Below are 57,671 nucleotides of genomic sequence, written 5' to 3'. Positions count from 1 at the left end.
ACCGGGCTCCGTCCACTGCGGAACGCCCGCGCCTAGTACGCTCGCACCGCCCCACGCCGTCGGCGCGGGGCGGTGCGACGGGTGGGAGAGCATGGCTGACGAGGCGACCCAGGAACTGTCGATCACGCCGGACGCGGTGGCGGGCGGGACCACGCACGTCTCCGACGAGGTGGTGGAGAAGATCGCGGTGGCCGCCACCCGCGGGGTGCCCGGGGTGGCCGAGCTGGGCGGTGACGTGGCCCGGTTCTTCAACGCGGTGCTCGACCGGGTCGGGCTCGATCAGGTCGGCGACGCCCGCCGGGGCTGCTCGGCCCACGTCACGAACGGCGCGGCGGTGATCAACCTGGTCCTCGTGATCGCGGCCGGTCACCCGGTTCCGCAGGTCACCGACGAGGTGCGGGCCGCTGTCGCGTCCGCCGTCGAGGCGTACGGGCTGCGGGTCGACGAGATCAACATCAAGGTCGACGACGTGGCGATGGGCTCGCCGCCTCCTGCCGCCTGACCCTGCCCCTCCGGCGGGCAGACGACCCGTACCGTTGTTCCCAGCGGCGCGAGGCCGCCGTGCGTCGGGAGGTTCGCCATGCCGAAGGCTGTCTCGTTCGCTCCAGTGCGAACCGTGAGGGCGTACGAGGGGATCGTCCGGCAGGTCGAGGAGCGGATCGCCGCCGGCGATCTGCGGCCGGGGGACCGGCTGCCCAGCGAGCGCGAGCTGACGACCCAGTTCGACGTCAGCCGGTCGACCGTGCGTGAGGCGCTGCGCGTGCTGGAGAGCAGCGGCCTGGTCCGCTCGCGCCCCGGTGACCCGCTCGGGCCCCAGGTGATCGCCTCGACCGCCTCGGCGATGCGCAAGCTGTTCGCCCGGGTCGTGGACAGCCGGCGGCTCGGCGTGGCGGAGCTGCTCCAGTTCCGCATGATCATCGAATCGGCGGCGGGATCGGTCGCGGCCCGGCAGGCGTCACCGTCCGAGTTGGACGAACTGGAGCAGGCGCTGGCGGGCATGCGGGACGCGGTGGCCGACGGCTACGAGGCGTTCAGCGCGGCGGACGTCCGCTTCCACGAGCACGTCGCCCGCCTGTCCGGGAACGAACTTCTGGTGCTCTGCCTCGACGCGGTCCGCAGCATGGTGCTCGATCTGATCTCCACGAAGCTCGCGGAGGCCCCGGATCGTGAGGCGCTGATGGAGCGCACGCTCGCGCACCACCGCCGGGTCATCGACGCGATGCGCGCGGGCGAGGCCGACGAGGTGGCCCGGCTGACCCGCCAGGAACTGCACCACTACTACGCCGAGTACGTGCCGGAGGCGCGGCGCTCGATGGTGGACGTATTGCTCTGAATCCGCCTGATGTGGCCTGACCTCGGATTATCCGAGGCGGCCATCAGCTGAGCAGGCTCTTCCCTTCAACTGGTCTGACCAGTAGCCTCCCCCACATCTCGTCGTGTACCACGGGGGACCACCAGTTGCCCAATGCATCGACCGCCCCGGATCGGGGCGGAGGTCGCACCGCTTCGCATGGGAGAAGCTGCATGAAGTCGTCCAGATTCGCCGCGCTCGCCGCGGCAGCCCTGGTCTGTCCGGGACTCGTGCTCGTCGCGTCGCCCGCGTCGGCCAACCCCGCCGCCGGCGCACCGGGTGCCCACAACGCCATCACCGACGTTCCCGGCATCCAGGTCGGCCAGGTCCAGTCCGACACCGCTCCGTACCTGACCGGCACCTCGGTCGTCTACATGCCGCAGATGTCCGTGGCGAGTGTGGACCAGCGTGGTGGCGCCCCCGCCACCAAGGAGACCGACCTGCTCAGCCCGCTCAACTCCAACCCGGGCGTCAACGCGATCCAGCTCGGCGGCAGCAGCATGTACGGGCTGTCGGCCACCAACGGCATCATCCGCTGGCTGGAGGACCGGGGCGAGGGCGTACGCGTCGGCGCCGGCGGCGTGGCCCCGATCGTGCCGGCCGCGGACATCTTCGACCTCGGCCGCGGCGGCGACCCGAAGGCCCGCACCTCCGCCGAGTGGGGTTACCTCGCGGCACAGGCCACCTCGGACGGTCCCGTTCGCCAGGGCGGCGTCGGCGGCGGCACCGGCGCCCGTGGCGGCGGCATGCGCGGCGGCGTCGGCACCGCGAGCGTCCACCTCGGCGACGGCATCTACGTCGGCGCGATGGTGATCGTGAACCCGGCCGGCTCCCCGGTCGACCCGGCCGACTGCACCCTGTACGGCGTCAAGTACGGCATCGGCAACGAGTTCGCCGGGTACAAGGCTCCCAAGAAGAAGGAGTGCAACCCGCCGACCCCGCCGGCCGCCGCCGCCGAGCAGCCGGCCAACACCACGATCGCCGTGGTGGCCACCAACGCCCCGCTGGAGAAGGCCGCCGCGCAGCGCATGTCCGGCAACGCGCACGACGGCATGGCCCGCGCGATCAGCCCGATCCACACGCTCGGCGACGGCGACACCGTGTTCGCGGTGTCCACCGGCAAGGGCGAGGCGCTCCAGATCAACGACCCGGCCGACAGCCGCCAGCTCAACGCCATCTTCAACGCCGGCGCCAGCACGCTCGCCCGTGCCATCGCCAAGGCGGTCCTCTCGTCCGAGAGCATCGGCAACACCACCAGCTACTGCGACCGCTACCCCTCGGCCTGCAAGGGCATGAAGCAGCTCAAGCAGTGGCGTACGCAGGGCAACGCCCCGGACGTGACGCCGGAGACCTTCGCCCAGGCGACCCAGGCGCTGGCGCAGACCCCGGTCCCCGCGCCGGCCGGTGCCGACAAGGGCAAGGACAAGGGCAAGGGCAAGCCGAACGCCGCTCCGGCGGGCAACACCACGAACGACGCCGGTCAGGAGTCGCAGAACGGCATGGTTCTCGCCTCCGGCAACACCGGTGGCCCCACGCTCTCGACGGGCGTGACCACGGGCCTGCTGGCCGCCGCCGTCCTCGGTGTCGGCCTGCTGGGCATGCACCTGCGGGGACGTCGCCGGGCGCCGTCCGGCGGGCTCAGCTGACACAGCCGCTGTCTCACCTCGCGCCGGCACAGTAGGCGCGTGACGATCGAGGCGGGTTCCGTCCACCCGGACGGGGCCCGCCTCGCGTCGTTCCCAGGTCGCCGGCCGGTGGATCGTCCGCGACCGGTATGACCGTCGATCTTGGAGTTGTGGCACCTCGCACAGCTCGCATACAACGCATCCCAGGCGCCACAACTCCAAGATCGACGGAGTGGGGCGTTCAAGGCCGACCCACTTGGCAGCACGTCAGCCCTTCGGTGTGCCGAGGGAGCGGGAACGAGCTGCCCTCGGCAGCTCGTTGCGTCGCGCTGGCGCAGAGCACAGAGGCCACACCGTAGGGCCGGACGTGGTCGTCGGGCGGGTGGAACGCGTCCACCCGCGGTTCAGCCCTCACTCGGCCGTGCGTTGCGTCGACGCCCCGAGCCCCCGGGCACGCAGTTTTCACGGAGGCAACACACCTCGACTGCGTCAGTCCACTGCGCACCGAATACGGCTCCCGGGCAACCCCGGCCCTCCTGGGCCGTCGATCTTGCACTTGGTGTCCCGACGAACGGGGTCAAATCCCCCGCACCAGGGGCAGCAAGTGCAAGATCGCGGGGAGGGGGAGCGGGGAGGGGGAGCGGGGGAATGACGGAAGGACCTGGTGGGCGGGAGCCCACCAGGTCCTTCTGTGCGTGGTGCTGGGCTACTTCTTGGACACCTTGGTGACGTCGAAGGACTGGGTCACCGCGTCCTTCGGGTAACCCTCGACGCCGTCGCGGATCACCGCGAGGTTCGGCAGCAGGAACAGCCAGTCGCTGGCGGCCTCCTGCGAGATGACCTTCGCGGCCTCGGCGAACTTCTTGTCCCGGGTCGCCGCGTCCAGAGCCGTGTCGGCCTCGTTCATGAGCTGCGTGACGGCCGGGTTCTTGTAGCGGTAGTAGTACTCCGGCTGGCCGTAGCGGACCAGGTCACGCGGCTCGACGTGGGCGATGATCGACAGGTCGTAGTTGGCCTTGCCGAGCACCTTGTCGAGCCACTGCGGCATCTCGACGTTGTTCTGGGTCACCTTGATGCCGACCTCGGCGAGCTGCGAGGCGACGAACTGCGCGGAGGCGCGGGCGTAGCCGGGCGGCGGGACGTCCATGGTCAGGGTGAGTCCGTTGGCGTGGCCGGCCTCGGCGAGCAGCTGCTTGGCCTTGGCGGGGTCGTGCGGGAAGTCTCCGGTGCGGTCCTCGTACCACGGGTCGCTCGGCGGCACCATGCTGCCGATCTTCGTGCCGTACCCGGACCAGACGGTCTTGATGAGCGCGTCGTGGTCGATCGCGTGGCGGATGGCCTGGCGCACGCGGGCGTCGGCCAGCGGGCCCTTGGCGTTGTTCATCGCCAGGACGACCTCACCGGTCGTCTTGCCCTCGACCACCTCGAACTGCTTGTTGCCCTTGAACACCTCGAGCAGCTGCGGCGCCTGGATGTTGGCCACGATGTCGAGCTGACCGGAGAGCATCGCGTTGTTCAGCGCGTTGGCGTCGGTGATGTACCGGAAGACGGCGGTGCCGACCTTGGCCTTCTCACCCCAGTAGCCGTCGTTGCGCACCAGCGTGATGCTGTCGCCGCGGTTCCACTTGTCGAACTTGAACGGGCCGGTGCCGTTCGGCTTCGTCCCCAGGTCGGTGGAGTTCTCCTTGAGCACCACGCCGACGCGGCCGGCGACGTCGAACAGCCAGCTCTGGCTGGGCCGGGACAGCGTCACGTCCACGGTGGAGGCATCGGGCGCCTCGACGGTCTTCACGACTGTCATCTGCGACTTGAACGGGTTCGTCGAGCCCTCGGCGGTGACCCGCTTGAAGCTCCACACCACGTCCTGCGCGGTGAGCTTCTGGCCGTCGTGGAAGGTCACGCCGTCGCGCAGCTTGAACGAGTACTTGGTGCCGTCGTCGGACACCTTCCACTCGCTGGCCAGCAGCGGCTCCACCTCGCCGGTGCCGGCGTTCTGGCGCACCAGGCCCTCGTACACGTTGTAGAGCAGGACCTGCGGGATCGCGGCGCCGGCCTCGGCGGTCAGGTCGAGGCTCACCGGCTCCAGGTAGGCGCCGAGGGTGACCGTACCGTTGCCGGAACCACCGCCGGTGGTGGTCTCCGAGTCACCATCGCTACTGCACGCGGTCAGAGCCAGCGCCGTGGCGAGCAGCACGGCGGGCAGCGTTATCTTCAGCCGATTCATTCGTGTGTCCCATCGCGAAGAACGCCAAGGGCGCTCGTAGCCTGTGAGGCGGGACACTATGAGCGTGCTACCCGATGCAAAAGGGCCAGTTCAGCGGGGTCGGCAGGTACCAATCAGCGCCGGACTACCGCGCCACGCGGAACCCGGTGTTGCCACTTGAGGAGTCAACGGTGGTCCGACTCCGTGCTGCCACGCGGTAACGGTTGCAATAAGAGTCGTGGCACAGGTACGAACCACCCCTGATGACGCTCTCACCTGGTGAGATACGGCCGCGGCGGTCGCGCCAGGGTTCGGCCGTGAGTTCCCAAACGTTGCCCGCGACGTCGTACAGGCCGTAGCCGTTCGGCGGAAACGCGGTCACCGGAGAGGTGCCTGCGAACCCGTCTTCCGCGGTGTTGACAGCAGGGAAGGCACCCTGCCAGATGTTGCACAGGTGCCGCCCGTCCGGGGTCAGCTCGTCGCCCCAGGCGTAGCGCGCCTGGGACAGGCCGCCGCGCGCCGCGTACTCCCACTCGGCCTCGGTGGCCAACCGGGTGCCGGACCACAGGCAGTACGCCTCGGCGTCCCGGTGGGAGACGTGCACGACGGGGTGCCGCTCGCGCCCGCGTACGTCCGAACCGGGCCCGTCCGGGGCGGCCCAGTGCGCTCCCTCGACCGCCAGCCACCACGGCGCCTGCGGCACCGACGCGTCCAGCACGTACCGGTGCGCGGACGGCGCCAGCAACAGGTGGAAGACGAACGACCAGCCGTACCGTTCCGCGTCCGTGCGGTAGCCGGTGGCGTCGACGAAGCGGGCGAACTGCCGGTTCGTCACCGGTGTCGCGGCGATCGCGAACGGGGCCACAGCCACCGGCCGGACCGGTCCCTCCAGGTCCTCCGGGAAGCCCTCCGGGTCGTCGGTGCCCATGAGGAAGGTGCCGCCGGGCAGCGCGATCAGGTCGTCCGTACCCCCGTGTGGTGAGCGGACGGCGCTCGCGCCCGCCGCGGCGCCGGTGCCGGCGGCGGCGGGCGGGCGTCGCGGCGCGCAACACGGCGACGGCGGGGGAGTGCCCCCGCCGTCGCCCGGATCGACCGGTTCGGTGCTCACATCCGTGTCACGCCGGCAGGGCGTCCGCCTGGTACGCGCCCTCGCCGATGACGGCGGCGACCGCGTCGCCGAAGTCCTCGGTCGACATGCCCATCTCCGGCCCGCGCATGGCGCCCAGACGCGGCAGCACCGCCTTCACCCCGTCCTCCAGGCAGCGGGCCGCCTCGGGGTGGCCCAGGTGCTCCAGCATCAGCGCGGCGCTGAGGATCGACCCGGCGGGGTTGGCCCAGCCGCGGCCGGCGATGTCCGGCGCGGAACCGTGCACCGGCTCGAACATGCTCGGCGCCGACCCGGTCGGGTTGAGGTTGCCGCTCGCGGCCAGGCCGAGACCGCCCTGCACGGCCGCGCCCAGGTCGGTGATGATGTCGCCGAACAGGTTGTCGGTGACCACGACGTCGAACCGCTCCGGCTGCGTCACCAGGTAGAGGCACATCGCGTCGACGTGCACGTAGTCCACCTCGATGTCCGGATACTCCGCGGCGACCTCCGCGAAGGTCCGCTGCCACAGGTCGCCGGCGTACGTGAGGATGTTCGCCTTGTGCACCAGGGTGACGTGCTTGCGGCGGCTCAGGGCCAGCCGGAAGCCGTGCCGGATGAGGCGTTCGACGCCCTTGCGGGTGTTCACCGACTCCTGGGTGGCGATCTCGTCCGGCCCGCCCCGGTGGATGAAGCCGCCGGCGCCGACGTAGGCGCCCTCGGTGTTCTCCCGCAGGATCACCAGGTCGCACTGCTCCGGGCGGAGCCCGCCGATGGGCGTGGGCACGCCTGGCAGCAGCTTGACCGGCCGCAGGTTCACGTACTGGTCGAACGCGGTCCGCAGGTGGATGACCAGGCCGCGTTCCAGCACGCCGGGCGGCACCGACGGGTCACCGACGGCCCCGAAGAGAATGGCGTCCGCCTTGGCCAGTTCCTGTTCCACGTCCGGCGGTACGACCTGGCCGGTTATCCGCCAGTAGTCCGCGCCGAGTTCGTAGTCCTCCCAGACCAGGTCGATCCCGAACCGTCGGGCGGCGGCGTCGCACGCCTTGACCGCCTGCGCGGTGACCTCCGGTCCGATGCCGTCGCCGGGCACCAGCGCGATTCGCTGGGCGCTCATGAGTCCACCCCTGTCCGCGTGCAGGAGACCGTCACCTGCCATCGCCCGGCCAAGCGTGGCGGGAACGGGCCCTCCGCAACAGGTCCAGGTCTCCGGCTAGGCTAGTACCAGCGGGACGCACAGGGCGTGTGCAGGGCGTACGACGACGGGACGAGGCGAGACCCCCGCGGGAGTGGGAGGTCGAGGTGGCGGATTTCCTGCTGCCGGTCAACCCGCAGAGCACGGTTCCGCTCTACGAGCAGATCATCACCGGGCTCGAGGACGCCATCCTCGCGGGGCAGTACGACGACGGCCCGCTGCCCAGCACGCGCCGCCTGGCCGAGGCGCTCGGCGTCTCCCGGAACACCGTGCTGACCGCGTACGACCGGCTCATGGAGCAGGGTCTGATCGTGACCGTCCCGCGGCGCGGTCTCTACGTCTCCTCCGACGCGGTGGTGCGGATGCGGGCCGCGCGGCGGACCGCCCGCTCGCCGATGCAGCCGATCGACTGGGAGGCGCGGCTGCCGGAACCGCCGCCCACTCCGGTGCACCGGGATCCGGCCTGGGCGCGGGCGCCGTTCCCGTTCGTGGTCGGCCAGCCCGACCCGTCCATGTTCCCGATCGGCGCGTGGGAGCGGGCGCAGCGTGAGGCGCTGCGGCAGGACGGGCTGTCCCGGGTCATCGGGGACGCCGGCCAGGCCGACGACCCGGAGCTGGTGCGTCAGCTCTGCGAGCACGTGCTGCCCGCGCGCGGCATCTCCGCCCACCCGGACCAGGTGATGATCACGCTGGGTTCGACGCACGCGCTGCACCTGCTGGCGAGCGTCCTCGTCCGGCCGGGCAGCGTGGTGCTCGTCGAGGACCCCGGCTACCCCGACGCCCGGACGATCATGCAGATGGCCGGCGCCGACGTGGTGCCCGGCCGGGTCGACGAGGACGGCCTGGTCGTCGAGGACCTGCCGGCGGACCTGCACGGCGCCCAGCTCGTGTACGTCACGCCGAGCCACCAGTACCCCACCGGCGCGACCATGTCGGCGTCCCGGCGTGAGGAGCTGCTGCGCCGGGCCGGCGCGGCGGACGCGGTGGTGATCGAGGACGACTACGACCCGGAGATGACGTTCCGGGGGATGCCCGCGGTGGCGGTGCGGGCGCTCGACGACGAGGACCGCGTGGTCTACCTCGGCAGCTTCAGCAAGCTGCTGGCACCCGGGCTGCGGCTCGGCTACGTGGTGGCGTCCCCGGCGCTCGTGGACGCCATGCGGGCCCGCTCCCGCTACGTGCTGCGTCACCCGCCCGGCCCGATGCAGCGCGCCCTCGCGCAGATGATCGCCAGCCGGGACCTGGCCCGCCACGTGCGCCGCGTCCGCGCCCACTACCAGGGGCTGTACGAGGAGATGGTGCGGGCGGTCGAGCGGCACGTGCGCTGGGGACCGCAGCCGGTGCCGCGCGGCGGGCTGGCCCGCTGGATCACCGGCCCGCCGGGGCTGGACGCCGGAGAACTGGCCCGCGAGCTGCGCCGCCAGGGCGTCCTGCTGGACCCGGGCGCGCCGTACTGGGCCACCCGGCCGGCGCCGCGTCACCACCTGCGCCTGGGGTACCAGGTGATGCCGCTGGACCGCATCGAGGAGGGGGTACGGCGGGTCGCCGCGGCCGTAGAAGACCAGGTCCGGCCACGGCTGGTACCCCCACCGACCCGGAAACTGGACGTTCCCCTCCGAGGGCGGAGTTCGTAACCTCCGACGCCATGACGTCGGACACCCACGCCTCCCTCCGCGCCGGCCATCTCGTGGACGAACAAGCCGTCGTGTCGCTCACCCAGGACCTGGTCCGCATCCCCTCGACCTGGGACGCGGGCCGAGGGCGTAGCGAGCAGCCAGTGGCGGAACTCGTCGCGCAGGTCATGCGGGGATTCGGCTGGCGGCCGGAGGTCACCGAGGTCGTCCCCGGGCGCCCCAACGTCGTCGCGGTGGTGGACGGCGGCCTGCCCGGCCCGACGCTGATGTTCGAGGGGCACACCGACGTCGTCACCGAGGGCGCTCCCGAGGAGTGGACCGTCGACCCGTTCGGCGGCGACATCGTCGACGGGCGGCTGTACGGTCGCGGCTCCGCCGACATGAAGGCCGGTGTCGCCGCGATGATCCACGCGACCCGGGCCGTCGAGCTGGCCGGGCCGTTCCCGGGCCGGATCGTGGTGGCGGCCCTGGTGGACGAGGAGGGCCAGATGCTCGGGGCGAAGCACTTCACCACCACCGCGCTCGCCCGCGAGGTGGACGCCGCGATCATCTGTGAGCCGGAGGCGGAGGAGATCTGCGCGGTCGCCAAGGGCGCCGTCCGGCTGCTTGTCACCTGCACCGGCAAGATGGCGCACGGCGCGATGCCGCAGCACGGCCGCAACCCCGTGCCGGCGGTGGCCGAGCTGGTCGCCGCGCTCGGCCGGTACCAGAAGGAGCTGCAGGCCGACCCGGGTGAGCACGAGCACCTCGGCCTGACGTACCTGACCCCCACGGTCCTGGACGCCGGCTCCGCCGACCAGCTCAACGTCATCCCCGGGCGCGCCGTCCTCGGCGTGGACTGCCGGACCGTACCCGGTGTCGACCACGCCGCGCTCGCCGCGCGCGTCCGCGCCGACGCCGACGCCATCGGCACCAGGCACGGCGTCACCTTCGCCGTCGAGGTCGTCGACGACCGGCCGTGCGCGGTCACCCCGGAGGACCACCCGGTCTCGCTCGCCGTGGCCGAGGCGCACCGCGCCGTCACCGGCGCCGAGCCCGTCTTCGGCGGCGTGCCCGGCGCGACCGACGGCACCATCCTGTGGCGCGACAGCGGCATCCCGAACGTGGTGTACGGACCCGGCCCGAAGTGGATCGCCCACCAGCCCGACGAGTACGTCGAGGTCGACGACGTCGTCCGCAAGACGAAGGTCTACGCCGAGGCGGCCCTGGCCTTCCTCACCGGGGCCACCGGCGCCCGGACGGGTGCGGCGTCGTGACCGCGCAGGAGCTGCTGACCGCGCTGCCCGCCGGCCTGCCGATCGGCGCGGGCTGGACCAGCACCGCGCAGACGGCGCCGGTGCGCTTCCCGTACGACGGCAGCACCGTCACCCAGGCGCCGTGGGGCGACCCCGGCGACGCGGAAGCGGCTGTCGAAGCCGCGCAGGAGGTCGCCGCGGAGATGGCCGGCCTGCCCGGCCACCGGCGGCGCGCGATCCTGACGGCAGTCGCCGCCGAGGTCCGCGCCCGCACCGGCTCGCTGGCCGAGCTGCTGGTCCTGGAGACCGGCAAGCCGCTCGTGGACTGCCGGGTCGAGGTCGCCCGCACGCTGGTCACGCTGGAGACGGCCGCCGAGGAGGTCGGGCACCTGACCGGCGAGACGGTGGCCCTGGACATGCAGCCGGCCGGCGAGGGCATGCTCGGTTTCTGGGTACGCCGCCCGGTCGGTGTCGTCGTCGGCATCACCGGGTTCAACTACCCGCTGCTCCTGGCCGCCCACAAGGTCGCGCCGTCGGTCGCGGCGGGCTGCCCGGTGATCGTCAAGCCGGCGCCGAACACGCCGCTGGCCACGCTGGTGCTGGTCGACCTGTTCCGCCGGGCCGGCTGCCCGGCCGCCGGGGTCCAGCTCGTCACCGGCGGCGTCGAGGTCGGCAAGCTCCTGACCACGCACCCCGGCGTCGCCGCCGTGTCGTTCACCGGGTCGGCGCACGTCGGCCACCAGATCGCCCGCGCCGCGGCCCCGCGCAAGGTGCTGCTCGAACTCGGGTCCAACGCGGCGCTCGTCGTCGGCCGCGACGCCGACCTCGACCGGGCCGCCGAAGCCGTCGTACGCGGCGGGTTCTACGCCTCCGGCCAGGCGTGCATCAGCGTGCAGCGGGTGATCGTCGAGGAGCCGGTCCGGGAGGCGCTGCTGGACCGCCTCCGGCCGCTGCTGGCCTCGGTCATCACCGGCGACCCCCGGTCCGCCGACACCCGCGTGTCCGCCCTGGTGGACGAGGCGTCCACCGAGCGAGTCCACTCGTGGGTGGACCGCGCGGTCGCCGCCGGGGCGCGCTGCCTGGCCGGCGGTACGGCGCAGGGCCGGGTGCTGCAACCGACCGTGCTCGTCGACGTCCCCGAGGACGCCGAGTGCTGGGCGGAGGAGATCTTCGGTCCGGTGGTCTGCGTCCGGTCGGTGCCCGACATGGACGCCGCGGTCGAGCTGGTCAACCGGTCCCGCTACGGGCTCCAGGCCGCCGTCTTCACCCGCGACCTGGCTGTCGCCCTGGACGTCGTACGCCGTCTCGACGTCGGCGGCGTGCTCGTCAACGAGGTGCCCGGCTTCCGCGCCGACAACATGCCGTACGGCGGCGTCAAGGACTCCGGCATCGGCCGGGAGGGACCGCGCTTCGCCATGGAGGAGCTGACCGTGACCAAGATGGTGATGATCAGGCCATGACTCGGAGTGGGAGCACACACGCATGGTGATCTACTTCGTCCGGCGGCTGGCCATCCTCGCGGTATCGCTGTTCGCCGCGTCGATCCTCGTCTTCACGATGCTGGCGCTGCTGCCGGGCGACCAGGCGCAGGCGATGCTCGGCGTCAACGCCACCCCGGAGGCGCTGGAGGCGCTGCGGGAGCAGTTCGGGACGAACCGGCCGTTCACCGAGCGGTACCTCGAATGGGCGGGCGGCCTGATCCGCGGTGACTTCGGCATCTCGCCGCTCAGCGGGGTGTCGGTCGGCTCGGAGATCGCCGACAAGCTCGGCGTGACGGTGCCGCTGATTCTGGCCGGGATGACGCTGGCGCTGCTCATCGCCGTACCGCTGGGCATCCTCGCCGCGGTGAAGAGCCGTACCGCGATCGGAACGGCGCTGTCGGCGCTGAGCCAGGTCGGCATCGCCGTGCCGTCGTTCTGGCTGGGCATCCTGCTCATCACCGTGTTCGCGGTGAAGTTGCAGTGGCTGCCCGCCGGCGGGTTCACCGGATGGGACGACGTCGGCGGCGCCGTGCAGGCCCTGCTGATGCCGGCGCTGGTCCTCGGCGTGGCCCAGGGCGCGATCCTGATGCGCTACGTCCGGTCCGCTGTGGTCGAGGTCATGCAGGAGGACTTCATCCAGACCGCGCGGGCCAAAGGGCTGAGCCGCTCGCAGGCGCTGTCCCGGCACGCGCTGCGCAACGCGGCCATCCCGGTCATCACGGTCCTCGGTCTGCAACTCGCGACGCTGCTCATCGGCACCGTCGTGATCGAGAACGTCTTCGGCCTGCCCGGTCTCGGCCGGATGCTGCTCCAGGACGTGGGCAACCGCGACCTGCTGAAGGTGCAGGGCACCGTGATGGTGCTGACCGCCGCGGTGCTTCTGATCAACTTCGTCGTCGACGTGGTGTACCACGCGGTCGACCCCAGGCTGAGGAGCAAGGCATGACATCAGTCGCCGACGCCCCACCGGACGCCACCGCCGACGTCGTCGCGGCCGGCCCGGTCAAGCCGCGCCGCCGCTGGAACCTCACGCTGGTGATCGGCGCCGGCCTGGTGGGCCTGGTCGTCCTCACCGCGCTCGTGTCGTTCCTCTGGACGCCGTACGACCCCACCCGGGTCGACCCGTCGCAGACGCTGCTGTCCCCGGGCGGGGACCACTGGCTCGGCACCGACCACTTCGGCCGGGACATCGTCAGCCAGCTCCTCGTCGGCGCGCGGACCACACTGTTCGTCGGTGTGGTCGCCGTCGCGATCGCCGCCGCCGTCGGCGTACCGCTGGGTCTGCTCGCCGCCACCGGGCACCGCTGGCTCAGCGAGCCGGTGATGCGGGCGCTGGACATCGTGTTCGCGTTCCCGGCCATCCTGCTGGCGATCATCCTGGCCGCCGGCTTCGGCGCCTCCACGCTCACCGGCATGATCGCGATCGGCGTCGCGAACGTGCCGGTGTTCGGCCGTCTCACCCGGGCCGGCGCGATGCAGGTGCTGCAGAGCGACTTCGTGCTCGCCGCGCGCAGCTACGGCCGCCGGGGCGTGGTGCTCATGGTCCGGTACGTGCTGCCGAACATCGCGGCCCTGCTCATCGTGCAGGCGTCGGTGTCGTTCGCGCACGCGGTGCTCGCCGAGGCGGCGCTGTCCTACCTCGGGTACGGCACCCCGCCACCGACCCCCACCTGGGGACGGATGCTCCAGGAGGCCCAGAACTACTTCGTCGTGCAGCCGATGCTCGCCGTCTGGCCCGGTCTGGCCATCGCCCTGTCGGTGCTCGGCTTCAACCTCATGGGCGACGGGTTGCGCGACGCCCTCGACCCGCGGCTGAGAGGACGGTGAGCGGCGTGAGCGGGCTCGTGGTGGAGGACCTCGTCGTCGAGGTCCACGACATCCAGGCCGTCAAGGGCGTCTCGTTCGAGATCGGGCCGGGCCGCCGGATGGGACTCATCGGCGAGTCCGGCTGCGGCAAGTCCCTGACCGCGCTCGCGCTGATGGGCCTGCTGCCCCACGGCGTGACAGCGTCCGGCCGGGTGCTGCTGAACGGCCGTAACCTGCTCGACCTGTCCGACAAGCAGATGTGCGCGGTCCGCGGCAACGACATCGCCATGGTGTTCCAGGAGCCGATGACGGCGCTCAACCCGCTGATGCGGGTCGGCAACCAGGTCGCCGAGTCGCTGCGGCTGCACAAGGGGATGAGCCGGGCCGCGGCCTCCGCCCGGGCCGTCGAACTGCTCGAACGGGTCCAGCTGCCCGAGCCCGACCGCACCGCGCGCAAGTACCCGCACCAGCTCTCCGGCGGCCAGCGCCAGCGCGTCGTCCTGGCCATCGCGCTGGCGTGCGACCCCGCCGTGCTGATCGCGGACGAGCCCACCACGGCGCTGGACGTCACGGTGCAGGCGGAGATGCTGCGGCTGATGGACACGCTGGTGCGCGAGGAGGGCGCGTCGCTGCTGCTCATCACCCACGACCTGCCGGTGGTCGCCAGCATCTGCGAGGAACTGCTCGTCATGTACGGCGGCTCGATCGTCGAGCACGGCGACGTGGCGACGGTGTTCGACTCGCCCCGGCACCCGTACACGGCGGGCCTGCGGGCGTCCACGGTGCTGGAGAGCACCGACGGGAGCGGCCGGCTGTCCACCATCCCGGGCCGCGTCCCGTCGCTCGGGTCGTTCCCCACCGGCTGCGTGTACCGCAACCGCTGCCCGCGCGCCGACGACGTCTGCGGCACGGTGCCGCTGCTGACGGCGCCGCCCGGCAGCACCCAGTGGGCGGCCTGCCACCACCCGATCGAGAGCGACCAGCCCCTAGGAAGCGGGAAGGCCAGCGCATGACCACCACCCCGTTGCTGGAAGCCGTCGACGTGGTGCGCGAGTACCGCGCCCCGCGGCGGTCGCTGCGTACGCCGGGCCGGCCGATCCGCGCGCTCGACGGTGTGAGCGTGCAGGTCCACGAGGGCGAGGCGTTCGGCATCGTGGGGGAGAGCGGCTCCGGCAAGTCCACGCTGTCGCGCATCCTCATGGCCCTCGACCAGCCGACCTCCGGCACCGCGTTCTACCAGGGGCAGCGGATCAGCGGCGTACCGGAGCGGCGGCTCGGGTTCCTGCGCCGCGACGTGCAGATGGTGCTCCAGGACCCGATGTCGTCGCTGAACCCGCGCATGCGCGTCGCGGACATCATCGCGGAGCCGATGCGCGCGCTGCGCCTGCCCGGCGACCACCGGGCCCGCGTCGCCGAGCTGATGCACTCCGTGGGTCTGCCCGAGGAGGCGGTGACCCGCTACCCGCACCAGTTCTCCGGCGGCCAGCGGCAGCGCATCGCCATCGCCCGCGCCCTCGCGGCCGGGCCGAAGGTCATCGTGGGGGACGAGCCGGTCAGCGCGCTCGACGTCTCGGTGCGCGCGCAGATCCTCAACCTGCTCACCGACCTGGCCGAACAGTTCAAGCTGACCATGATCCTGGTCTCCCACGACCTGTCCGTCGTCCGGTACCTCTGCGACCGGATCGCGGTGATGAACCAGGGCCGGATCGTCGAGACGGGTGACACCGAATCGATCTACTCCGACCCCCGGCACCCCTACACCCAGAGGCTGCTGTCCGCGGTGCCCACCCTGAGCGGCGACCTCCTGGACCGATTCAACAGGAGCAGCACATGAGGTTGGTTGACCGCGTCGCCGTCGTCACCGGAGGCGCCAGCGGCATCGGACTGGCCACAGTCGGCCGGCTCGTCGAGGAGGGCGCGCGCGTCGTCATCGCCGACCTCGACGGCGACCGCGCCGCCGAGGCGGCCGCCGGGTTCGGGTCCGCCGTCGTGGGCGTGGCCTGCGACGTCACCCGGGCCGATGACTGCCGCGCCGCCGTCGAGACCGCCGTCGAACGGTTCGGCCGGCTCGACCTCATGCACGCGAACGCCGGTACGCCGTTCACCGGCCCGCTGGACGAGGTGGACCAGGCGACGCTGGACCGCGTGGTCGACGTGAACCTCAAGGGTGCGTTCTGGACCGCGCAGGCCGCCGCGCCCGCGCTGATCGAGGCCGGTGGCGGCGCGATCGTGTTCACCGCTTCCCTCCAGGCCGTCATCGCCCGCCCCCGGTACGCGCCGTACACCGCCGCCAAGCACGGCGTCATCGGCCTGATGAAGGCGCTGGCGCTGGAACTCGCGCCGCACGGCGTCCGGGTCAACGCGATCGCCCCGGCGGCGACCGAGACGCCGATGCTCTCGGCGTTCCTCGGCGGGATGGGTGACGTGCCGGACAGCGCGCGGGAGAACTTCCGGGCGTCGATCCCGCTGGGCCGCATGGCGACGCCGCGCGACTCCGCCGACGCGGTGGTGTTCCTCGCCAGCGACGAGGCGCGCATGGTCACGGGCCACACGCTCGTCCTCGACGGCGGCACGACGGCCGGCTGAGGCGTACCGTGACCGGACCTCTGGCGGACCCTCCGTACGAGGGGACCATCGGACGCACCTACGGCGAGTCGACGGAGCACTGGAGCACGCCGCCGTCGGCCGCCGCGGGTACCCCGAACGTGGTGTACGTGCTGCTGGACGACGTCGGGTTCGCCGACTTCGGCTGCTTCGGCGCCGAGATCGACACCCCGACGATCGACCGGCTGGCCGCCTCCGGGCTGCGGTACACCAACTTCCACACCTCGCCGCTGTGCTCGCCGACCCGGGCCAGCGTGCTCACCGGCCGCAACCACCACAGCGTCGGCATGCGCATGCTGTCCAACTTCGACAGCGGCTTCCCCAGCGGCCGGGGGCGGATCACCCACGCCGCCGCCACCGTCGCGGAGATGCTCGCCGACGCCGGGTTCAACACCATGGCGGTCGGCAAGTGGCACGTCGCGCCGCTGGAGCAGACCACGCCGTCCGGGCCGTACGACCAGTGGCCGCTGGGACGCGGTTTCGAGCGGTACTACGGCTTCCTGGAGGCCGAGACCGACAACTTCTATCCGGAGCTGGTGTACGACAACCACCAGGTGGACCCGCCGGCCACCCCGGAGGAGGGCTACCACCTCACCGAGGACCTGACCGACCGGGCCATCGGGTTCGTCCGGGACCAGACGTCGTTCACCCCGGAGAAGCCGTTCTTCCTCTATCTGGCGTACGCCGCGGCGCACGCCCCGCACCAGGCCCCGCCGGAGTACCTGGCGAAGTACCGCGGCCGCTACGACGCCGGCTGGGACGTCATCCGCGCGGACCGGCACCGGCGGCAGATCGGGCTGGGCATCATCCCGCCGGACGCGCCGCTGCCGCCGCACAACCCGGGCGTCGTGCCGTGGGACGACGTGCCGCCGGAGCAGCGGCGCCTGTTCGCCCGCATGCAGGAGGCGTACGCGGCGATGGTCGACCACACCGACGCCCAGCTCGGGCGCCTGGTCGACTTCCTGGAGCGGATCGGCCGGCTGGACGACACGATCTTCGTGGTCATGTCGGACAACGGCGCGAGTCCCGAGGGCACGCCGCTCGGCACGCTCAACCCCACCGCGTTCCAGAACCGGGTGCCGGAGAACCTCCAGGACAGCCTGGACCGGATCGACGAGATCGGCGGCCCGCGGGCGCAGAGCAACTACCCGCTGGGCTGGGCGCAGGTCAGCAACACCCCGTTCCGCCGCTACAAGCAGCACACCCACGAGGGCGGGGTGCGGGTGCCGTTCGTGCTGAGCTGGCCGGCCGGTGACGTACCCGGCGGGCAGGTGCGGACGCAGTTCCAGCACAGCATCGACGTCACCGCGACGGTGCTGGACCTGGTCGGGGTGCAGCCGCCCGCGGTGCGCCGGGGCATCCCGCAGATGCCGCTGCACGGCCGCAGCTTCCGCGACGGGCTGCGCGACCCGGCGGCGCCGCCGTCGCGGGACCGCCAGTACTTCGAGATGTTCGGCCACCGCGGCATCTACCACCAGGGCTGGAAGGCGGTCGCGTTCCACGAGCGGGGCACCTCCTGGGACGAGGACCGCTGGGAGCTGTACCGGATCGACGAGGACCCGACCGAGAGCCGCGACCTGGCCGCCGAGTACCCGGAGGTGCTGCGGCGCCTCATCGAGGAGTTCTGGATCGAGGCGGCCCGCTACGACGTGCTGCCGCTGGACGACAGGGGATTCGCGATCCGGGCCCGGGTGCCGCGCCCCGGATCGGTGCGGGACCGGCTGGACTTCACCTACCTGGCCGGCGTGCCGACGATCTCCGGCGCGGCGGTGCCGCCGACGATGAACCGCTCGCACGCCATCACCGCGCGGGTGCACCGCACCGACGCCACCCAGGGCGGCGTGATCGTGGTGCTCGGCAACGTCAGCGGCGGGTACGTGCTGCACATCAAGGACAACCACCTGGTGTACGAGTACAACCACCTCGGCACCCACTACGTGCTGCGGTCCGAGGGCGAGCTGCCGCTGGGCCCGGTGGAGCTGACCTTCGAGCTGACCAAGACCGCCGACTGCCAGGGCACCGGCCGCCTGTTCGTGGACGGCGAGGCGGCGGGCGAGGCGCTGTTCCCGCGGTTGCTGCCGTTCTTCCACGGGTTCGCCGGCATGGACATCGGGCGCAGCATCCACTCGCCGGTGTCGTCGAGCTACCCGGCCCGGCACGAGTTCTCCGGCGAACTGGAGTACGTGCGGTTCCGGCTCGCCGCGTCCGAGGAGGTGGGGGAGCCCATCGCCCCGGCGGGTGACGTCGCGCCGCGTCCGTCGGCCGGCGTCGGGTTCGAGGTCGTGGACTGACGCGCGCCCGCGCGTACGGCGACGGCGCGTGGACGGACCTCCTCGTCCGTCCACGCGCCGTCCGTCTGTCGGGCCTCAGCGCAGGGCCAGACCCCACAGCGGGTCCTCCAGGAACCGGCCGACGTGGGCGAGCACCCGGCTGCCCAGTTCCCCGTCCACCAGCCGGTGGTCGAACGACAGCGACAACTGCACCGTCCACCGGGGGACGACCTGCTCGTCGACCACCCACGGCATCCGGCGCAGCGCGCCGAGGCAGAGGATCGCCGCCTCGCCGGGGTTGAGGATCGGAGTGCCGGCGTCCACGCCGAACACGCCGATGTTGGTGATGGTGATCGTCCCGCCGGCCAGGTCGGCGGGACGGGTGCGGCCCTCCCGCGCGGTGCTCGCCAGCTCGTTGAGGGCGACCGCGAGGTCCCGTACCGGAAGGTTCTGCGCGGCCTTGATGTTCGGCACGAGCAGGCCGCGCGGCGTCGCGGCGGCGATGCCCAGGTTGACGTCGGCGAACCGGACGATCTCCTGGTTCTCCTCGTCCCAGCTGGCGTTCACGTCCGGATGCCGGCGGACGGCGTCCAGCACCGCCAGCGACGCCACGAGCAGCGGGCTGACCTTCACCCCCTGGAAGGCCGGGTCCTGCTTCAGCCGGTCCACGAACTCGACGGTGCCTGTCATGTCGACGGTGAGGAACTCGGTGACGTGCGGCGCGGTGAACGCGCTGGCGACCATGGCGGCGGCGGTCGCCTTGCGGACCCCGCGCACGGGCAGGCGCTCGTCCCGCCGGGCGTCGGTCGCCGGTGCCGGGCCGGTGGTGTGGTCGAGCAGATCCTGGCGCGTGATCCGGCCGCCGGGGCCGCTGCCGCGTACCTCGGTCAGCTTCACACCGAGGTCCTTCGCGAGCTTGCGCAGCGGCGGCTTGGTGAGCACCGGCGGCCGGGACGTGTGCGCCGGGCGGGAGGTGTCGGCCGGCCGGACGGACGGTGTGGCGCGACGGGGCCGCCGCGTCCGCGCCTGGGCGGACACCCCGTAGCCGACGAGCACCGCGGTGCGTTCCTCGGCGGGCTCCTCGGCCGCCGGCGATGCGGCGGCCGGCGCGGCATCCGGGGCGTCCGCGTCGTCCCCGGTCCGGATCGCGATGATCGGCGAGCCGACCTCGACGGTCTGCCCCTCCGCGGCCAGGAGGCGGTCCACCACTCCGGCGTACGGGCTGGGCAGCTCGACCACGGCCTTGGCGGTCTCGATGTCCACGATGACGTCGTTGAGGCCGACCGGATCGCCCGGAGCGACCCGCCAGGTGACGATCTCGGCCTCGGTGAGGCCCTCGCCGACGTCGGGCAGACGGAACTGCTGAACGGTCACGTGTACCTCTCCCTTCAGGCGGCCAGGACGCGGTCGACGGCGTCGAGGATCCGGTCCAGGTCGGGCAGGTACTCCTCCTCGACCTTCGCCGGCGGGTACGGCAGGTTGAAGCCGCCGACCCGCTCCACCGGCGCCTCCAGCGAGTAGAAGCACCGGCTCGTCACCTGCGCGACGACCTCGGCACCGAACCCGGCGAACGTGGGGGCCTCGTGGACCACCACCGCCCGGCCGGTGCGGCACACCGACTCCTCGACGGTCGCCACGTCCAGCGGGGAGATGGAGCGCAGGTCGATCACCTCGATGTCGCGGCCCTCCTGCGCCGCGGCCTCGGCGGCGGCGACGCAGGTGGCGACAGTGCCGCCGTACGTCAGCAGCGTCACGTCGCTGCCCGGCCGCACGGTCCGGGCGCGGTCCAGCGGCAGCGGCGGCCCGGCGGTTGTCACCTCGCCCTTGACCCAGTAGCGGCGCTTCGGCTCGTAGAAGATGACCGGGTCGTCACCCGCGACGGCCTGCCGGATCATCCAGTGCGCGTCGTCCGGGCTGGCGCAGTAGACGACCCGCAGTCCGGCGGTGTGCGCGAAGTACGCCTCGTTCGACTCGCTGTGGTGCTCCACCGCGCCGATGCCGCCACCGACCGGAATGCGCACCACCACGGGCAGGGCGGTACGACCGCCGGTGCGGGCCCGCATCTTGGCCAGCTGCGAGACGATCTGGTTGAACGCGGGGTAGACGAAGCCGTCGAACTGGATCTCGCAGACCGGGCGGTACCCGCGCAGCGCCAGCCCGATGGCGGTGCCGATGATCCCGGACTCGGCGAGGGTGGTGTCCACCACCCGGGCCTCGCCGAAGTCCTTCTGGAGACCGTCGGTGACCCGGAAGACGCCGCCGAGCCGGCCGACGTCCTCGCCCATCAGGAGGACCTTGTCGTCGTCCTCCATGGCACGGCGCAGGCCGGAGTTCAGTGCCTGACAGAGAGTGAGCATGAACGAGTTCTCCGATCGGGGCGGGCGTCAGTCGAGGAAGGAGGCGCGGTAGGCGACGAACGCGTCGCGCTCCTCCCGCAGAAGCGGGGGCACGTCGGCCAGCACTGTGGCGAAGGCGTCGGCGAGGTCCGGCGCCTCCAGCGCCAGGCACTCCCGGCGGGTACGGTCGGCCAGTTCGTCCGCCTCGGCCTGGATCCCGCCGAGGAACGCCTCGTCGCTCCAGCCCTCGGCGCGCATGAGCGCCTCGACCCGGGCCAGCGGATCCCGCGCCCGCCACGCCGCCAGCTCGTCGTCGGTGCGGTACCGGGTCGGGTCGTCCGACGTGCTGTGCCCGCCCATCCGGTACGTGGTGGCCTCGACGATCGCGGGGCCGGCGCCGGACCGGGCGTGTTCGGTCACCGCGGACGTCACCGCGTACACCGCCAGCACGTCGTTGCCGTCGACCCACTCGCTGCGCAGGCCGAACCCGGCGCCGCGCCGGTGGATCGGGGTACGCGTCTGCGACGCGGTCGGCGTGGAGATGGCCCACTGGTTGTTCTGACAGAAGAACACCATCGGGGCGGCGTTGACGGCGGCGATGTTCATGGCTTCGCTCGCGTCGCCCTCGCTCGCGGCGCCGTCACCGAAGTACGTCACGACCACCGTGTCGCTGCCGTCGCGCTGCACACCGAGGGCGTACCCGGTGGCGTGCAGCAGCTGGGCGGCCAGGACCAGCGTGTAGATGTGGAACGAGTACGGCTCCGGATCCCAGCCGCTGTGCGCGACGCCGCGCCACTGCCGCAGCAGGTCGGCCGGGCCGATGCCGCGCCACAGCGCCGCGGCGTGCTCCCGGTAGCTCGGGAAGACGTAGTCGTCGGCGCGTACCGCCGCGACCGAGCCGACCTGGGCGGCCTCCTGGCCGCGGCACTGCAGCCACAGGCCCAGCTCGCCCTGCCGCTGCAACGCGAACGCCTCGTCGTCGAGGCGGCGCGCGAGCCGCATCCCCCGGTACAGGTCACGGGTGAGGCGGCCGAGGGCGTCGCGGTCGGCGTCGACGTCCGGGTGCAGGCGCCCGTCCGGGGTGACGAGCTGGGTCCAGCCCTCGGACGTACGCGGAAGGTCGGTGGTGCCGGTGAAGGGGTTGGTGACCGGTGGGTCGGCGAGATCTACGGTAGTCATTCGTCACCTTCTGGGTGCGTCGGTCTCCGCGTCACCGGGGTCGCCGGCCGTCTCGCGGATCTCTCGGATACGGGACCGCCCGCCGGGGTGGACCCGGCGGGCGGTGGTGGGCAGTGCCTCAGACCGTGTGGCGGTCGGCGAGTGTCAGCGCCTCGTCGAGGATCGCCAGGCCCGCCTTGGCCTCCGTCTCCGACACGGTGCACGGCGGCACCACGTGGATCCGGTTGAAGTTCGCGAACGCGACCAGACCGCCGCGCTTGCACGCGGCCAGCACCTCGTTCATCTCCGGCGACGACGACCCGTACGGCGCCAGCGGCTCCTTCGTCCCGCGGTCGCGTACCAGTTCCAGCGCCCAGAACACGCCGAGCCCACGGACGTCACCGACGCTCGGGTGCCGGTCGGCGAGTTCGCGCAGCCCCGGGCCCAGCACGTCGGCGCCGATCGTGGCGGCGTTCTCGACGATCCGCTCGTCCCGCATCACGTTGATGGTCGCGACGGCGGCGGCGGTGGCCAGCGGATGACCGGAGTAGGTCAGGCCGCCGGGGTAGGCACGGGTGGCGAACGTCTCCGCGACGTGCTCGGCGATCACCACACCGCCGAGCGGGACGTAACCGGAGTTCACGCCCTTGGCGAAGGTGATCAGGTCGGGCGTCACGCCGTAGTGGTCGAGCGCGAACCAGGCGCCGGTACGCCCGAAGCCCGCCATCACCTCGTCGGCGATGTAGAGGATGCCGTGCCTGTCGCACAGCTCCCGTACGCCCGCGAGGAAGCCCGGCGGCGGCGGCATGATGCCGGCGGTGCCCGGCACCGTCTCCAGCACGATCGCCGCGATGGTGGACGGGCCCTCCATCTCAACGACGCGTTCGAGGTGGCGCAGCGCGAGCGCGCACTCCTCCTCCTCGGTCGTGGCGCCGAACTCCGACCGGTACAGGAACGGGCCGAAGAAGTGCACCACCCCGGCGGTGCCGTTGTCGCTGGGCCAGCGGCGCGGGTCGCCGGTGAGGTTCACCGCGGTCTGGGTGCCGCCGTGGTAGCTGCGGTACTGCGACAGCACCTTCGGCCGGCCGGTGTGCAGCCGGGCCATCCGGACGGCGTGCTCGATCGCGTCCGCGCCGCCGTTGGTGAAGAACACCTTGGAAAGGCCGGCCGGGGTCAGCTCCGTGATCAGCCGGGCCGCCTCGCCGCGGGCGTCGTTGGCGTACGACGGCGCGATCGTGCACAGGCGGGCCGCCTGCTCCTGGATCGCCGCGACCACCACCGGGTGCTGGTGGCCGATGTTGGTGTTGACGAGCTGCGACGAGAAGTCCAGGTAGCGGTTCCCGTCGCCGTCCCAGAAGTACGAGCCCTCGGCGCGCTCGACCACCATCGGGTCGAGCAGCGACTGAGCCGACCAGGAGTGGAAGACGTGCGCGCGGTCGAGTTCGTAGGTGCGTTGTGCGCTGCTGCTCATCGGCGTTCTCTCTCCGCTGCTCAGACGTTCTCGGGGAAGCCGAGGTTGATGCCGCCGTGGCTGGGGTCGAGCCACCGGGAGGTGACGACCTTGCCGCGGGTGAAGAAGTGCACGCCCTCGGCGCCGTGGGCGTGCGAGTCGCCGAAGAGGCTGTCCTTCCAGCCGCCGAAGGAGTAGTAGGCCATCGGCACCGGGATCGGCACGTTGACGCCGACCATGCCGACCTCGACCTCGTTCTGGAAGCGGCGGGCCGCGCCGCCGTCGTTGGTGAAGATGGCCGTCCCGTTGCCGTACCGGTTGGCGTTCACCAGCGCGAGCGCCTCGTCGTAGCTGCCGACGCGCACCACTGAGAGCACCGGCCCGAAGATCTCGTCGGTGTACACGCTCATCTCCGGCGACACCCGGTCGAGCAGGCTCGGCCCGAGCCAGAACCCGGACTCGTCGCCGTCGGCCCGCACGTCGCGGCCGTCCACCACCAGCTCGGCGCCGGCCTCGACACCCGCGTCGAGGTACGACGCGACGCGGTCGCGGTGCTCCTTGGTGACCAGCGGACCCATGTCGCAGGAGCGCCGCCCGTCGCCGACCTTCAGGGTGGCGATGCGCTCCCGGATCCGGGCCACCAGGTCGTCGGCGACGGGCTCGACGACCACCAGGGCCGAGATGGCCATGCACCGCTCGCCGGCCGAGCCGAACCCGGCGTTGACCGCCGCGTCGGCGGCCAGGTCGAGGTCGGCGTCCGGCAGCACCACCATGTGGTTCTTCGCGCCGCCGAGGGCCTGGACGCGCTTGCCGTTGCGGGTGCCGGTCTCGTACACGTACCGGGCGATCGGCGTGGAGCCGACGAACGACACCGCCTTGACCTCGGGGTGCTCCAGCAGCCGGTCGACCGCGACCTTGTCGCCGTGCACGACGTTGAAGACGCCCGCGGGCAGGCCGGCCTGCTCCCACAGCCGGGCCACGAGCAGCGACGCGGACGGGTCCTTCTCGCTGGGCTTGAGCACGACGGTGTTGCCCGCCGCGATGGCGATGGGCACGAACCACATCGGGACCATCACCGGGAAGTTGAACGGCGAGATGACGGCGCAGACGCCGACCGGCTGCCGGATCGAGTAGACGTCCACGTTCGTGGAGACGCCCTCGGAGTAGCCGCCCTTGAGCAGGTGCGGGATGCCGCAGGCGAACTCGACGACCTCCAGGCCGCGGGTGACCTCGCCGAGGGCGTCCGAGACGACCTTGCCGTGCTCGGCCGTGATCAGCTCGGCCAGCTCCTGCTTGTGCCGGTTGACCAGCTCCCGGAACGCGAACAGCACCTGGGTGCGCTTGGTCAGCGACGAGGTCCGCCAGGAGGCGAACGCGGCGGCGGCGGAGGCGACCGCCTGGTCCACCTCGTCGACCGAGGCCAGCGGCACCTCCGTCCGGACCGCGCCCAGCGCCGGATCGTAAACTGGGGCCGTACGCTCGGTGACGCCGGCGAACGGCTTGCCGTCGATCCAGTGGGTCACCCGCTCCAGCGGGACGGGAGCGGGCGCGGTGCCGGGTGCTGTCTGGGTCATGCCCGGGATCATCTGTGCTTCCCCAGGTCCGGGCAATGGGCACTGTGTCGTTCCCGTCCGCGGGAAGCGCACATACTGTGCGCCGGAGGAGAGGGGGAGGCGCTCCGATGCCGATGACCGTCCGTGACGTGCTCGAACTGCCGGCTCTGCAGCAGGCCGGGCCGCGCGTCCTGGCGGGCCGGGACCGGCTGGACGCGCCGGTGCGCTGGGTGCACGTCGCCGAGATCCCCGAGATCGCCGACCTGCTCCGCGGTGGCGAGCTGGTCCTGACCACAGGCATCGGCCTGCCCCCGGACGACGACGGGCTGCGCCGGTGGATCGACGGCCTGGCGGCCGTCGGGGTGGCGGGTGTGGTGGTCGAGCTGGGCCGCCGGTTCGGCGGCACGCTGCCGGCCGGGCTGGTCGAGCACGCCCGCAGCCGGAACCTGCCCCTGATCGCGCTGCGGCGCGAGATGCGGTTCGTCGCGGTGACCGAGGTCGTCCACTCGGTGATCGTCGAGGAGCAGACGGCGGACCTGCTCGCGAAGGACGAGATCCACCGCATCTTCACCGAGCTGTCGGTGGAGGGCGCCGAGCCCCGGCAGGTGCTCCGCGAGGTCACCCGCCTGTCCCGGCGTCCCGCCGTGCTGGAGAACCTCGCCCACCAGGTGCTGGCGTACGAGACCGGCCCGCTGACCGCCGAGGAGCTGCTCGACCGCTGGGAGACCCGCTCGCGCGCGGTCGAGGTCCCGTCCGGCACCGGCTACGAGCCGCGATCGGGCTGGCTGGTGACGAGCGTCGAGGCGCGGGGCAACCGGTGGGGGCGTCTCGTGCTGCTGTGCGACCAGGAGCCACCGGCCCGGACCCGGGTGCTGCTGGAACGCGCCGCGTCCACCATCGCGCTGAACCAGCTCGTCGCCCGGGACTCGTCGTCGGTCGAGCGGCAGGCCCGCAGCAGTCTGCTGCTGAGCATCGTCAACCACTCCGCGCCCACCCGGGACGTGGCGCTGCGGGCGCGCGGGCTCGGTGTCGTCCTGGAGCAGCGACTGCTGCTCGGCGTCGTGGTCCGGCGGCGCCGGCCGGCCCCGGGCACCGGCGCCGACGGGAACGCGAACCGGCGGGCACTGCTCGACGCGGTGGAGACGGCGGTACGCGAGTGCGGGCTCGCCGCGCTCGCCGGCGACGTGGACGAGGCGGCCGGCGGCACCGGCGTCACCCTCCTCGTCGCGCTCGACGAGACCGGCTCTGACGAGGCGGCGCTGGGGAGCCTGTCCGCCGCGCTCACCCGGGCGGGCCACCGGGCCGGCGCGGACGTCGTGGTCGCCGCCGGGTCGGTGGTCCGGACGCTCGACCTGGCCCGGCGCTCGCTGGTCGAGGCGGCGCAGGTGGCCGATGCGACAGTGCACACCGCCGAGCCGCGCCCGTTCTACCGGCTGCACGACGTCCGCCTCCGGGGCCTGCTGTACCTGCTGCGCGACGACGTGCGCCTCCAGACGTTCGTCGAGCGCGAGCTGGGCCCGCTGCTCTCCTACGACCAGCGCCACGGCACGAACCACGTCGCGTTGCTGGAGACGTACCTGGTGGAGGGGCGCAACAAGCGGCGCGCGGCGGATGCGATGTCGCTGTCGCGGTCGGCGCTCTACCAGCGGCTGGAGCTGATCGAGCGGGTGCTCGGCGTCGACCTGGACTCGAGCGAGCGGCGCCTGTCGCTGCACGTGGCGCTCACCGCCCGGGACGTCATGCGCGCCGGTGGCCCGGAGCCCCCCGGCTGACGGTCACCTGTGGGTGCCGCGGCCCGACCGCAGGCGCCGGACGCCGTCGCGGGCCGGCGCGCTGTGCACGCTGACGCTGACGACAGGTACGGCGTTCGCGACGCTCTTGCGGACCGTCTCCAGCGGCGCCGTGCCGGGGGTGCACTCGACGATCATCACAGCGGAGCGGTCGGGGCACTGCACGTACTGGACGTGTGAGACGGCGACCCGGCGGGAGTGCAGCACGGACAGCACCTTGAGCAGGCCGGTCGTGGAGTGGCCCACGCCGAGGTGGATCACCATCGTGCTCGGCGTGCCGTGCTCGGCGGCGGGCTCGTCGTACGGGCGGCCGGGGGCGGGCCGGGGATGGTCGACGGTTGCGGGGGTGGATGCGGACACGCTCACGGGGGCCTCACTAGGACGAGCCGACAGGATCGCTTGGCCGGCGACGCACGCGGAGGCGTACGCCGCCTAGGTAATCAGCCGGGTCGCGATTCGATTGCCCACGGCGGGAGTGTGGCACGGGAACCCGGCTGCCGGGAGGCTGCGCCGGGCAGTCGTCCGCCACGTGAGACAGCGCCCTGACCTGCGGATCGACGGTGATGGGTCGCCCCGGCGGGGCCGGTCGCCGGGTTACCGGCCGGTACGCGAGCCCTTAAGGATCGTTCAGGATCTCGCTCTACACTCGGACTCGGGACGACGACTTGAGAAGGAGCTCCGCGCATGGACGCTGACGAGATCGCCGCCGGTCGGGCCCGCTGGCAGGCCCGCTACGACGCCGCCCGCAAGCGCGACGCGGACTTCACCACGCTGTCCGGAATGCCGGTCGAGCCGGTGTACGGCCCGCCGGAGGACACCGCGTACCCCGGGTTCGAGCGGATCGGCTGGCCGGGCGAGTTCCCGTACACCAGGGGCCTGTATCCGACCGGCTACCGCGGGCGGACCTGGACCATCAGGCAGTTCGCCGGCTTCGGCAACGCCCGGCAGACCAACGAGCGCTACAAGATGATCCTCGGCGCGGGCGGCGGCGGTCTCTCCGTGGCCTTCGACATGCCGACGCTGATGGGCCGCGACTCCGACGACCCGCAGTCCCTCGGCGAGGTCGGCCACTGTGGTGTCGCTGTGGACTCGGCCGCCGACATGGAGGTGCTGTTCGACGGCATCGACCTGGCGGGCGTGACCACCTCGATGACCATCTCCGGCCCGGCCGTGCCGGTCTTCTGCATGTACCTGGTCGCCGCCGAACGGCAGGGCGCCGACCTGTCCACGCTGGACGGAACACTCCAGACGGACATCTTCAAGGAGTACATCGCGCAGAAGGAGTGGCTGTTCGACCCCGAGCCGCACCTGCGCCTCATCGGCGACCTGATGGAGTACTGCGCCCGGGAGATCCCGCGGTACAAGCCGCTGTCCGTCTCCGGCTACCACATCCGCGAGGCCGGCTCGACCGCCGCGCAGGAGCTGGCGTACACGCTGGCCGACGGATTCGGGTACGTCGAGCTGGGCCTGTCGCGCGGCCTGGACGTGAACACCTTCGCCCCCGGCCTGAGCTTCTTCTTCGACTCCCACGTGGACTTCTTCGAGGAGATCGCCAAGTTCCGCGCCGCGCGCCGGATCTGGGCCCGCTGGCTGCGCGACGTGTACGGCGCCACCAGCGAGAAGGCCCAGTGGCTGCGGTTCCACACGCAGACCGCCGGGGTGTCGCTGACCGCTCAGCAGCCGGTGAACAACGTGGTACGCACCGCCGTGGAGGCCCTGGCCGCGGTGCTCGGCGGCACCAACTCGCTGCACACCAACGCCCTCGACGAGACGCTCGCCCTGCCCACCGACGAGTCGGCCGAGATCGCCCTGCGTACCCAGCAGGTGCTGATGGAGGAGACCGGGGTGACGAACGTGGCCGACCCGCTCGGCGGCTCCTGGTACGTCGAGGCGCTCACCGACCGGATCGAGGCCGAGGCGGAGGAGATCTTCGCCCGGATCAAGCAGCTCGGCGGCGAGGGTCCGCACACCATCGGCCCGATGACCTCCGGCATCCTGCGCGGCATCGAGGACGGCTGGTTCACCGGGCACATCGCCGAGTCGGCGTTCGTCTACCAGCAGGCGCTGGAGAAGGGCGACAAGCGGATCGTCGGCGTCAACTGCCACACCGGCACCGTCGCCAAGGACCTGGAGATCCTGCGCATCTCGCACGAGGTGGAGCTGGAGCAGCGCCGGGTGCTGACCGAGCGCAAGTCGGCCCGCGACGACGCCGCGGTCACCGCCGCCGTCGCGCGAATGGTCGAGGTGGCGAGGACCGGCGAGAACATGATCCCCGCCATGCTCGACGCGGTCCGCGCCGAGGCCACCCTCGGCGAGATCTGCGACGCGCTGCGCGCCGAGTGGGGCGTCTACCGAGAGCCCGCCCGCTTCTGACCCGCTGCTCTGCAAGGAAGGGCCCCTTCTTAACAGCTGCTGTTAAGAAGGGGCCCTTCCTCTACCGGAGGCGTTAACAGGGGGCCCTTCCTTGCGGGCGGGCTGAGCTGGGGGAGAGTGGTGACTGTCGCCGTCGCGGCTGGTCGGAGATCCGTCGCGTACGTGCGAGACTAGACAACCATGAGCGACCCACGGATCACCTCGTCGATCTTCACCCGCGGCGCGGTCGACCTCAGCGCGCTGCGCACCCCCGCACCGGCCGACACCTCCTCCGCCACACCGTCCCAGGGCGCTGGGCCGACCGGGCTGCCGGGCAGCCCCGCCGGCTCCGCCGCCGTGATCGACGTGACCGAGGCGAACATCCAGTCCGAGGTGCTCGAACGCTCGCTCACCACACCGGTGGTGGTCTTCTTCGGCGCCGCCGGCTACCCGGAGAGCGACCAGTTCGCCCCGGTGCTGGAGCGGCTGGCCGCCGAGGGCGGCGGAGCGTGGCTGCTGGCCCGGGTCGACGTGCAGCAGCAGCCGCGGCTCGCGCAGATGTTCCAGCTCCAGACGCTGCCCACCACGTACGCCATCGTCGGCGGCCGTCCGATCGACGCCTTCCCCGGCCCGGTGCCGGAGTCGCAGTTGCGACAGTGGCTCCAGGCGGTCCTCAAGGCCGGTGGCGTCACAGTCGCCGAGCCGGAGGACCCGCGCCTCGACGCCGCCGACGACGCGCTGATGAGCGGTGACCTCGACGCGGCCGAGGCGGCGTACCGGAAGATCCTGGCCGAGTCGCCGGCGGACGCGGCTGCGGAGGCGGGCCTGGCGCAGGTCGGGCTGGCCCGCCGGGTGGCAGGCGCCGACCCGCAGGGCGCGCTCGACGCCGCGTCCGCCGCCCCCGACGACGTCGACGCCCAGCTGCTGGCCGCCGACATCGAGGTGCTCAGCGGCCTCGCCGACGAGGCGTACAAGCGGCTGGTCGGCCTGGTCCGGCGCACCGCCGGGGACGACCGGGACCGGGTACGCCAGCACCTGCTCGGCCTGTTCACCATCGCCGGCCCGGACGACCCCGCCGTGGCCTCCGCCCGACGCGCCCTGGCCAGCGCGCTGTTCTGAGTCAACCCGCGCGGGCCGGCGCACCGCCGGCCCGCCCGACCGCCGAGGACGGGAGCCCATGATGCGCCGGATCGCCGTCCTCGACGCGCCGACGAACCTCGGACTACGCCCGCCCACCGCGAGCTCCGTTCCCGGGTGCGGCAAGGCGCCTGGTGCGCTGCGCGACCACGGCCTGCTCGCGCGGCTGCGGGCCCGCGACGCCGGCTGCCTCACCCCGCCCCGGTACGACCCGGGCGACTGGCGGCCCGGCGACGGCGTCTGCCACGCGCCGGAGATCTCCGCGTACTCGGTGGCGCTCGCCGACCGGATCGGCGCGATCATCGACCGGGGCGAGTTCCCGCTGGTGCTCGGCGGCGACTGCTCGGTGCTGCTCGGCTCGGCGCTGGCCATGCACCGCCTCGGCGAGGCGGTCGGCGGGCGGATCGGGCTGGTGTTCGTCGACGGCCACTCCGACTTCCGGCACCCCGGCAACGCCTCCTACGTCGGCGCCGCCGCCGGGGAGGACCTGGCCCTGGTCACCGGCCGTGGACAGCCCGACCTGGCCGCGATCGAGGGCCGCAGGCCGTACTTCCGGGACATCGACGTGGTGGTGCTCGGCATCCGCGCGCAGGACGAGTACCGGCTCGACCTCCAGGCCGCCGGCATCACCACCCGGCCGGTGCCGGCGCTGCGCGCCGAGGGTGCCGCCCGTACCGCCCAGTGGGCGCACGAGCAGCTCGTCGACTGCGCCGGCTACTGGGTGCACATCGACGTGGACGTGCTCGACCCGGCGGTGATGCCCGCCGTGGACGCGCCCGACCCGGGCGGCATCGCCTTCGCCGAGCTGGAGATCCTGCTCGCCGGGCTGGTCGACACCCCGCACTGCCTCGGCGTCGAGCTGACCGTGTTCGACCCCGACTACGACCCGGACGGGGCGTACGCGGCCGAGATCGTGAACACAGTGGTGGCCGGGCTCGCCCCGGTCGTCGCGCCGGGCGCCGTGCCGCCCCGGTTGCTGCCGGCCGGGCCTGTCGCACCGGCGCCCCGCGCCGCCGACAGCCGGCCGGAGCCCGAGCCGCTGCCCGCCCCGGCGGCCGTACCGGCGCCGGCGGTCGCGGTGGAGCCGATCGGCCCCGACCCGACCGTCGGCGACGACCTCGGCGACGACCCGCTGGGGCCCGGCCTGCTGCGCCGCGCCCCCGCCGGAGACGAGCCGGACCCGGCCCGCTCCGGCATCGACATCGCCTGACCGGTACGCCTCAGCTCGCGGCCAGGCCGCGCAGGAACTTCTCGGCGATCGGCGCCGCCACCTTCGAGCCCGCCCCGCCCTGCTCGACGAAGACGGCGAAGGCCACGTCGCCCTGCCAGCCGACGAACCAGGCGTGCGTGTGGGCCGGGTTGTTGTCGTACTCCGCGGTGCCGGTCTTGCCGTGCACCGGCTCGCCCGGCACGTCCGCCAGCGCGCTGCCGCTGCCCGCTGTCACCACCCCGCGCATCATCGACTTCAGCGCCGTCACCGACTCCGGCTTGAGCGCCTCGCCGGCCGGCGCGGGCTTGGCCGGCGCCGGGTCGAGCAGCAGCTTCGGCTGCTCGAACTTGCCCCGGGCCACAGCCGCCGTGGCGCTCGCCATGGCCAGCGGGCTCACCAGCGTGGTGCCCTGGCCGATCGCGGCGGCGGCCTGCTCGGTGGCCGAGCCGTTGGCGGAGATCTTGCCGGTGAACGCGTCGGTGCCCAGATCCCACGCGGCCTCCAGGCCGAGCGTACGGCCGGCCTGGGCCAGCCCGTCCGGGCCGAGCTTCGGCGCCAGCGCGGTGAACGCGGTGTTGCACGACTTGGCGAAGTCGGTGGCGAACGGCACCGGGCCCAGCTCGAAGTTGTCCGAGTTCTTGAAGACCCGGCCCTCGACTGTCGACGTCTTCGGGCAGTCCACTGTCGTCTGCGGCGTCACCGCGCCCCGGTCGAGCAGGCCGAGCGCGCTGACCATCTTGAACGTCGAGCCGGGCGGCACCTGGGCGGTGAAGGCGAGGTTGTCGCCCGCCGCACCCGGGCCGTTCGCGGCGGCCAGCACCGCGCCGTCGCTGATCCGTACGGCGACCAGGGCGGAGCGGCGGGTCTGCCCGCGCAACGCGGCGTCGGCGGCGTTCTGGGTGGCCGCGTCGATTGTCGTCTTCACCGGCTGACCGGGCTTCGGGTCGGCGCGGAACAGCTCCGTGCCGGTCGGCTCCACCTTGCCGTCCGGGGTGGTCCGCTGGGTGATCACGGTGACGCCGGGGACGCCGCGCAGCCGCTCGTCGTACCGGCCCTGGAGACCGCCGTGGCCGACCAGGTCGCCGCGCGCGTACCGGTCGGGGTGGGCCTGGAGGTCGTCGGCGGTGGCCTGGTCGACCGAGCCGAGCAGCGCCCGGGCGAACTCGCGGGTCGGCGCCAGCATGAGCTGCTCCGAGACGAACCGGGTGCCGGGCAGGTCGTAGATGCGCGGCTTGATCTGCCGGTACGCCTCGTCGCGCAACGTCACCACCTCGACCAGGCCGTCCGGCTTGGCCTCCTTGAGCCGCTTCGGCAGGTCGCCCAGGTCGACCGGTGGGGTGAGCGCGGGCCGGATCGCCTTGAACGCGGCGTCCAGCTTCCGGACCATGCCGGGGACGTCGTCGACCTCGCCGGGAACGAGCTGCACCCGGACCACCGGGCGTGGCGCGACGATCGGCTGACCGGCCGCGTCCAGCACACCGGCGCGCTGCGCCGGCTCCCGCCGCAGCGCGATCTTGTCACCGCTCTCCAGCTTCTCGTGCACCACCGACGGCTCCCAGATCACCTGCCACCGGTCGTCGCCGCCGCGCTTGAGGCGTACCGGATTCTCGTAGGCCCAGGTGCCGCCGCCGGGCAGCGCCCAGCTCACCTTGACCCGGGCGGTGGCGACGTCACCCTTGGTGGTGATGTCGCCGGTGCGGGCCAGCTCCGGCGGGTTGGCCGCGAGCGCGCCGGCGAGTGCCTGGATCTGCTTGGTCACCTCACCGGCGGGCAGCCGCCCGCCGGTCGGCTCGACGAAGCCGACTGCCTGGAGGTCACCGGAGCGCCAGCCGCTGAGGAACGCCTCGACGGCTGTCTCCGGGCCGTCGTCCCCGGAGCATCCGGTCAGCGCGCCGGCCGTGACCAGGACGGCGGTCAGCGCCGCGAGCGCGCGGTGACGGGTGTGACGGCGGGGGCGGACGGGGTACGACACGGGCATGAAGCAGTCCCTCCGGTGCTCAACTGCCCTGCACGCTAGTACGGCCCGGCGTTCCCCACCGCCCCGCCACGGCCTCCGGCAGCGCCAGAAGCGGCGTGTGGCAGTGTGATGAACATCGCCAGTCGGGGTACTCCGCGAGCGGCCGACCACGGACCCGCAACGGGTGAAAGGACAGAGTCCCGATCCGGACGTCCGGCCAGTGGTCCGCCGCGGGAGGTACCGCGCGGTAGGGCCTAGGCTGGGCGGCAGAGTGACCCACAACGCGGTGGGTCGAGGGGAGTGGCACCGATGGACCGGCGTCCGGCGATCAAACCGGGACCCGACCTCCGGCAGGCTGACACCGGCCGGGACGACGACAGCTTCGATTCGGCGACCGACGGAGACGGTTTCAGCCGTCTCGACACAGGAGTGACCGGGATGACCGGTTCCAGCATCGACACCCTCTACGACCTGGGCCTGCCTGCGCAGGCACTGGCCGACGAGTCGGAGGACGCCGAGCTGGACGAGCCCGTTCCCAACGCGGAGCGGCTGGTCGCCCAGGCGGTCGCGCTGGCAGGCGACGACCACGACGCGGCCACACTCGTGGACCGCTTCTGGCGGTTCGCGCCGGACGAGGAGCTGATCGGCTTCACCGCCGAGGAGATGCTGGAGGCGGCCCGGGCCCACCGGGACCTGGCCCAGCAGCGGGTGCCGGGCGAGCTGAAGCTCCGCATCCACGAGCCGGACGCCGAGCAGCACCACACGGTCGTGGAGATCGTCACCGACGACATGCCGTTCCTGGTCGACTCGGTGACCGCCCTGCTGAACTCCCGCCACCTGGACGTGCACCTGCTCGTGCACCCGCTGGTCGTGGTGCGGCGCGAGCCGCTGGGCCGGCTCACCGAGGTGTCGGCGGACGTGGAGCCGGACGACGCGATCGCCGGTGACCTGGTCGAGAGCTGGATGCGGATCGAGATCGACCCGGTCCGCGACCCGGCCGAGCGGGAGACGTTGCGGCGCGAGTTGCAGCGGGTGCTCACCGACGTGCGCGAGGCGGTCGAGGACTGGCCGAAGATGCGGCAGCGGGCCCTCGCGCTCGCCGACGAGCTGGCCGCCGCCCGGACGTCGGACAACCGCCCGCCGGTGCCGGAGAAGGACATCACCGACTCGGTGGAGCTGCTGCGCTGGCTGGCGCACGACCACTTCACGTTCCTCGGCTACCGGGAGTACCGGCTGGTCGACACCGACGGCGCGCGCGGCGGGCAGGCCCTGGAGGCGGTGCTCGGCACCGGGCTGGGCATCCTGCGCTCCGACTCGCCGGAGGCCCGGTCGCTGAACTCGATGACGCCCGAGGCGCACGAGAAGGTGCTGGAGAAGCGCCTGCTCATCATCACCAAGGCCAACTCGCGTGCCACAGTGCACCGCTCGGCGTACCTCGACTACATCGGCTTCAAGATCTTCAACGAGGCCGGTGAGGTGGTCGGGGAGCGGCGCTTCCTGGGCCTGTTCTCCACCGCCGCGTACCGGACCAGCGTGCAGGAGTTGCCCGTGGTCCGGCGCAAGGTCGCCGAGGTGCTCGACCGCTCGGGCCTGAGCCTGCGCAGCCACTCCGGCAAGGACCTGTTGCAGATCCTGGAGACCTACCCGCGCGACGAGCTGTTCCAGATCAAGACCGACGACCTCTACCACGCGGTGATCGGCGTGCTGCGGATGGCGGGTCGCCGGCAGCTGCGGGTGTTCCTGCGCCGCGACGCGTACGGCCGGTTCATCTCCTGCCTGATCTACCTGCCGCGGGACCGGTTCACCACACAGAACCGGCTGCGCATGCAGGACATCCTGCTGCGTGAGCTGAACGGCGTCGGCGTCGACTACACCACGCGGGTGACCGAGTCGATGCTGGCCCGGGTGCACTTCATCGTGCGTACCGACCCGAACAACCCGCCCGGCGACATCGACGCCGACCTGCTCGCCGAGGAGCTGGCCGACGCGACCCGGCTGTGGGACGACGACTACCGGCTGGTGCTGGAACGCAAGCTCGGTGACGAGCAGGCCAAGCACCTGTTCGCCCGGTACGCCGACGCGTTCCCGGAGGGCTACAAGGACGGGCACACGCCGTACGAGGCGATGAAGGATCTGGCGAAGCTGGAGCTGCTGGAGGAGCCCGGCCAGCTGGAGATGCACCTGTTCCGCAAGCAGGCGCCGCCGCGTCCGTACGCGGCCCGCGCCGCCGACGCCGACGAGGCGATGGACGTGCGGTTCAAGGTCTACCGGTACGGCGAGCCGATGATGCTCTCCGCCGTGCTGCCGGTGCTGCACTCGCTCGGCGTGAAGGTGGTCGACGAGCACCCGTACGAGGTGGAGCGCGTCGACGGCCGGATCTGGCTCTACGACTTCGGTCTGGAGCTGCCCGAGCGGCACCAGGACCTGGCCGAGGTGCGTCCGCACGTGGAGAACGCCTTCGCCGCCGCCTGGCGGGGCGAGGCCGAGGTGGACGGCTTCAACGAGCTGGTGCTCCGGGCCGGGCTCACCTGGCGGCAGGTCGTCGTGCTGCGCGCGTACGCGAAGTACCTGCGGCAGGCCGGCACCGTGTTCTCCCAGGAGTACATGGAGCAGACGTTCATCGCGTACCCGCAGATCGCCGAACTGCTGGTGAAGCTGTTCGAGACCCGGTTCGCCCCGGGCGCCACCACGCTCGACGAGCGGCGGCAGCGCAGCGGCGAACTGGTCGACGCGATCGGCGAGGCGCTGGACGAGGTGGCCAGCCTCGACCAGGACCGCATCCTGCGGTCGTACCTGACGTTGATCCAGGCCACGCTGCGTACCAGCTTCTACCAGAAGCCGGTGGGCGGGCGGCCCAAGGCGTACGTGGCGTTCAAGCTGGACCCGCAGGCCATCCCGGACCTGCCGGCGCCGCGACCCAAGTTCGAGATCTTCGTCTACTCGCCCCGGTTCGAGGGCGTGCACCTGCGCTACGGGCCGGTGGCCCGCGGCGGCCTGCGCTGGTCCGACCGGCGTGAGGACTTCCGGACCGAGGTGCTCGGCCTGGTCAAGGCGCAGATGGTGAAGAACGCCGTGATCGTGCCGGTCGGCGCCAAGGGCGGCTTCGTGCTCAAGCAGAAGCCGGGTGACCGGGACGAGGCGGTGATCTGCTACAAGGAGTTCATCTCCGCGCTGCTCGACGTCACCGACAACATCGTCAGCGGCGAGATCGTGCCGCCCGAGGACGTGGTGCGGCACGACGGCGACGACCCGTACCTGGTGGTGGCCGCCGACAAGGGCACGGCGACGTTCTCCGACATCGCCAACGAGATCTCCGAGGCGCACAGCTTCTGGCTGGGCGACGCGTTCGCCTCCGGCGGCTCGGCCGGCTACGACCACAAGAAGATGGGCATCACCGCCCGGGGCGCCTGGGAGTCGGTCAAGCGGCATTTCCGGGAGCTGGGGCACGACACCCAGACGCAGGACTTCACTGTGGTCGGCGTCGGCGACATGTCCGGCGACGTGTTCGGCAACGGGATGCTGCTGTCGCAGCACATCCGGCTGGTGGCCGCGTTCGACCACAGGCACATCTTCCTGGACCCGGATCCGGACTCGGCCCGGTCCTTCCAGGAGCGCAAGCGGCTGTTCGACATGCCCCGCTCGTCGTGGGAGGACTACGACCGCGAGCTGATCTCCGAAGGCGGCGGCGTCCACCCGCGTACGGCGAAGTCGGTGCCGGTATCGCCGCAGGTCCGCGCGGTGCTCGGCCTCGACGAGGACGTCACGCAGCTCAGCCCGCAGGAGCTGATGAAGGCGATCCTCACCGCGCCGGTCGACCTGTTCTGGAACGGCGGCATCGGCACCTACGTCAAGGCGTCCAGCCAGACCAACGCCGAGGTGGGGGACAAGTCCAACGACGCCATCCGGGTGGACGGCAAGGGCCTGCGCTGCCGGGTGGTCGGCGAGGGCGGCAACCTGGGCTTCACCCAGCAGGGCCGGATCGAGTACGCCTCGACCGGCGGCCGCATCTACACCGACTTCATCGACAACGCGGCCGGTGTGGACTGCTCCGACCACGAGGTCAACATCAAGATCCTGCTCAACACGGCCGTCGCCGACGGTGAGCTGGACCGGCCGGAGCGCGACGAGCTGCTGGCCCAGATGACCGACGAGGTCGCCGAGCTGGTGCTGCGGGACAACTACGACCAGGCACGGGCGCTCAACAACGCCCAGGCCCAGGCCGCCTCGCTGCTCCCGGTGCACCGGCGGATGATCAACGAGCTGGAGCGGTCCGGCGCGCTCGACCGGGCGCTGGAGGCGCTGCCGTCGGACGAGGAACTGGCGGTCCGCACCGAGAGCGGCCTGACCGCTCCGGAGTTCGCGGTGCTGCTCGCGTACGTCAAGATCGTGCTGGAGCGCGAGATCGTCGGCGAGGGCCTGGCGGACGAGGAGTGGACGACCGACGTCCTGGTCAACTACTTCCCGACGCCGCTGCGGCAGCGCTTCGCCGAGCGGATGGGCCGGCACCGGCTGCGCCGGGACATCGTCACCACCGTCCTCGTCAACGAGGCGATCAACCGGGGCGGCATCTCGTTCGTCTTCCGGGTGGTCGAGGAGACGGCGGCGTCGGCTGCGGACGTGCTCCGGGCGTACGTGGTGGTCCGCGAGGTGTTCGGCCTGCGTGACCTGTGGGACGCGGTCGAGGCGCTGGACAACAAGGTCTCGCCCGAGTTGCAGACGGCCGTCTACCTGGACACCCGGCGGCTGCTCGACCGCGCGGTGCGCTGGCTGGTCACCAACCGGAGGTCACCGATCGACGTGCCGGCGGAGATCGCCCGGCTGCGCGACGGTGTGGCCCGGCTCCTGCCGGACCTGGAGAACCGGTTCTGGGGCACCGAGCGGGAGGCCATCGCGGCGCACATCGAGTCGCTGGTCGAGCGTGGGCTGCCGCGTGACCTGGCCGAGCAGGCGACCCGCCTGATGTACAGCTTCGGCCTGCTGGACATCGTGGAGACGGCGCAGGGCACCGGGCGGGACGTGAGCGAGGTGGCCTCGGTCTACTTCGTGCTCTCCGACCGGTTCCGGGTCGACGCGCTGCTGTCGAAGATCTCCCTGCTGCCCCGCGAGGACCGGTGGCAGACGCTGGCCCGGATGGCGCTGCGCTACGACCTGTACGCCGCGCTGGCCGCGCTCACCGCCGAGGTGCTCGGGTCCACGCCGGAGGACGTGCCGCCGGTGGAGCGGGTGCAGGAGTGGGAGCAGGCGAACGCCACCTCGATCCACCGGGCGCACCGGGCGATGGGGGAGTTCGACGAGTCCCGCGCCGACCTGTCCGCGCTGTCGGTGCTGCTGCGCCAGATCCGTACCCTGGTCCGGACCTCGGCGGCGGCCTGACCGCTGACGCACGAGTGGCCCGGTGGTCGGTTCCCCGACCACCGGGCCACTGCCGTTCCCGCCCTCAGCTGGTCATCGGGGCGTAGACGACGATGTTGTTCAGGTAGCTCCCGGCCGTCTTGTCGAACACCCCGCCGCAGGTCACCACGCGCAGGGCCGGGACGTCCGACGGACCGTAGACCTGCGCGGCGGGAAAGGCGGTCTTCGGGTACGACGCGACCTCCCGCACGGTGAACGTGGCGGACGAGCCGTCCTGCCGGGCGACCACTATCGTGTCGCCTGCCACCAGCGCGCCGAGGTTGAAGAACACCGCCGGGCCGAGCTGGGCGGAGTCGACGTGACCGACGATCACCGCGTTGCCGGCCTCGCCCGGGCTGGCGCCGGGGGAGTACCAGCCGGCGTTCATGGCCTGGTCCAGCGGGGGCACCTGGACCGTGCCGTCCGGGTTCGTGCCGAGCGACATGATCGGCGCCTGCACCCCAATGCGGGGGATCGAGATGGTGACCGGCGCGGACCGGGGAAGTGGAGCCGGGGCGGCGCCCGTCGTGTCCGGGGTGCCCGGGACGGCTGCGGCGCCCGGGGTGGCGCCGGGTGCGCCGGTCAGTGGGCCCGGCGTCGCCGGGCCGCCCCCGGCGGCGTCCGCTGCCGGCTGGCCGGTGCCGTCCGGTGTGGACTGGCCGGTGGTGCCCGGTGCCGGTTGGCCCTCGGTGCCCGGTGCGGGTTGGCCCTCGGCGTCCGGGTCGGCGTAGGCGCCGGCGGGATCGCTCAGCGGGTCGGTGGTGACGGGGGCCGCCTGCGAGATCGGCTGCGGTGGGGACGGTGGCGGGACGGTCCGGACGGACGCGCCGATCAGACCGGCCCCGGCCATGGCGAGCAGGACGACGACGGCCGCGCCGACGGCACGCCACGGACTTCCGTGACGGCCGCCGGCCCGGGTCGTCGTCCGGTCAGACCAGGCCACCGGCCCGCCGCCGACGCAGCAGCACCAGGCCGCCCAGCGCCGCGGCGCCGATCATGCCCGCGCCGCCGGTGGCGAGGTTGCGGTCCACGCCGGTGGTCGTCATGCCACCGTCGCCGCCGTCGACCCCACCGCGCGGCAGGACCACCAGCTCGCCCTCACCGCAGGTGCCCCGCAGCTCGTACCGGCCCGGCCGGGCGTCGTGCGACACGGTGGCCTCGCCGTAGTAGACGAAGTCCTTCCCGTGCTCCCACTCGTCCTTGCCGTAGTCGCGCTCGGCGTCCTTGCCGTAGTCGCCCTTGTCCTCCTGCCAGGCGCCTCCGCTCGCCTGCCAGTCGTCCTTGCCGCCCTGCCAGTCGTCCTTGCCGTCCTGCCAGGAGCCGTGCTCGTCCTTGCCGTCCTTGCCCTTGTCGTCCGGCCGGCCGCCACGGTCGTCCTTGCCGTGCTCGTCCTTGGCGTCCTTGCCGTACCGGTCCTTGCCGTCGGGGCCGTGCTCGTCCTTGGTCCAGTCCGGCGCGCCCGCCTTCTCCTTCTCCCAGCCCGGCTCGGCGTCCTGGCCGTACTCGTCGTGCCCCTGCCAGTCGCCCGGGTCGACGGCCGCGCCGGCGCCCGCGCCACCCGGCTGCGGCTGCCCTTCCGGCTGGCCGGCGGGCGGCTGGGGCTGGTTCGCCGGAGGCTGCGGCATGCCGTCGCCACCCGGCCCGTTCCCGCCCGGCCCGTCGCCACCCGGGCCGTTGCCACCGGGGCCGTTCCCACCCGGACCGCTGCCGCCGGGGCCGTTGCCGTCCGGGCCGTGCCCCTCCCCGCCCGGCTCGCCGCGGCCGTCCGGGCCCTTGCCGTGCTCGTCCTTGCCGTCGGGGCCCTTGCCGTGCTCGTCCTTGCCGTGCTCGTCCTTGCCGTGGTCGTCCTTGCCGTCCGGGCCCTTGTCGTCCCAGCCCCAGTCCTGGTCGCCGCCCCAGTCGCCGCCGCGGTCGGCCCAGTCGCCGTGCTCGCCGTCGCGGGCCGGGTGCAGGTCGACCTTGCCGGTCACCTTCGACCAGACGGTGGCGTGCTTCTGCGGCTCGGAGCAGATCGCGAGCAGCTCGACGGTGTCCCCCGCCTTCACCACGTGGGGCTTGGCGATGACCTTGCCCTCGTCGTGCCCGCCCGCGTAGGCCATTCCCGGGGTGAACGCGAGAAGGCCGGCTCCGCCGAGGGCGGCGCCCGCGACCACCTTCCCGAGCATCTTCTTAGCCATGACCAGCGTCTCCATCCCTGTTCGTCCTGAGCCCGACGTCAGTCGAGCTAAGGCTGACGTTAGACCTTTTCGCGACTTATCCGGGGAAAGATTCGCTTTTAGGGATTTGCCGGTGATGTGGCCCCGGCGCGTGCTGCCCGACCGGTAGCGCCGATCAGGCTCTCCACGGCGGTCCCGCGACGCCGGTCCCACTCGTGCTGCCGGCGCCCCTCCGCGCGGTCCGCGTACCGAGTGGAACGTCATGGGTGTCTCCGGGTCGTTTTGACACCCATGACGTTCCACCCGAGCCGAAGGGCGCCGGTGGGCGGCGGGGAGTGGGGGTGTGGTGGCGCCGGGCGCCGGTAGGGTGGGCGGCAGGCGTATCGAGCCATTGCCATGGAAGCGCTCCCATGCAAGAATCGCTGCACGCGGTTCGGGGAGCCACACCGCGAGCTCAGACGTCGAGGGCAGCCGGCACCACCGGCCGACGTCCGGCTCCATCGGCCGGTCCTGCGGACCGGTCGGCACCACCACCCCCACAACGCCCGTCCGGGTCGGGCGTCCCCCGAAGAAACCCGTGGCGCGCACGGTCGTTCCCGCAGGACGACTGCCGCCGCCATTTGCGCCGGGCCGTACGCGGATCCGGTCTCGCCCAAGGAGATCAGTGGCATGAATCTGTGGAGAAGGCTGTCCGGCCGGAACCGGACGCTCGCGCTCACCGGCGCCGGCGTCCTGGTAGCCGGTGGACTGGTGACCCTCCCGGTCACCGCGGCGCAGGCCGCCACCCAGTGCAGCGTGACGTACACGACCAGCGACTGGCCCGGTGGATTCACCGGCACCGTGACCATCAAGAACATCGGTGACGCGCTCAGCTCGTGGAACCTCGGCTTCACCTTCCCGAACAGCTCGCAGCGGGTGGTGAACGGCTGGTCCGCGAGGTGGTCCCAGAGCGGCCAGAACGTCACCGCGCAGAACGAGTCGTACAACGGGTCGCTCGCCAGCGGCGCCAGCACCACCATCGGCTTCAACGGCTCCTGGAGCGGCAGCAACCCGAAGCCGACCCAGTTCACGCTCAACGGCACTGTGTGCAACGGCGGCACGCCGTCCACCAGCACGCCGCCGACGAGCACGCCGCCGACCAGCACGCCGCCCACGAGCACGCCGCCCACGTCGACCCCGCCGACCTCGACGCCGCCGACGAGCACTCCGCCGCCCGGGCAGCGGGTCGACAACCCGTACGTCGGTGTGAAGGGGTACGTGAACCCCGAGTGGAAGGCCAAGGCCGAGTCGGTGTCCGGCGGCAGCCGGGTGTCGAACAACCCGACCGCGGTCTGGATCGACCGGATCGCCGCCATCAACGGCACGCCGGACAGCAGCTCCAACGGCGCGATGGGCGTCCGTGACCACCTGGACGCCGCGCTCGCCCAGGGCGCCGGCTACATCCAGTTCGTCATCTACAACCTGCCCGGCCGGGACTGCGCAGCGCTGGCATCCAACGGCGAGCTGGGCCCGGACGAGCTGCCCCGCTACAAGGCCGAGTACATCGACCCGATCGCCGCGATCCAGGGTGACTCGAAGTACCGGAACCTGCGCATCGTCAACATCATCGAGATCGACTCGCTGCCCAACCTGGTGACCAACACCTCGGGCAACCCGGGCGGCACGGTCATGTGCGACACGGTGAAGGCCAACGGCGCGTACGTGAACGGTGTCGGCTACGCCCTGGCGAAGCTGGGTGCGATCGGCAACGTCTACAACTACATCGACGCCGCCCACCACGGCTGGATCGGCTGGGACAGCAACTTCGGCCCGGTCGCCGACCAGCTCAAGGCCGCCGCCGTCGCGTCCGGCAGCACCGTCGCCAACGTGCAGGGCTTCATCGTCAACACGGCGAACTACTCCGCCCTGAAGGAGCCGTACGTCAAGGTCACCGACTCGGTGAACGGCCAGACGGTCCGGCAGTCCAAGTGGATCGACTGGAACCAGTACGTCGACGAGCTGTCGTTCGCCCAGGCGTTCCGGCAGAAGCTGGTCTCGGTCGGCTTCGACAGCAACATCGGCATGCTGATCGACACCTCCCGTAACGGTTGGGGCGGCTCCGCCCGGCCGACCGGCCCGGGCCCCATGACCAGCGTGGACGCGTACGTCGACGGTGGCCGGGTCGACCGGCGCATTCACGCCGGCAACTGGTGCAACCAGGCCGGCGCGGGTCTCGGCGAGCGGCCGCGGGCCAACCCGGAGACCGGGATCGACGCCTACGTCTGGGTGAAGCCCCCGGGTGAGTCGGACGGCTCCAGCAAGGAGATCCCGAACAACGAGGGCAAGGGCTTCGACCGGATGTGCGACCCGACCTACACCGGTAACGCCCGCAACGGCAACAGCATGTCCGGCGCCCTGCCGGACGCGCCGATCTCCGGCGCGTGGTTCCCGGCCCAGTTCCAGCAGCTCATGCAGAACGCGTACCCGCCGCTCTCCTGAGCCGCGGTGAGGGCCACCCGCGGCGGCGGGAGTGAGGCACCGCCGCGCGGGTTCCCCGGGCCCCTGGTCGACGCCCACGTCGGCCAGGGGCCCTCGGCCGTTCCGGTGTCAGGGAACGGTGCGCTCGATCGCCGCCCGGCCCAGCTCGGCCAGGTCGCGGCGGGCCCGCTCCAGGTTCTCCGGCGTCACGTCCTGACCCCGGGCCTGCACCAGGTCCTCCGGATCCCAGGGCTGCTCGGCGCCGGTGCGGATGTCGTCCGGGGCGGCGCCGGTACCGGTGCCGGTCGCGCCGGTCCCGGCCGCGTACGGGTCACCGATGAGGTTCGGCGACCCGGTGTCCGGCACCGCGCCGTCGGGCTCGGTGAAGGTCGGGTTGTCCGGGTCGGTGCCGTCGTTGCGCAACTGGGGCACCGTGCTGTCGTCGTCCACCGCCGCGGCCACCTCGGGGGTCTCCTCCAGCGGCCGCTCGCCACCGCGGTCACGATCGGTCATGCTGCTGCCCTCCTGTCCCTTCGCGTGATCCCCGTGGCCTACCCGGTGCGGGCCGCGCCATGCGGGCGGAGGGGTCAGGACTCGTCGCGGTGCGGCTCCGGCGTCTCGGTCGGGCGCAGCCGCTGCCACAGCAGCATCAGCAGGCCGAACACCAGCATCGCCGCGCCGGCCCACAGGTTGATCCGGACGCCCTGCGCCTTGTCGATTTCGGCGGACGTGTCGAACAGCCCCATGAGGCCGACGATCAGCCCGTACACCACGAACAGGCCGCCGATGACCCGGCGGATGTCGAACAGCCGGGCCGCGGCGGAGCGTTCCTCCCGGGCGTCCTCGGTCTCGTCGACCAGCGGGTCGTGCGCCTCGCCGCCCTGGTAGTGGCGGTCCGCGTTGTCTGCCATGGCGTGCGTCCCCTCCTTCAGAAGACCGGGATGTAGAACAGGGCGGCGAGGATCACGGCGACGACGCCGAGCAGCACCGGGGAGCGGTACCAGGCGGTGTCGCCGGCCAGCGAGTCGTCGGCGAGCGTGGTGTCGCTGAGGCCGTACACCAGCCCGGTCAGCTGGTCGTCGGTCTTCGGCCGGGTCAGCGGCGTGACGATCGCGGCCACCACAGCGACCGTGGCGAAGGCCAGGCCCGCGCCCCAGAAGCTCTCCTCCAGGTCCGAGTTGAAGCTGATCACGCCACCCTTGTAGAGCAGGTACGTGGCGGTGGCGACGACAGTGCCGGACAGCAGCGACCAGAACCCGGCCAGCGGCGTCATCCGCCGCCAGAACATGCCGATGATGAACGTGCCGAACAGCGGCGCGTTGAAGACCGAGAACAGCGCCTGGATGTAGTTCATGATGTTGCTGAACCCGGCCGCGATGAACGCGGTGCCGATGCCGATGACCACCGCGCCGACGGTGGCGATCCGGCCCACCTTCACGTAGTGCTCGTCCGGCAGGTCCCGCCGGAAGTACGCCTGCCAGATGTCGTACGTGAAGACGGTGTTGAACCCGCTGACGTTCGCCGCCATGCCGGCCATGAACGAGGCCACCAGGCCGGTGACCGCGATACCGAGCACGCCGTTGGGCAGCAGGTCGCGCATGAGCAGCGGGATCGCGTTGTTGTAGACCAGGTCGCCCTCGTCGGCGCCCAGCCCTTTCACGGTGACCAGGGCGATCAGGCCGGGGATCACGGTGACCGCCGGGATGAGCAGCTTCGGGTACGCGGCGATGATCGGCGTACGCCGGGCGGCGCTCATGTTCCGTGCGGACAGGGCGCGCTGCACCTCGGCGAAGTTGGTGGTCCAGTAGCCGAAGGAGAGCACGAAGCCCAGGCCGAACACGATGCCCAGCCAGTGCGCGCCGAGCGGGTTGCCGGTGCTGCCGGTGCCCTCCCAGGCGTGCAGTCCGGCCTCGCCGAGTCTGGAGTCGCGGACCGCGTCCATCAGGCCGCTGACGCCGCCGACCTTGACCAGTCCGATCACCGTGATCGGCACCAGACCGGCGATGATCACGAAGAACTGGAGCACCTCGTTGTAGATCGCGCCGGAGAGCCCGCCGACGGTGATGTACGCCAGCACGATCACCGCACCGACGACGATCGCGAACCAGAGCGGCCAGCCCAGCAGCGCCTGCATGATCAGGGCCAGCGCGTAGAGGTTCACGCCCGCGATGAGCACCTGCGCGACAGCGAAGCTGATCGCGTTGAGCAGGTGGGTGGGGCGGTTGAAGCGCAGCCGCAGGTACTCGGGGACGCTGCGGACCTTGGAGCCGTAGTAGAACGGCATCATCACGATGCCGAGGAAGACCATCGCCGGCACGGCGCCGATCCAGTAGTAGTGCACCGTCATGATGCCGTACTGGGCGCCGTTGGCGGCCATGCCGATGATCTCCAGCGCGCCCAGGTTGGCCGAGACGAACGCCAGGCCGGTGACCCAGGCGGGGAGCGAGCGGCCGGAGAGGAAGAAGTCCACGCTGGTACGGATCGCGCGCCGGGCGGCGAAACCGACGCCGAGCACGGTGACGAAGTAGAGCACCAGGATCAGATAGTCCAGGGCGTTCATGTTCAACCGCAGGCCGCCGCCGCCCATGCCCGTGCTCCCCTCGTGTGCACCGCTGCCCGCACCTACCCGGATTGCGAGGTTTCATACCTGCTGTTCGGTCCGGGTACGCGGAAGCCCCGGCCGGTCACCGGCCGGGGCTTCGTGGCGGTTTCTCAGCGGCCCAGCACGCGGTCCAGGAAGTCGCGGTAGCCGCGTACGGCCACCCGGAGCTGCTCGGTGTCGGTGGAGCCGGACTCCTGCCAGGCGCCGAGCCGGGTGCGCTGCTCCCGCAGGGCGGTGGAGAGCGCCTCGATCGCCTCCTCGACCAGCGACTCCGCCTCGCCGACCGCGGCGCGCGGGTCGTCCACGAAGCGAAGCTGCACGTCGCGCCAGCGGTCCCGGAAACCCTGCGCGGCCTCCGGCGCGAACAGCGTCGCCGCGTCGGCGGGTACCGCGCCGGACGTGGGCCGCTCCGCGCCGGACAGCGCCGTGCCGGCCGCGCCGGCGGCTGCCGCACCCGCCGCAGCGGTGGCGGTGTCGGTGTCCACCCGGTCGTGCCGCCGGTCGGCGCCGTCGGCCGCGGGGACGGCCTCGGCGTCCGGGTCGACCAGGCCGGGCTCGGCGCTGCCGTACCCGACCGCGCCGTCGGCCGCCGCGTCGTCCCGGACCATGCCGTCTACCGTGCGGTCGTCCCGGACGACGCCGTCGCGGTCGGCGCCGTCGGTGTGCTCGGCGTCCCAGCGGTCGCGGTCGTGCAGGCGGTCCCCGGCCGTCGGGTCGGCCCGCTCGTCGTCCAGCGGGTCGGTACGTCCCGGCGCGCCGTCGCCCGGCGCCGCGGTGTCCTCGTCGCGCGCGTCGCGCTCGTCCTGCGGGCGACCGCCCGCCAGGGCCGAGGCGGCGACCGCGTCGCCCACCGTGGCCGCCCCGAACGCCGTCGGCAGCGGCGCCGGCTCGTGGTACGGGGCCCGCCCGTCGTCGTCGGTCCGGTCGGCCGCGTCGCGCAGCTCCCCGGCGTCGTAGGCGCGGGTCTCGTCGACCTCGGCGTCGCGCCGCTCGTCGGCGACCGCCGGGTCGTCGAAGGTGCCCCGGTCGTCCAGTGCGTCCTCGGGTACGTCGGCCCGGTCGGCGTCGCGCCGGCCGGCGTCGGTGTGCTCACCCGGCTGCGGCACCGGCACCGGTGCGGACCGGACGGCCTCGGGGTGGTCCTGCGTGACCTGCTGTTCCTCCTGGCGCATGGCGGCGGCCTCCTCAGCGGCTCGGGACGTCGTGGTCGTGGTCGGGGTGGCGCTGCTCCGGCTGCTGCGTGGACGTGGGCACCGGCTCCTCGCCGAGCAGGTCGGCGAAGAGGGCCCGGTAGTGCACGAGCGCCTGCCGGAGGTCCTCGGTGCCGGCCTCACCGCGCTCGTTGCGCTGCCGGATCTCGTGGGCGTCGCGGTAGTGGGTGAGGGTGCGGGCGTGCTCGACGGAGAGGTGGGCGATCTGGTCCGAGAAGTCCCCGGTGGGGTATCCGCGCTCGGCGATCAGGCGGCTCACCAGCTCGTCGGCCTCGCCGACGGTCTCCGCGGGGGAGTCGACGAAGCGCACCTGGAGTTCCTCCCAGGCGGCGGCGTAGCGGGCCCGGGACTCCGGGCTCAGCGGGGTCAGCTCCAGCTCGGCGTGCCGGCGCTCGCGTTCCCGCAGCTCACGCTCGGCGGCGCTGCGGCTGTCCTGCTCGGCGACGACCCGGTCGTACTCGGGGCCGAAGCGCTCGCGCAGCGCCCGGCGGCGGCTGGCGACCACGGCGACCGCGACGAGCGCGGCGATGACGGCGACGACGATGACTATGACGACTACCTGGGTGGACGACATGGCTCCTCCTTCGCACGCTGGTATTCCCTCGCGCGGGTGATCGCCAATCCCGTTGTGCCGTACTTTCCGCCCCGGCCGGGAAAAGGCGCGATGTCGCGACCGCCGTCCGGTGCCGGGCCGATGTCCGACTGAGGCCCTCCTGCCCGTCTCGGACCGTAGCGAGAGCCGAGACGGCCGGTAGTGCATCCGCCCCGGATTACGTATCCTGCCCAAGGCGTCCGGGCCGGGGCCCGGCGTCGTGGCCGGCGAACGTGACGGCCGCTGCCGGCGCCACCGAGCGACACCTTCCCGGGCGAGGTCTGATTGAACACCCGTGACTGGCCGATCCGCGCCAAGCTGACCGCGCTGGTCATCGGCCCGGTGACCGGGCTGCTGGCGTTGTGGATCTTCGCCACCACGCTCACCTTCGGGCCTGCGCTCGACCTGCTCTCCGCGCGTACCCTCCTCTACGATCTGGGCCGTCCCGGCGAGGCCGTGGTGGCCGAGCTGCAACGGGAGCGGCGGCTGTCGGTGGTCCAGCTCGCCGGTGACCGCGCCCTCCCCGAGCTGACCGAGCAGCGGGTACGCACCGACGACGCGATCGTCGAGCTGCGCCGCAAGGTCGACGGCGGGGACCTGCGCGACGTCGCCGACGCCCAGCTCGACAACCGGCTCGACCAACTGGTCTCGGCGCTCGACGCGCTGCCCGCCGGGCGCGCCTTCATCGACGACCGGAAGGTCGACCGGGCCGGCGCCGTCGGGCTCTACAGCGGCATGATCGGCTCGGCGTTCCAGGCGTTCGGCGCGATGGCCGCGCTGCCCGACGCGCAGCTCAACCGGGAGGCCACGGCGCTGACCGCGCTGGGTCGCTCCCGGGAGCTGCTCGGCCAGGCCGACGCGCTGCTGGCCGGCGCCGTCACCGCGGGCCGGTACGCCGAGGGCGAGCACGAGCAACTGGTACGCACGGTCGAGAACCAGCGTTTCCTGGCCGAGATCGCGGTCGCCGACCTGCCGCCGGGGGAGCGGACCGCGTACCAGCGGATGACCGAGGGCGCCGGGTTCCTCAAGCTGCGCGCGCTCCAGGACAGCCTGATCCGCTCGTCCGCGCTGCCCGCCCGGTTCGACATGCGGGCGTGGGACACCGGTCACGCCGAGGTCTGGCAGAGCCTGCGCGACTTCGAGCTGCGCGGCGCGGACGCCCTGGCCGAGCGGTCGGTGCCGATGGCCACCCGGATCCTCGGGCAGCTCGCCGCCGCCGGTGTGCTGGGCCTGATCGCGATCGTGGTGTGCGTGCTGGTGGCGCTGCGGGTCGGCCGGTCGCTGGCGCAGCGGCTGACCGGCGTACGCGCCGCCGCGACCGAGGTGGCCGAACGCCGGCTGCCCGACGTGGTCGCCCGGCTGCGCCGGGGCGAGGAGGTCGACGTCGCCCGGGAGGCGCCCGAGCTGGACCACGGCGGCGACGAGATCGGCCAGGTGGCGCGCGCCTTCAACGAGGTGCGCCGGACCGCTGTCCGCGCCGCCGTCGACGAGGTCACGCTGCGCCGGGGCTTCAACGAGGTGATCCTCAACCTCGCCCGGCGCAGCCAGGGGCTGGTGCACCGGCAGCTGGCGCTGCTGGACCGGCTGGAACGGCGGACCGAGGACCCGGACGAGCTGGCCGGGCTGTTCCAGGTCGACCACCTGGCGACACGGCTGCGGCGGCACGCCGAGGACCTGGTCATCCTCGCCGGTGCCGCGCCCGGACGTGGCTGGCGCCGCCCGGTCGCGGCTGTCGACGTGATGCGCGGCGCGATCTCCGAGGTCGAGGCGTACGACCGGGTCGACGTGGGCGAGGTGGCGTCGGCCGGGGTGCTGGGGCGGGCCGTCGGCGACGTGATCCACCTGCTCGCCGAGCTGATCGAGAACGCGACCACGTTCTCCCCGCCCGGCACCCGGGTGGACGTCAGCGGCCGGAGCGTCCCGGGCGGCTACACCATCGAGATCACCGACCGGGGGCTGGGCATGTCCGCGCCGGCCCTGGCCGAGGCCAACCGCAAGCTGGCCGAGCCGCCGGAGTTCGACCCGGCCGGCAGTGCCCGGCTCGGGCTGTTCGTGGTGGCCCTCCTGGCCGCCCGGCACGGCGTACGGGTGGAGCTGCGGCCGTCCCGCCCGGCCGGGATCGTCGCCGCGGTGTTCGTACCGTCGGAACTGATCACCGACGAGCCGCCGGTGGGCGCGGACGCCTCCGCCGGGCCGGAACGGCGGCGCCTGGCCAAGGTGACCCGGCTGACCACTGTGCCCCGGCCGGGGCGGCCGGCCCGGCCGGGCCGGGACCGGTCGGAGAACACAGTCGTCCCGTTGCAGTCGGCCCGCGCCTCGACTGTGGAGCCACCCGCCGACGGCGACGGCCTGCCTCGCCGGATCCGGCGCCGCGGCGCGACCGCGCGACCCCGCGCGGCGGTCGCCGACACCCCGGCCCACCGCACCCCGGAGGAGGCCCGCCGGGCCATGTCCGCGTTGCAGGCCGGCACCGCGCGGGGACGCCGGGACGGCTCGCGCGCCGCCGGAACCGATCCGACCACCCCCACCACCGAACCGCGCGACACCGGTACGCCGTCCACCACCGCGGGGCCGGCCGTTCAGCCCGCCCCGCCGGCGCCGGACCAACGAACCGCGACTGAGAGGGACGCCTAGTGGTGCACACGACGCGGCAGAACGCCGATCTCGACTGGCTGCTCGACGACCTGGTGGAGCGTGTCCCCGCCGCCCGCCAGGCGGTGGTGCTCTCGGCGGACGGGCTCCTGCTCGGCGCCTCCACCGACCAGGACCGCACCGACGCGGAACACCTCTGCGCGCTGGCGTCCGGCTTCTCCGGGCTGGCCAAGGGCGCCACCCGGCACCTGGGCGGCGGCGCGGTCCGCCAGACGGTGGTGGAGATGGAGTCGGCCTACCTGTTCGTGACCGCCGCCGGGCAGGGCGCCTGCCTGGCGGTGGCCAGCGACGCCGACGCCGACATCGGCCTGGTGGCGTACGAGATGGCGATGCTCGTCATCCGGGTCGGGGAGAACCTGGCCGCGCCGAGCCGGGTGGCGGGGGAGCGGACCGATGCGCGCTGAGTCGCCGGGGCCGCAGCACGAGTGGCTGGACGCCGACGCCGGGCCGGTGGTGCGTCCGTACACGCTCACCGGCGGCCGGGTGCGCCCACCCGTCGACGGCTTCGACCTGCTGGCGTTCGTGCTCGCCACTTCTGACGCGGACCCGGCCGGCACGCCCGGTCTGCAGCCGGAGCACCGCCGCCTGATCGAGCTGGCCCGGCGGCCGAAGGCCGTGGCCGACCTCGCCGCCGACCTGGACCTCGCCGTGGGCGTGGTCCGGGTGCTGCTCGGCGACCTTCTCGCCCATGGGCTCGTCGCGGTGCACCGGCCACCGGCCACCGCGTACCTGCCCGACGACAACATCCTCAAGGCGGTGGTCAGTGGACTCCGTGCGCTATGACCGGGAGCCGGGGGCGCCGCGAGTGCCGCTGGCTTTGAAGATCCTCATCGCCGGTGGCTTCGGCGCCGGAAAGACGACGCTGGTCAGCGCGTTGAGTGAGGTCCGGCCGTTGCAGACCGAGGAGGTCCTGACCGGGGCCGGGCTCGGCACCGACGACGTCTCCGGGGTCGAGCAGAAGTCGACGACGACGGTGGCGATGGACTTCGGCCGGATCACCATCAACGACGACCTCCAGGTCTACCTGTTCGGCACCCCGGGCCAGGACCGGTTCTGGTTCCTCTGGGACGAGCTGGCGTTCGGCGCGCTCGGCGCGGTGGTACTCGCCGACACCCGGCGGCTGGCCGACTGCTTCCCCTCGATCGACTACTTCGAGCAGCGGGGCATCCCGTTCGTGGTGGGCGTCAACTGCTTCGAGGGCTCCCGCCGGTTCGGCCTGGAGGCGGTCCGCGACGCCCTGGACCTCGACCCGGACGTCCCGCTCGTGCTCTGCGACGCCCGGGACCGGCAGTCGGGCAAGCTGGTGCTGATCTCGCTCGTCGAGCACGTGGCGCGGCAGCGCGGCGAGCCGGTGCCGGTGGGCTGAGCCCTCGACGCCCGATCCGTCGGGTCTGGCAGGACTGACCGGGCGCGTCACCGGGAAGCCTCTGGTTGGATCGCAGTCAGGACCGACGAGAGGTGGGAGCGGTGACCGGGCAGGACGAGATCGTCCACATCGGCGGCTACACGGCGGAGACGGGCGGGCGGGCCGAGGGCGTCGTGGCGGCCCGGCGGGACCGGGCGACCGGGGAACTGACCCCGCTGGGCGTCGTGGCGGTCACCCCGTCGCCGTCGTTCCTGGTGCGGCATCCGGCGCTGCCGGTGCTGTACGGGTGCAACGAGCTGCCCGACGGGCTGGTGAGCGCGTTCCGGCTCGCCCCGGACGGCGATCTCACGCCGCTGGGCGTCCGCGAGACAGGTGGCGCGGAGCCGTGCCACCTGGCGGTCGCCCCGGACGGGCGGCACCTGTTCGTGGCGAACTACGGTGGCGGCAGCGTGGCGGTGTTCGGCCTGGACGCCGACGGCGCGCCGGGAGAGCGCACCGACCTGGTCCGGCACTCCGGCCACGGCGCCGACCCGCAGCGGCAGGAGCACGCGCACTGCCACATGGTCTCGCCCGACCCGGCCGGGGGTGGGCTGCTCGCGGTCGACCTGGGCACCGACTCCGTCCACCGGTACGACGTCGACGCGTCCACCGGTCGGCTGGCCGAGCGGGAGCCCCGGCTGCGGACGGCGCCCGGGACCGGTCCCCGGCACCTCGCCCGGCACCCGGATGGGCGGCGTTGCTGGCTCGTCGGTGAGCTGGACGCCACTGTCACCGCGTACGAGCTGACGCCGGACGGGCCGCGTCAGTCGACGCGTGTCGACGCCAGCGGCCGGACCGGCCACGTCCAGCCCTCCGAGGTGGCCGTCGGGCCGGGCGGGCGTTTCCTCTACGTGGGCAACCGCGGCGTGGGCACGATCGCTGTCTTCGCGCTGGACGGCGCCGCGCCGGAGCTGGTGGCCGAGGTCGACACCGGCGGTGAGTGGCCGCGGCACTTCGCGTTCGCCGGTGAGCACCTGTACGTGGCCGACGAGCGGGCCGACATGATCAGGATCTTCCGGGTCGATCCGGACGGCGGGGTGCCCGAGCCGGTGGGGGAGCCGGTGCCGGTGGCGAGCCCGACGTGCGTCCTACCGTGACCGGACGGTTACCAATTGGCGGTCCGAAGTGGATTGACATCACCATAAATGACTGACCAGTAACTTAGCGTATGAGTTAGCTGATCAACTGTTTCTGCTGCGTAACTTTCGTCCGAACGGTTGTGGTGGTAACCCCACGAGGTACGCAAGATGGTCACCGTGTCTGGCCGCCATCGCATGCGTTCTCACCTCCGCGGAGCAGGTGCCGCCGCCGTGGCGGCCGCCCTGGTCGCCGTCGTAGCCGGCTCCTGGTTCGGCTACCAGCAGCTGGCCGGCCCGAACTGTTCGGGCCGGATCGAGCTGTCGGTGGCGACCGCCCCGGAGATCGCCCCCGCGGTGCGCGCCGCCGCCGACCAGTGGGTCGCCGACGGTGCGGCGGTGGGCGGGACCTGCATCGCGGTGAACGTCTCCTCGTCCGAGTCGGTCGAGGTGGCCGCCGCGGTGGCGAGCAAGCACGGCGCCACGCTCGCCGGCGTCGGGCAGGCCAGCGGCACCGCTGTCACCCCCGACGTCTGGGTGCCGGACTCGTCGACCTGGCTGGTCCGGCTCAAGAGCGGCGGGGCCAGCGCGTTCGCGCCGACCAACGGCGCCTCGATCGCCCGTAGCCCGGTCGTGGTGGCGCTGCCCGAGCCGGTGGCCTCGCGCATAGGGTGGCCGGACAAGAAGCTCCGCTGGTCCGACCTGCTGACCCAGGTCACCGCCAGCAAGCCGCTGCGGGCCGGGATCGTCGAGCCGACCCAGGACGCGGCCGGCCTGTCCGGCCTGCTGTCGCTGACCGCCGCGGCCAGCTCCACCGGCGAGTCCGGCTCGCCGAAGGCGCAGGAGGCGATGGTCGGCGCACTGCGGGCGCTGGCGACCAACCGTTCCTCGCTGCGGCAGGATCTCCTCGCGCGGTTCCCGCGCTCGTCCGACCCGACGGCGATCGCCAACGGGCTGGGGGCGGCGGCGCTGTCCGAGGAGGACGTGATCGCCTACAACAGCACCAAGCCGCCGATCCGGCTCGCCGCGCTCTACCTGGAGCCGGCGCCGATCCCGCTGGACTACCCGTTCGCGGTGCTGCCCGGCATCGAGCCGACCAAGGCGTCCGCCGCCCGGGTCCTCTTCGAGGTGCTGCGTACGCCGGGCTTCAAGGACCGGCTCGCCTCGCAGGCGCTGCGCGCGCCGGACGGCAACTGGGGCCGGGGTTTCCAGGCGCCGACCGGCGCGCCGAGCCCGGCCAACGGCGGCGCGAGCCAGGTGCCGCCGTCGGGCCAGGGCGGCGCGGCCGACCTCGACCCGGGTGCCATCTCGACCGCGACCACGACCTGGTCGGTGGCCACCCAGTCGGGCCGGATGCTCTGCGTCATCGACGTGTCCGGTTCGATGAAGAAGCCGGTCGCGACCGCCAACGGCGCGAGCCGGGAGCAGGTCACAGTCGCCGCCGCGAGCCAGGGCCTCGGGCTGTTCGACGACTCCTGGTCGATCGGCCTCTGGACGTTCTCCACCAACCTCCAGGGCTCGCAGGACTGGAGCGAGCTGGTCGGAATAAAGCCTCTGTCCAGCAACCGGGGCTCGCTCCAGCGCGGCCTGGCCTCGATCAAGCCCTCCAGCGGCAACACCGGCCTGTACGACACCATGCTCGCGGCGTACAAGAAGGTGCAGCAGGACTGGGAGCCGGGCAAGGTCAACTCGATCGTGCTGTTCACCGACGGCAAGAACGAGGACGACGACGGCATCTCGCAGAAGGCGCTGCTGGACCAGCTGAACAAGCTGAAGGACGACGAGCAGCCGGTCCAGGTCATCATCATCGGCATCGGCACCGAGGTGAACCGGGCCGAGCTGGAGTCGATCACCAAGGTCACCGGCGGTGGCGCCTTCGTCACCACCGACCCCAGCAAGATCGGCGAGATCTTCCTCCGGGCGATCGCGCTGCGGCCGCCCGCCCCCCGCTGACCTGAAGCTCAGCGCTACTCTTCCGCCGTACCGGAAATCCGGTACGGCGGAAGGCTTCCCGGGTCAAGACACGGGATGAGAACTGACGGTAATGCGTCCGAATCAATCGGTAACCATAATTGTCCAGGCATGATGACCGGGTGCCTCGACCGCGGGCTCCACACCGGAGCCGGGCGGCGACGGGGCGGTCCTGAGCGAAGTGGGGAGGGCCGGTGACCTCGGCGACGCTGTTGACCCCTGCCACGTCGTCGCGACCCGGTGGTGAACGCCCCGGCAAGACGACACGAGCCGCGGAGCGGGCCTACATCCGGGTCCTGGTGGTGCTGGACACCGCCGTGCTCGCCGTGGCCATCCTGGTCGGTTACCTGGCCCGGTTCGGCGACGAGGAACCGACCGGGTCCGAGATCCCGTACGTGGTGGTCGCCCCGGCGCTCCTGCTGGTCTGGCTCGTCTCGCTCAAGGCGATGCGCTGCTACGACGACCAGGTGCTCGGCTACGGCGCCGACGAGTACCGCCGGGTCAGCGCGGCCAGCATGCGACTCGCCGGCGGCATCGCCATCGCCGGGTACATCGCCGACGTCGGCGTCTCCCGGGGTTTCCTGGCCATCTCCTTCGCGGTCGGCACGATCGGCCTGGAGGTGGCGCGGTTCGCGGCCCGCAAGCGGCTGCACCGGGCCCGCGACCGGGGCGCCGGCTGGTCCCGCAAGGTGCTCGTGGTGGGCGACACCGCGCACGTGCTGGAGCTGGTGCACACGCTGCGCCGGGAGCCGTACGCCGGCTACCAGGTGGTCGGCGCGTGCATCCCGGACGCGCTGCTCGCCCCGGTGCCGCAGCGGCTGGGCGACGTGCCGGTGGTCGGCAGCTTCCGGGGCATCCCGGAGGCCGCCACCGCGATCGGCGCCGACACGGTGGCGGTCACCGCCTCGGGCGAGCTGACCGCGACCCGGTTGCGCCGCCTCGGCTGGCAGCTGGAGGGCACGGGCGTCGACCTGGTGGTGGCGCCGGCGCTCACCGACGTGGCCGGCCCCCGCATCCACACCCGTCCGGTCGCCGGCCTGCCGCTGATCCACGTCGAGGCGCCCGAGTTCCGCGGCGCCCGCAAGCTGGTCAAGGGCTTCGTCGACCGGTCCCTCTCGCTGATCGCCCTGCTCGTCCTGGCGCCGCTGCTGATCGTGATCGCGCTGGCCATCAAGATCGACAGCCGCGGCCCGGTGCTGTTCCGGCAGACCCGGGTCGGCCAGGGCGGCGAGGAGTTCGGCGTCTTCAAGTTCCGCACCATGGTGGTCAACGCCGACGCCCTGCTCGCCGAGCTGGCCGCGCGCAACGAGACCGACGGCCTGATGTTCAAGATGCGCGACGACCCGCGCGTCACCCGGGTCGGCCGGCTGCTGCGCAAGTGGTCGCTGGACGAGCTGCCCCAGCTCGCCAACGTGCTGCTCGGCCAGATGAGCCTGGTCGGTCCGCGCCCGCCGCTGCCGTCCGAGGTTGCCCGCTACGACGGCGACGTGGCACGCCGGCTGCTGGTCAAGCCCGGCATGACCGGCCTCTGGCAGGTCAGCGGCCGGTCGGACCTGAGCTGGGAGGACGGCATCCGGCTGGACCTCTACTACGTGGAGAACTGGTCGCTGGCCGCGGACCTGACCATCCTCTGGAAGACGTTCGGCGCGGTGCTCAACAGCCGCGGCGCGTACTGAGGGGGCGGGTCAGGGCTGCGGCCCGAGCCAGTCCAGGCAGACCACCACCGCGTCGTCCACCAGGTCACCGGCGACGAAGGCCCGCAGGTCGCCGATCAGCGACCGGACCGCGTCCAGCGGCTCCATCGGGCCGGTCCGGCGCAGGAACCGGTCCAGCGCCACCTCGCCGTAGCGCACCTGCTCGGTGGTGGCGTCGATCACGCCGTCGCTGACCACGAAGAGCCGGTCCTCGCGCTCCAGCCGGAACCGCTGCGGGCGGTAGTCGGTGCCCTCGAACATGCCGAGCGGGAACTGCTTGTCCAGCTCCTGCTCGGTCACCTCACCGGCCCGCAGCCGCAGCAGCCGCGGCGAACCGGCGTCGACCACAGTCATCTCGCCGGTGGCCAGATCCAGCTCGATCAGGAGCACGGAGACGTGCTGTTCGCCCCGGTGCTGGGCGTAGATCGCCTGGTCGGCCAGCGCCGCCTGGTCGGCCAGGTCGAGCCCGGCCCGGCGCGCGTTGCGCAGCGCGTACGTGGCCAGCGAGGCGAGCAGCGCCGCCGCAACCCCCTCGCCGTAGCCGTTCAGCACCGCCAGCCAGAGCCGGTGACCGTCGTCGGACCAGTCGAAGCTGTCCCCGCGCACCGCGTACGCCGGCTCCAACTGCCCGGCCAGGCTGAACGACGGCCGGATCCGGCTGCGCCCGGGCAGCAGCTCCCACTGCATCTCGGCGGCCAGCGTGAGCCGCCGGCTGCGCCGGGCGGTGCGGTAGATGTCGGTGGTCGCCGTGACCGCGCTCAGCTCGTGCCCGAGCACAGTGGCGATGGTGTCCAGCTCCCGGCGGGCGTGCGGGTCGGCGGGTACCGGCGAGACCTTCAGCACGCCCCGGCGTTCGCCGCGCATGCCCACCGGGAACCAGCCGACGCCGTCGGCGATCACCGGCTCCTGGTGGTCGAAGGCGCGCCAGGCCGGGTGGCCGGGGCCGGTGACCGACGGGCCGTCATCCAGCGGCAGCAGCTCGGCGAGCCGGTAGTCGACCTGGTACAGCTCGGTGCGGGCGACGCCGTAC

The 57,671-nt window shown here is 72.5% G+C and carries 43 protein-coding genes (1 of these 43 running past the window's edge); 25 read left to right on the top strand and 18 right to left on the bottom strand.

The features are described from left to right. Positions 1 to 91: 91 nt before the first annotated feature. The 3 genes from IF06_RS0113890 (at position 92) to IF06_RS0113880 (ending at position 2,997) form a co-directional block, all read left to right on the top strand. On the top strand, positions 92 to 502 hold the full coding sequence (locus IF06_RS0113890) for an Asp23/Gls24 family envelope stress response protein (protein ID WP_013288217.1): 411 nt from the start codon (positions 92 to 94) through the stop codon (positions 500 to 502). 114 nt (positions 503 to 616) lie between these two features. Continuing rightward, positions 617 to 1,333, top strand: coding sequence for a FadR/GntR family transcriptional regulator (locus tag IF06_RS0113885; protein ID WP_225319458.1), 717 nt, complete (start codon positions 617 to 619; stop codon positions 1,331 to 1,333). Positions 1,334 to 1,524: 191 nt separating this feature from the next. Then, a complete protein-coding gene (locus IF06_RS0113880) occupies positions 1,525 to 2,997 on the top strand; it encodes a P1 family peptidase (protein ID WP_030271398.1) in 1,473 nt (490 codons plus the stop codon). A 685-nt stretch (positions 2,998 to 3,682) separates the two neighbouring features. Here IF06_RS0113880 and IF06_RS0113875 read toward each other — a convergent pair. The 3 genes from IF06_RS0113875 to IF06_RS0113865 all read right to left on the bottom strand — a co-directional run bounded on the left by IF06_RS0113875 (position 3,683) and on the right by IF06_RS0113865 (position 7,383). Continuing rightward, complete coding sequence (locus tag IF06_RS0113875; RefSeq protein ID WP_030271396.1) at positions 3,683 to 5,200, bottom strand: ABC transporter substrate-binding protein; 1,518 nt, start codon at positions 5,198 to 5,200, stop codon at positions 3,683 to 3,685. A 124-nt stretch (positions 5,201 to 5,324) separates the two neighbouring features. Then, positions 5,325 to 6,287 (bottom strand): formylglycine-generating enzyme family protein, encoded by a 963-nt coding sequence (locus IF06_RS0113870; protein ID WP_030271394.1) that lies wholly within the window; start codon positions 6,285 to 6,287, stop codon positions 5,325 to 5,327. Between the two features lie 7 nt (positions 6,288 to 6,294). After that, positions 6,295 to 7,383, bottom strand: a complete 1,089-nt coding sequence (locus IF06_RS0113865) for a 3-isopropylmalate dehydrogenase (RefSeq protein WP_013288212.1) — start codon at positions 7,381 to 7,383, stop codon at positions 6,295 to 6,297. A 185-nt stretch (positions 7,384 to 7,568) separates the two neighbouring features. Between IF06_RS0113865 and IF06_RS0113860 the strand changes: the two genes are divergently transcribed. From IF06_RS0113860 to IF06_RS0113820, 9 genes are read left to right on the top strand one after another with little or no spacing between them, the layout of a single operon-like run. Beyond that, complete coding sequence (locus tag IF06_RS0113860) at positions 7,569 to 9,095, top strand: PLP-dependent aminotransferase family protein (RefSeq protein ID WP_013288211.1); 1,527 nt, start codon at positions 7,569 to 7,571, stop codon at positions 9,093 to 9,095. 11 nt (positions 9,096 to 9,106) lie between these two features. Further along, positions 9,107 to 10,351 (top strand): M20 family metallopeptidase, encoded by a 1,245-nt coding sequence (locus IF06_RS0113855; protein ID WP_030271391.1) that lies wholly within the window; start codon positions 9,107 to 9,109, stop codon positions 10,349 to 10,351. After that, positions 10,348 to 11,790, top strand: a complete 1,443-nt coding sequence (locus tag IF06_RS0113850; protein ID WP_030271390.1) for an aldehyde dehydrogenase family protein — start codon at positions 10,348 to 10,350, stop codon at positions 11,788 to 11,790. Before IF06_RS0113855 ends, IF06_RS0113850 begins: the two co-directional genes overlap by 4 nt. A 22-nt stretch (positions 11,791 to 11,812) precedes the next feature. Beyond that, on the top strand, positions 11,813 to 12,757 hold the full coding sequence (locus IF06_RS0113845) for an ABC transporter permease (protein WP_030271388.1): 945 nt from the start codon (positions 11,813 to 11,815) through the stop codon (positions 12,755 to 12,757). After that, positions 12,754 to 13,638 carry an ABC transporter permease gene (locus IF06_RS0113840; protein ID WP_013288207.1) on the top strand — a complete coding sequence of 295 codons (885 nt, stop codon included), beginning with the start codon at positions 12,754 to 12,756 and terminating at the stop codon, positions 13,636 to 13,638. The genes IF06_RS0113845 and IF06_RS0113840 overlap by 4 nt, the downstream gene beginning before the upstream one ends. 5 nt (positions 13,639 to 13,643) lie before the next feature. Next, entirely contained in the window at positions 13,644 to 14,630 is a 987-nt protein-coding gene (locus tag IF06_RS0113835) for an ABC transporter ATP-binding protein (RefSeq protein ID WP_232236682.1), read from the top strand. Continuing rightward, a complete protein-coding gene (locus IF06_RS0113830) occupies positions 14,627 to 15,451 on the top strand; it encodes an ATP-binding cassette domain-containing protein (RefSeq protein ID WP_013475387.1) in 825 nt (274 codons plus the stop codon). The genes IF06_RS0113835 and IF06_RS0113830 overlap by 4 nt, the downstream gene beginning before the upstream one ends. Then, positions 15,448 to 16,203, top strand: a complete 756-nt coding sequence (locus IF06_RS0113825) for an SDR family NAD(P)-dependent oxidoreductase (RefSeq protein ID WP_030271383.1) — start codon at positions 15,448 to 15,450, stop codon at positions 16,201 to 16,203. The genes IF06_RS0113830 and IF06_RS0113825 overlap by 4 nt, the downstream gene beginning before the upstream one ends. An 8-nt stretch (positions 16,204 to 16,211) precedes the next feature. Next, on the top strand, positions 16,212 to 18,512 hold the full coding sequence (locus IF06_RS0113820) for an arylsulfatase (protein ID WP_030271381.1): 2,301 nt from the start codon (positions 16,212 to 16,214) through the stop codon (positions 18,510 to 18,512). A 75-nt stretch (positions 18,513 to 18,587) separates the two neighbouring features. Here the strand turns inward: IF06_RS0113820 and IF06_RS0113815 are convergent, their stop codons facing one another. The 5 genes from IF06_RS0113815 to IF06_RS0113795 all read right to left on the bottom strand — a co-directional run bounded on the left by IF06_RS0113815 (position 18,588) and on the right by IF06_RS0113795 (position 25,009). Further along, positions 18,588 to 19,865, bottom strand: coding sequence for a dihydrolipoamide acetyltransferase family protein (locus tag IF06_RS0113815; RefSeq protein WP_030271379.1), 1,278 nt, complete (start codon positions 19,863 to 19,865; stop codon positions 18,588 to 18,590). Positions 19,866 to 19,879: 14 nt separating this feature from the next. Then, positions 19,880 to 20,848 carry an alpha-ketoacid dehydrogenase subunit beta gene (locus tag IF06_RS0113810; RefSeq protein ID WP_030271377.1) on the bottom strand — a complete coding sequence of 323 codons (969 nt, stop codon included), beginning with the start codon at positions 20,846 to 20,848 and terminating at the stop codon, positions 19,880 to 19,882. Positions 20,849 to 20,875: 27 nt separating this feature from the next. Beyond that, positions 20,876 to 22,006 carry a thiamine pyrophosphate-dependent dehydrogenase E1 component subunit alpha gene (locus tag IF06_RS0113805; protein ID WP_030271375.1) on the bottom strand — a complete coding sequence of 377 codons (1,131 nt, stop codon included), beginning with the start codon at positions 22,004 to 22,006 and terminating at the stop codon, positions 20,876 to 20,878. A gap of 118 nt (positions 22,007 to 22,124) precedes the next feature. After that, positions 22,125 to 23,456 (bottom strand): aspartate aminotransferase family protein, encoded by a 1,332-nt coding sequence (locus tag IF06_RS0113800; RefSeq protein WP_052166165.1) that lies wholly within the window; start codon positions 23,454 to 23,456, stop codon positions 22,125 to 22,127. A 20-nt stretch (positions 23,457 to 23,476) separates the two neighbouring features. Continuing rightward, positions 23,477 to 25,009, bottom strand: a complete 1,533-nt coding sequence (locus tag IF06_RS0113795) for a CoA-acylating methylmalonate-semialdehyde dehydrogenase (protein WP_047890592.1) — start codon at positions 25,007 to 25,009, stop codon at positions 23,477 to 23,479. Between the two features lie 107 nt (positions 25,010 to 25,116). On the opposite strand from IF06_RS0113795, the gene IF06_RS0113790 reads away from it, so the two are divergent. Continuing rightward, a complete protein-coding gene (locus IF06_RS0113790) occupies positions 25,117 to 26,760 on the top strand; it encodes a PucR family transcriptional regulator (RefSeq protein ID WP_030271368.1) in 1,644 nt (547 codons plus the stop codon). Positions 26,761 to 26,763: 3 nt separating this feature from the next. On the opposite strand, the gene IF06_RS0113785 is transcribed toward IF06_RS0113790, so the two are convergent. Next, positions 26,764 to 27,144, bottom strand: a complete 381-nt coding sequence (locus IF06_RS0113785) for a hypothetical protein (protein ID WP_013288196.1) — start codon at positions 27,142 to 27,144, stop codon at positions 26,764 to 26,766. A 318-nt stretch (positions 27,145 to 27,462) separates the two neighbouring features. Between IF06_RS0113785 and IF06_RS0113780 the strand changes: the two genes are divergently transcribed. The 3 genes from IF06_RS0113780 to IF06_RS0113770 all read left to right on the top strand — a co-directional run bounded on the left by IF06_RS0113780 (position 27,463) and on the right by IF06_RS0113770 (position 31,477). After that, positions 27,463 to 29,151 (top strand): acyl-CoA mutase large subunit family protein, encoded by a 1,689-nt coding sequence (locus IF06_RS0113780; RefSeq protein ID WP_013288195.1) that lies wholly within the window; start codon positions 27,463 to 27,465, stop codon positions 29,149 to 29,151. A 180-nt stretch (positions 29,152 to 29,331) separates the two neighbouring features. Then, entirely contained in the window at positions 29,332 to 30,249 is a 918-nt protein-coding gene (locus IF06_RS0113775; RefSeq protein ID WP_030271365.1) for a tetratricopeptide repeat protein, read from the top strand. 58 nt (positions 30,250 to 30,307) lie between these two features. After that, positions 30,308 to 31,477, top strand: coding sequence for an arginase family protein (locus IF06_RS0113770; RefSeq protein WP_013288193.1), 1,170 nt, complete (start codon positions 30,308 to 30,310; stop codon positions 31,475 to 31,477). 10 nt (positions 31,478 to 31,487) lie between these two features. On the opposite strand, the gene IF06_RS0113765 is transcribed toward IF06_RS0113770, so the two are convergent. Beyond that, complete coding sequence (locus tag IF06_RS0113765; RefSeq protein ID WP_030271363.1) at positions 31,488 to 33,455, bottom strand: penicillin-binding transpeptidase domain-containing protein; 1,968 nt, start codon at positions 33,453 to 33,455, stop codon at positions 31,488 to 31,490. 288 nt (positions 33,456 to 33,743) lie between these two features. On the opposite strand from IF06_RS0113765, the gene IF06_RS0113760 reads away from it, so the two are divergent. Beyond that, the gene (locus IF06_RS0113760; RefSeq protein WP_030271360.1) at positions 33,744 to 38,807 is read left to right on the top strand and encodes an NAD-glutamate dehydrogenase; all 5,064 of its coding nucleotides are present in this window, start codon (positions 33,744 to 33,746) and stop codon (positions 38,805 to 38,807) included. 64 nt (positions 38,808 to 38,871) lie between these two features. Here the strand turns inward: IF06_RS0113760 and IF06_RS0113755 are convergent, their stop codons facing one another. Both IF06_RS0113755 and IF06_RS0113750 read right to left on the bottom strand, forming a co-directional pair. Continuing rightward, positions 38,872 to 39,675, bottom strand: coding sequence for a class F sortase (locus IF06_RS0113755; protein ID WP_052166166.1), 804 nt, complete (start codon positions 39,673 to 39,675; stop codon positions 38,872 to 38,874). Between the two features lie 79 nt (positions 39,676 to 39,754). Beyond that, a complete protein-coding gene (locus IF06_RS0113750; RefSeq protein ID WP_232236681.1) occupies positions 39,755 to 41,002 on the bottom strand; it encodes a hypothetical protein in 1,248 nt (415 codons plus the stop codon). Positions 41,003 to 41,650: 648 nt separating this feature from the next. On the opposite strand from IF06_RS0113750, the gene IF06_RS0113745 reads away from it, so the two are divergent. Then, on the top strand, positions 41,651 to 43,459 hold the full coding sequence (locus IF06_RS0113745; RefSeq protein WP_013288188.1) for a glycoside hydrolase family 6 protein: 1,809 nt from the start codon (positions 41,651 to 41,653) through the stop codon (positions 43,457 to 43,459). A gap of 108 nt (positions 43,460 to 43,567) precedes the next feature. On the opposite strand, the gene IF06_RS0113740 is transcribed toward IF06_RS0113745, so the two are convergent. The 5 genes from IF06_RS0113740 to IF06_RS0113720 all read right to left on the bottom strand — a co-directional run bounded on the left by IF06_RS0113740 (position 43,568) and on the right by IF06_RS0113720 (position 47,825). After that, entirely contained in the window at positions 43,568 to 43,951 is a 384-nt protein-coding gene (locus IF06_RS0113740) for a hypothetical protein (protein ID WP_013288187.1), read from the bottom strand. A gap of 74 nt (positions 43,952 to 44,025) precedes the next feature. Next, the gene (locus IF06_RS0113735) at positions 44,026 to 44,349 is read right to left on the bottom strand and encodes a hypothetical protein (protein ID WP_013288186.1); all 324 of its coding nucleotides are present in this window, start codon (positions 44,347 to 44,349) and stop codon (positions 44,026 to 44,028) included. 17 nt (positions 44,350 to 44,366) lie between these two features. Continuing rightward, entirely contained in the window at positions 44,367 to 46,025 is a 1,659-nt protein-coding gene (locus IF06_RS0113730) for a sodium:solute symporter family protein (RefSeq protein ID WP_030271354.1), read from the bottom strand. A gap of 125 nt (positions 46,026 to 46,150) precedes the next feature. After that, entirely contained in the window at positions 46,151 to 47,212 is a 1,062-nt protein-coding gene (locus IF06_RS0113725; protein WP_030271353.1) for a hypothetical protein, read from the bottom strand. Between the two features lie 13 nt (positions 47,213 to 47,225). Further along, positions 47,226 to 47,825 carry a hypothetical protein gene (locus IF06_RS0113720; RefSeq protein WP_013288183.1) on the bottom strand — a complete coding sequence of 200 codons (600 nt, stop codon included), beginning with the start codon at positions 47,823 to 47,825 and terminating at the stop codon, positions 47,226 to 47,228. 303 nt (positions 47,826 to 48,128) lie between these two features. Between IF06_RS0113720 and IF06_RS0113715 the strand changes: the two genes are divergently transcribed. The 7 genes from IF06_RS0113715 to IF06_RS0113685 all read left to right on the top strand — a co-directional run bounded on the left by IF06_RS0113715 (position 48,129) and on the right by IF06_RS0113685 (position 56,623). Further along, positions 48,129 to 50,477 (top strand): nitrate- and nitrite sensing domain-containing protein, encoded by a 2,349-nt coding sequence (locus IF06_RS0113715; protein WP_030271351.1) that lies wholly within the window; start codon positions 48,129 to 48,131, stop codon positions 50,475 to 50,477. Beyond that, entirely contained in the window at positions 50,477 to 50,899 is a 423-nt protein-coding gene (locus IF06_RS0113710; RefSeq protein ID WP_013288181.1) for a roadblock/LC7 domain-containing protein, read from the top strand. Before IF06_RS0113715 ends, IF06_RS0113710 begins: the two co-directional genes overlap by 1 nt. Then, positions 50,889 to 51,278: a DUF742 domain-containing protein gene (locus IF06_RS0113705; protein WP_013288180.1), complete on the top strand. Its 390-nt coding sequence runs from the start codon at positions 50,889 to 50,891 to the stop codon at positions 51,276 to 51,278. The genes IF06_RS0113710 and IF06_RS0113705 overlap by 11 nt, the downstream gene beginning before the upstream one ends. After that, positions 51,259 to 51,861 (top strand): GTP-binding protein, encoded by a 603-nt coding sequence (locus IF06_RS0113700; RefSeq protein ID WP_013288179.1) that lies wholly within the window; start codon positions 51,259 to 51,261, stop codon positions 51,859 to 51,861. Before IF06_RS0113705 ends, IF06_RS0113700 begins: the two co-directional genes overlap by 20 nt. Positions 51,862 to 51,962: 101 nt before the next feature. Next, positions 51,963 to 52,997 (top strand): lactonase family protein, encoded by a 1,035-nt coding sequence (locus IF06_RS0113695; RefSeq protein ID WP_030271349.1) that lies wholly within the window; start codon positions 51,963 to 51,965, stop codon positions 52,995 to 52,997. A gap of 177 nt (positions 52,998 to 53,174) precedes the next feature. After that, complete coding sequence (locus IF06_RS0113690; protein ID WP_049794844.1) at positions 53,175 to 54,929, top strand: substrate-binding domain-containing protein; 1,755 nt, start codon at positions 53,175 to 53,177, stop codon at positions 54,927 to 54,929. 212 nt (positions 54,930 to 55,141) lie between these two features. After that, positions 55,142 to 56,623, top strand: a complete 1,482-nt coding sequence (locus tag IF06_RS0113685; RefSeq protein ID WP_013288176.1) for a sugar transferase — start codon at positions 55,142 to 55,144, stop codon at positions 56,621 to 56,623. A 9-nt stretch (positions 56,624 to 56,632) separates the two neighbouring features. Here the strand turns inward: IF06_RS0113685 and IF06_RS0113680 are convergent, their stop codons facing one another. Further along, a protein-coding gene (locus IF06_RS0113680) for a PP2C family protein-serine/threonine phosphatase (RefSeq protein ID WP_013288175.1) crosses the window boundary here: on the bottom strand, positions 56,633 to 57,671 show its 3' portion. Its footprint extends 92 nt past the window's final position; only the last 1,039 of its 1,131 coding nucleotides appear in the window; the start codon falls outside the window, past its right edge — the gene reads right to left on this strand; the stop codon is at positions 56,633 to 56,635.

This window comes from Micromonospora globosa (genome assembly GCF_000717585.1).
GTDB classification, from domain to species: Bacteria; Actinomycetota; Actinomycetes; order Mycobacteriales; family Micromonosporaceae; genus Micromonospora; species Micromonospora aurantiaca.
The sequence above is the reverse complement of the archived record's forward strand: the minus strand, read 5'-3'. Positions and strand labels throughout refer to the sequence as shown.

Excerpts from the sequence above, each read along its gene's own strand:
- IF06_RS0113760 (WP_030271360.1), top strand. The coding sequence starts at position 33,744 with ATGGACCGGCGTCCGGCGATCAAACCGGGACCCGACCTCCGGCAGGCT.
- IF06_RS0113865 (WP_013288212.1), bottom strand. The coding sequence starts at position 7,383 with ATGAGCGCCCAGCGAATCGCGCTGGTGCCCGGCGACGGCATCGGACCG.
- IF06_RS0113705 (WP_013288180.1), top strand. The coding sequence starts at position 50,889 with ATGCGCGCTGAGTCGCCGGGGCCGCAGCACGAGTGGCTGGACGCCGAC.
- IF06_RS0113875 (WP_030271396.1), bottom strand. The coding sequence starts at position 5,200 with ATGAATCGGCTGAAGATAACGCTGCCCGCCGTGCTGCTCGCCACGGCG.
- IF06_RS0113765 (WP_030271363.1), bottom strand. The coding sequence starts at position 33,455 with ATGCCCGTGTCGTACCCCGTCCGCCCCCGCCGTCACACCCGTCACCGC.
- IF06_RS0113780 (WP_013288195.1), top strand. The coding sequence starts at position 27,463 with ATGGACGCTGACGAGATCGCCGCCGGTCGGGCCCGCTGGCAGGCCCGC.
- IF06_RS0113880 (WP_030271398.1), top strand. The coding sequence starts at position 1,525 with ATGAAGTCGTCCAGATTCGCCGCGCTCGCCGCGGCAGCCCTGGTCTGT.
- IF06_RS0113800 (WP_052166165.1), bottom strand. The coding sequence starts at position 23,456 with ATGAGCAGCAGCGCACAACGCACCTACGAACTCGACCGCGCGCACGTC.
- IF06_RS0113750 (WP_232236681.1), bottom strand. The coding sequence starts at position 41,002 with ATGGCTAAGAAGATGCTCGGGAAGGTGGTCGCGGGCGCCGCCCTCGGC.
- IF06_RS0113720 (WP_013288183.1), bottom strand. The coding sequence starts at position 47,825 with ATGTCGTCCACCCAGGTAGTCGTCATAGTCATCGTCGTCGCCGTCATC.
- IF06_RS0113755 (WP_052166166.1), bottom strand. The coding sequence starts at position 39,675 with ATGGCCGGGGCCGGTCTGATCGGCGCGTCCGTCCGGACCGTCCCGCCA.
- IF06_RS0113840 (WP_013288207.1), top strand. The coding sequence starts at position 12,754 with ATGACATCAGTCGCCGACGCCCCACCGGACGCCACCGCCGACGTCGTC.
- IF06_RS0113790 (WP_030271368.1), top strand. The coding sequence starts at position 25,117 with ATGCCGATGACCGTCCGTGACGTGCTCGAACTGCCGGCTCTGCAGCAG.
- IF06_RS0113775 (WP_030271365.1), top strand. The coding sequence starts at position 29,332 with ATGAGCGACCCACGGATCACCTCGTCGATCTTCACCCGCGGCGCGGTC.
- IF06_RS0113825 (WP_030271383.1), top strand. The coding sequence starts at position 15,448 with ATGAGGTTGGTTGACCGCGTCGCCGTCGTCACCGGAGGCGCCAGCGGC.
- IF06_RS0113745 (WP_013288188.1), top strand. The coding sequence starts at position 41,651 with ATGAATCTGTGGAGAAGGCTGTCCGGCCGGAACCGGACGCTCGCGCTC.
- IF06_RS0113690 (WP_049794844.1), top strand. The coding sequence starts at position 53,175 with ATGCGTTCTCACCTCCGCGGAGCAGGTGCCGCCGCCGTGGCGGCCGCC.
- IF06_RS0113740 (WP_013288187.1), bottom strand. The coding sequence starts at position 43,951 with ATGACCGATCGTGACCGCGGTGGCGAGCGGCCGCTGGAGGAGACCCCC.
- IF06_RS0113735 (WP_013288186.1), bottom strand. The coding sequence starts at position 44,349 with ATGGCAGACAACGCGGACCGCCACTACCAGGGCGGCGAGGCGCACGAC.
- IF06_RS0113770 (WP_013288193.1), top strand. The coding sequence starts at position 30,308 with ATGATGCGCCGGATCGCCGTCCTCGACGCGCCGACGAACCTCGGACTA.
- IF06_RS0113830 (WP_013475387.1), top strand. The coding sequence starts at position 14,627 with ATGACCACCACCCCGTTGCTGGAAGCCGTCGACGTGGTGCGCGAGTAC.
- IF06_RS0113730 (WP_030271354.1), bottom strand. The coding sequence starts at position 46,025 with ATGGGCGGCGGCGGCCTGCGGTTGAACATGAACGCCCTGGACTATCTG.
- IF06_RS0113845 (WP_030271388.1), top strand. The coding sequence starts at position 11,813 with ATGGTGATCTACTTCGTCCGGCGGCTGGCCATCCTCGCGGTATCGCTG.
- IF06_RS0113725 (WP_030271353.1), bottom strand. The coding sequence starts at position 47,212 with ATGCGCCAGGAGGAACAGCAGGTCACGCAGGACCACCCCGAGGCCGTC.
- IF06_RS0113810 (WP_030271377.1), bottom strand. The coding sequence starts at position 20,848 with ATGCTCACTCTCTGTCAGGCACTGAACTCCGGCCTGCGCCGTGCCATG.
- IF06_RS0113805 (WP_030271375.1), bottom strand. The coding sequence starts at position 22,006 with ATGACTACCGTAGATCTCGCCGACCCACCGGTCACCAACCCCTTCACC.
- IF06_RS0113855 (WP_030271391.1), top strand. The coding sequence starts at position 9,107 with ATGACGTCGGACACCCACGCCTCCCTCCGCGCCGGCCATCTCGTGGAC.
- IF06_RS0113795 (WP_047890592.1), bottom strand. The coding sequence starts at position 25,009 with ATGACCCAGACAGCACCCGGCACCGCGCCCGCTCCCGTCCCGCTGGAG.
- IF06_RS0113890 (WP_013288217.1), top strand. The coding sequence starts at position 92 with ATGGCTGACGAGGCGACCCAGGAACTGTCGATCACGCCGGACGCGGTG.